The sequence below is a fragment of the Monashia sp. HAY1-2A genome (assembly GCF_056755315.1).
Map to the genome: position 1 here is coordinate 1 of NZ_JBNDHY010000009.1, position 50479 is coordinate 50479.

At 72.1% G+C, this 50479-nt stretch carries 50 protein-coding genes; 32 read left to right on the forward strand and 18 right to left on the reverse strand.

Annotation, left to right across the window (positions count from 1 at the left end; all coding sequences use genetic code 11):
* The 7 genes from ACPYOM_RS02440 to ACPYOM_RS02470 form a co-directional block, all read right to left on the reverse strand.
* The coding region (locus ACPYOM_RS02440; RefSeq protein WP_481344764.1) for an N-acetylmuramic acid 6-phosphate etherase at positions 1-991 on the reverse strand (991 nt) is incomplete at its 3' end.
* A gap of 97 nt (positions 992-1088) precedes the next feature.
* Positions 1089-1997 (reverse strand): MurR/RpiR family transcriptional regulator, encoded by a 909-nt coding sequence (locus tag ACPYOM_RS02445; RefSeq protein ID WP_481341844.1) that lies wholly within the window; start codon positions 1995-1997, stop codon positions 1089-1091.
* A 4-nt stretch (positions 1998-2001) separates the two neighbouring features.
* Positions 2002-3741: a serine hydrolase domain-containing protein gene (locus ACPYOM_RS02450; protein WP_481344765.1), complete on the reverse strand. Its 1740-nt coding sequence runs from the start codon at positions 3739-3741 to the stop codon at positions 2002-2004.
* 42 nt (positions 3742-3783) lie between these two features.
* The gene (locus ACPYOM_RS02455) at positions 3784-5103 is read right to left on the reverse strand and encodes an exo-beta-N-acetylmuramidase NamZ family protein (protein WP_481344766.1); all 1320 of its coding nucleotides are present in this window, start codon (positions 5101-5103) and stop codon (positions 3784-3786) included.
* A 38-nt stretch (positions 5104-5141) separates the two neighbouring features.
* Entirely contained in the window at positions 5142-6968 is a 1827-nt protein-coding gene (locus ACPYOM_RS02460) for a glycoside hydrolase family 3 protein (protein WP_481344767.1), read from the reverse strand.
* A 196-nt stretch (positions 6969-7164) separates the two neighbouring features.
* A complete protein-coding gene (locus tag ACPYOM_RS02465) occupies positions 7165-10452 on the reverse strand; it encodes a glycoside hydrolase domain-containing protein (protein ID WP_481344768.1) in 3288 nt (1095 codons plus the stop codon).
* Between the two features lie 166 nt (positions 10453-10618).
* Positions 10619-12175: an ATP-dependent DNA ligase gene (locus ACPYOM_RS02470; protein WP_481344769.1), complete on the reverse strand. Its 1557-nt coding sequence runs from the start codon at positions 12173-12175 to the stop codon at positions 10619-10621.
* Positions 12176-12376: 201 nt separating this feature from the next.
* On the opposite strand from ACPYOM_RS02470, the gene ACPYOM_RS02475 reads away from it, so the two are divergent.
* From ACPYOM_RS02475 to ACPYOM_RS02510, 8 genes are all read left to right on the forward strand, one after another.
* A complete protein-coding gene (locus ACPYOM_RS02475; protein WP_481344770.1) occupies positions 12377-13177 on the forward strand; it encodes an SDR family NAD(P)-dependent oxidoreductase in 801 nt (266 codons plus the stop codon).
* A complete protein-coding gene (fabG, locus tag ACPYOM_RS02480) occupies positions 13174-13941 on the forward strand; it encodes a 3-oxoacyl-ACP reductase FabG (protein WP_481341851.1) in 768 nt (255 codons plus the stop codon). Before ACPYOM_RS02475 ends, fabG begins: the two co-directional genes overlap by 4 nt.
* A gap of 3 nt (positions 13942-13944) precedes the next feature.
* A complete protein-coding gene (locus tag ACPYOM_RS02485; RefSeq protein WP_481344771.1) occupies positions 13945-14979 on the forward strand; it encodes a phosphotransferase family protein in 1035 nt (344 codons plus the stop codon).
* 16 nt (positions 14980-14995) lie between these two features.
* Positions 14996-16219 (forward strand): acyl-CoA dehydrogenase family protein, encoded by a 1224-nt coding sequence (locus tag ACPYOM_RS02490; RefSeq protein WP_481344772.1) that lies wholly within the window; start codon positions 14996-14998, stop codon positions 16217-16219.
* 62 nt (positions 16220-16281) lie between these two features.
* Entirely contained in the window at positions 16282-17451 is a 1170-nt protein-coding gene (locus ACPYOM_RS02495; protein WP_481344773.1) for an acyl-CoA dehydrogenase family protein, read from the forward strand.
* A gap of 60 nt (positions 17452-17511) precedes the next feature.
* A complete protein-coding gene (locus ACPYOM_RS02500) occupies positions 17512-17895 on the forward strand; it encodes a nitroreductase family deazaflavin-dependent oxidoreductase (protein WP_481341855.1) in 384 nt (127 codons plus the stop codon).
* Positions 17896-18057: 162 nt separating this feature from the next.
* Positions 18058-20145 (forward strand): ATP-binding protein, encoded by a 2088-nt coding sequence (locus ACPYOM_RS02505; protein WP_481344774.1) that lies wholly within the window; start codon positions 18058-18060, stop codon positions 20143-20145.
* Positions 20142-21971, forward strand: coding sequence for a sensor histidine kinase (locus ACPYOM_RS02510; RefSeq protein WP_481344775.1), 1830 nt, complete (start codon positions 20142-20144; stop codon positions 21969-21971). The genes ACPYOM_RS02505 and ACPYOM_RS02510 overlap by 4 nt, the downstream gene beginning before the upstream one ends.
* Here the strand turns inward: ACPYOM_RS02510 and ACPYOM_RS02515 are convergent.
* Positions 21946-24711 (reverse strand): non-ribosomal peptide synthetase, encoded by a 2766-nt coding sequence (locus ACPYOM_RS02515; protein WP_481344776.1) that lies wholly within the window; start codon positions 24709-24711, stop codon positions 21946-21948. The genes ACPYOM_RS02510 and ACPYOM_RS02515 overlap by 26 nt on opposite strands.
* Positions 24712-24928: 217 nt before the next feature.
* Between ACPYOM_RS02515 and ACPYOM_RS02520 the strand changes: the two genes are divergently transcribed.
* Genes ACPYOM_RS02520 through ACPYOM_RS02530 form a run of 3 tightly spaced genes read left to right on the forward strand, consistent with a single transcriptional unit; the run spans position 24929 to position 28665 of the window.
* Positions 24929-25960 carry an iron ABC transporter substrate-binding protein gene (locus ACPYOM_RS02520; RefSeq protein WP_481344777.1) on the forward strand — a complete coding sequence of 344 codons (1032 nt, stop codon included), beginning with the start codon at positions 24929-24931 and terminating at the stop codon, positions 25958-25960.
* Complete coding sequence (locus ACPYOM_RS02525) at positions 25961-27598, forward strand: ABC transporter permease (protein ID WP_481344778.1); 1638 nt, start codon at positions 25961-25963, stop codon at positions 27596-27598.
* On the forward strand, positions 27595-28665 hold the full coding sequence (locus tag ACPYOM_RS02530; RefSeq protein ID WP_481344779.1) for an ABC transporter ATP-binding protein: 1071 nt from the start codon (positions 27595-27597) through the stop codon (positions 28663-28665). The genes ACPYOM_RS02525 and ACPYOM_RS02530 overlap by 4 nt, the downstream gene beginning before the upstream one ends.
* Positions 28666-28698: 33 nt before the next feature.
* On the opposite strand, the gene ACPYOM_RS02535 is transcribed toward ACPYOM_RS02530, so the two are convergent.
* Positions 28699-29466 carry an endonuclease/exonuclease/phosphatase family protein gene (locus ACPYOM_RS02535; protein WP_481344780.1) on the reverse strand — a complete coding sequence of 256 codons (768 nt, stop codon included), beginning with the start codon at positions 29464-29466 and terminating at the stop codon, positions 28699-28701.
* 75 nt (positions 29467-29541) lie between these two features.
* Between ACPYOM_RS02535 and ACPYOM_RS02540 the strand changes: the two genes are divergently transcribed.
* From ACPYOM_RS02540 to ACPYOM_RS02595, 12 genes are all read left to right on the forward strand, one after another.
* Positions 29542-30153, forward strand: coding sequence for a nucleotidyltransferase family protein (locus ACPYOM_RS02540; protein ID WP_481342021.1), 612 nt, complete (start codon positions 29542-29544; stop codon positions 30151-30153).
* Positions 30154-30283: 130 nt separating this feature from the next.
* Positions 30284-30514: a hypothetical protein gene (locus ACPYOM_RS02545; RefSeq protein WP_481342022.1), complete on the forward strand. Its 231-nt coding sequence runs from the start codon at positions 30284-30286 to the stop codon at positions 30512-30514.
* A gap of 217 nt (positions 30515-30731) precedes the next feature.
* On the forward strand, positions 30732-31394 hold the full coding sequence (locus ACPYOM_RS02550; RefSeq protein ID WP_481344781.1) for a hypothetical protein: 663 nt from the start codon (positions 30732-30734) through the stop codon (positions 31392-31394).
* A gap of 5 nt (positions 31395-31399) precedes the next feature.
* Complete coding sequence (locus ACPYOM_RS02555) at positions 31400-32875, forward strand: SRPBCC family protein (protein ID WP_481344782.1); 1476 nt, start codon at positions 31400-31402, stop codon at positions 32873-32875.
* 36 nt (positions 32876-32911) lie between these two features.
* Positions 32912-33337 (forward strand): gas vesicle protein GvpJ, encoded by a 426-nt coding sequence (gvpJ, locus tag ACPYOM_RS02560; RefSeq protein WP_481342025.1) that lies wholly within the window; start codon positions 32912-32914, stop codon positions 33335-33337.
* A gap of 27 nt (positions 33338-33364) precedes the next feature.
* Positions 33365-34150, forward strand: a complete 786-nt coding sequence (locus ACPYOM_RS02565; RefSeq protein ID WP_481344783.1) for a GvpL/GvpF family gas vesicle protein — start codon at positions 33365-33367, stop codon at positions 34148-34150.
* Entirely contained in the window at positions 34141-34386 is a 246-nt protein-coding gene (locus ACPYOM_RS02570) for a gas vesicle protein GvpG (RefSeq protein ID WP_481342027.1), read from the forward strand. The genes ACPYOM_RS02565 and ACPYOM_RS02570 overlap by 10 nt, the downstream gene beginning before the upstream one ends.
* Positions 34379-34810, forward strand: coding sequence for a gas vesicle protein GvpO (gene gvpO / locus ACPYOM_RS02575; protein WP_481342028.1), 432 nt, complete (start codon positions 34379-34381; stop codon positions 34808-34810). The genes ACPYOM_RS02570 and gvpO overlap by 8 nt, the downstream gene beginning before the upstream one ends.
* Positions 34807-35304 (forward strand): gas vesicle protein, encoded by a 498-nt coding sequence (locus tag ACPYOM_RS02580; protein ID WP_481342029.1) that lies wholly within the window; start codon positions 34807-34809, stop codon positions 35302-35304. The genes gvpO and ACPYOM_RS02580 overlap by 4 nt, the downstream gene beginning before the upstream one ends.
* 18 nt (positions 35305-35322) lie before the next feature.
* Positions 35323-36171 carry a GvpL/GvpF family gas vesicle protein gene (locus tag ACPYOM_RS02585; protein WP_481344784.1) on the forward strand — a complete coding sequence of 283 codons (849 nt, stop codon included), beginning with the start codon at positions 35323-35325 and terminating at the stop codon, positions 36169-36171.
* Positions 36168-36419, forward strand: a complete 252-nt coding sequence (gvpJ, locus tag ACPYOM_RS02590; protein WP_481344785.1) for a gas vesicle protein GvpJ — start codon at positions 36168-36170, stop codon at positions 36417-36419. Before ACPYOM_RS02585 ends, gvpJ (ACPYOM_RS02590) begins: the two co-directional genes overlap by 4 nt.
* Positions 36416-36793: a gas vesicle protein K gene (locus ACPYOM_RS02595; RefSeq protein WP_481344786.1), complete on the forward strand. Its 378-nt coding sequence runs from the start codon at positions 36416-36418 to the stop codon at positions 36791-36793. The genes gvpJ (ACPYOM_RS02590) and ACPYOM_RS02595 overlap by 4 nt, the downstream gene beginning before the upstream one ends.
* A gap of 11 nt (positions 36794-36804) precedes the next feature.
* Here the strand turns inward: ACPYOM_RS02595 and ACPYOM_RS02600 are convergent, their stop codons facing one another.
* The 7 genes from ACPYOM_RS02600 to ACPYOM_RS02630 are packed head-to-tail and all read right to left on the reverse strand — an operon-like array spanning position 36805 to position 39821.
* A complete protein-coding gene (locus tag ACPYOM_RS02600) occupies positions 36805-37374 on the reverse strand; it encodes an Asp23/Gls24 family envelope stress response protein (protein WP_481344787.1) in 570 nt (189 codons plus the stop codon).
* Positions 37371-37946 (reverse strand): DUF6286 domain-containing protein, encoded by a 576-nt coding sequence (locus tag ACPYOM_RS02605; protein ID WP_481344788.1) that lies wholly within the window; start codon positions 37944-37946, stop codon positions 37371-37373. The genes ACPYOM_RS02600 and ACPYOM_RS02605 overlap by 4 nt, the downstream gene beginning before the upstream one ends.
* Positions 37943-38371 carry an Asp23/Gls24 family envelope stress response protein gene (locus ACPYOM_RS02610; RefSeq protein WP_481344789.1) on the reverse strand — a complete coding sequence of 143 codons (429 nt, stop codon included), beginning with the start codon at positions 38369-38371 and terminating at the stop codon, positions 37943-37945. Before ACPYOM_RS02610 ends, ACPYOM_RS02605 begins: the two co-directional genes overlap by 4 nt.
* Positions 38352-38531, reverse strand: coding sequence for a DUF2273 domain-containing protein (locus ACPYOM_RS02615; protein ID WP_481342036.1), 180 nt, complete (start codon positions 38529-38531; stop codon positions 38352-38354). The genes ACPYOM_RS02610 and ACPYOM_RS02615 overlap by 20 nt, the downstream gene beginning before the upstream one ends.
* A gap of 50 nt (positions 38532-38581) precedes the next feature.
* Positions 38582-38941 carry a hypothetical protein gene (locus ACPYOM_RS02620; protein WP_481342037.1) on the reverse strand — a complete coding sequence of 120 codons (360 nt, stop codon included), beginning with the start codon at positions 38939-38941 and terminating at the stop codon, positions 38582-38584.
* Positions 38941-39309, reverse strand: coding sequence for an Asp23/Gls24 family envelope stress response protein (locus tag ACPYOM_RS02625; RefSeq protein ID WP_481344790.1), 369 nt, complete (start codon positions 39307-39309; stop codon positions 38941-38943). Before ACPYOM_RS02625 ends, ACPYOM_RS02620 begins: the two co-directional genes overlap by 1 nt.
* Positions 39310-39323: 14 nt before the next feature.
* On the reverse strand, positions 39324-39821 hold the full coding sequence (locus tag ACPYOM_RS02630) for an Asp23/Gls24 family envelope stress response protein (RefSeq protein ID WP_481342039.1): 498 nt from the start codon (positions 39819-39821) through the stop codon (positions 39324-39326).
* A gap of 84 nt (positions 39822-39905) precedes the next feature.
* Between ACPYOM_RS02630 and ACPYOM_RS02635 the strand changes: the two genes are divergently transcribed.
* The 3 genes from ACPYOM_RS02635 (at position 39906) to gvpJ (ACPYOM_RS02645) (ending at position 41412) form a co-directional block, all read left to right on the forward strand.
* Positions 39906-40325, forward strand: a complete 420-nt coding sequence (locus ACPYOM_RS02635; RefSeq protein ID WP_481344791.1) for a hypothetical protein — start codon at positions 39906-39908, stop codon at positions 40323-40325.
* Positions 40326-40359: 34 nt separating this feature from the next.
* Positions 40360-40584 (forward strand): hypothetical protein, encoded by a 225-nt coding sequence (locus tag ACPYOM_RS02640; RefSeq protein WP_481342041.1) that lies wholly within the window; start codon positions 40360-40362, stop codon positions 40582-40584.
* Positions 40585-40776: 192 nt separating this feature from the next.
* A complete protein-coding gene (gene gvpJ, locus ACPYOM_RS02645; RefSeq protein WP_481344792.1) occupies positions 40777-41412 on the forward strand; it encodes a gas vesicle protein GvpJ in 636 nt (211 codons plus the stop codon).
* A gap of 11 nt (positions 41413-41423) precedes the next feature.
* Here the strand turns inward: gvpJ (ACPYOM_RS02645) and ACPYOM_RS02650 are convergent, their stop codons facing one another.
* Positions 41424-42446, reverse strand: coding sequence for a LacI family DNA-binding transcriptional regulator (locus ACPYOM_RS02650; RefSeq protein ID WP_481342043.1), 1023 nt, complete (start codon positions 42444-42446; stop codon positions 41424-41426).
* Between the two features lie 218 nt (positions 42447-42664).
* Here ACPYOM_RS02650 and ACPYOM_RS02655 point away from each other — a divergent pair, with 218 nt between their 5' ends.
* The 4 genes from ACPYOM_RS02655 to ACPYOM_RS02670 all read left to right on the forward strand — a co-directional run bounded on the left by ACPYOM_RS02655 (position 42665) and on the right by ACPYOM_RS02670 (position 46954).
* On the forward strand, positions 42665-43966 hold the full coding sequence (locus ACPYOM_RS02655) for an ABC transporter substrate-binding protein (RefSeq protein WP_481342044.1): 1302 nt from the start codon (positions 42665-42667) through the stop codon (positions 43964-43966).
* A 104-nt stretch (positions 43967-44070) separates the two neighbouring features.
* Complete coding sequence (locus ACPYOM_RS02660; RefSeq protein ID WP_481344793.1) at positions 44071-45009, forward strand: carbohydrate ABC transporter permease; 939 nt, start codon at positions 44071-44073, stop codon at positions 45007-45009.
* A complete protein-coding gene (locus ACPYOM_RS02665) occupies positions 45006-45956 on the forward strand; it encodes a carbohydrate ABC transporter permease (RefSeq protein ID WP_481344794.1) in 951 nt (316 codons plus the stop codon). Before ACPYOM_RS02660 ends, ACPYOM_RS02665 begins: the two co-directional genes overlap by 4 nt.
* Before the next feature lie 2 nt (positions 45957-45958).
* Positions 45959-46954: a glycosyl hydrolase family 32 gene (locus ACPYOM_RS02670; protein WP_481342047.1), complete on the forward strand. Its 996-nt coding sequence runs from the start codon at positions 45959-45961 to the stop codon at positions 46952-46954.
* A 191-nt stretch (positions 46955-47145) separates the two neighbouring features.
* Here the strand turns inward: ACPYOM_RS02670 and ACPYOM_RS02675 are convergent, their stop codons facing one another.
* Entirely contained in the window at positions 47146-48207 is a 1062-nt protein-coding gene (locus tag ACPYOM_RS02675; RefSeq protein WP_481342048.1) for a LacI family DNA-binding transcriptional regulator, read from the reverse strand.
* Between the two features lie 179 nt (positions 48208-48386).
* Between ACPYOM_RS02675 and ACPYOM_RS02680 the strand changes: the two genes are divergently transcribed.
* Both ACPYOM_RS02680 and ACPYOM_RS02685 read left to right on the forward strand, forming a co-directional pair.
* On the forward strand, positions 48387-49985 hold the full coding sequence (locus tag ACPYOM_RS02680; protein ID WP_481344795.1) for a sugar ABC transporter substrate-binding protein: 1599 nt from the start codon (positions 48387-48389) through the stop codon (positions 49983-49985).
* A gap of 2 nt (positions 49986-49987) precedes the next feature.
* The coding region (locus ACPYOM_RS02685) for a carbohydrate ABC transporter permease (RefSeq protein WP_481342050.1) at positions 49988-50479 on the forward strand (492 nt) is incomplete at its 3' end.

Genomic DNA, 50479 nt, shown 5'->3' on the forward strand with positions numbered 1-50479 from the left:
CCCCTCCTCCGCCCAAACCACCACCCCCCCCCCAGATTACTACGCGTCTCGTGGGCTCGGAGATGTGTATAAGAGACAGCGCGGTGGCAGGCGCGAGCGCGGCGAGGGCGCGGGCGACCGAGCCCTCGTGGTCCTCGATCGCGGTCCGGGCGGTCGCGGCGTCGACGTGCGCGAGCATCGACAGCAGCGCGGTCTTGAGCTCGCCGTCGGCGGCGTCGAGGGCGACGCGGGCCGAGGCCTCGTCGGCGCCGGTCGCCTCCTGGAGGATGCGCAGAACACGGCCGCGCAGCTTGGCGTTGGTGGCGACCACGTCGACCATGAGGTTGGACCACGTGCGGCCGAGCCGGATCATCAGTGCGGTCGAGAACGAGTTGAGGACGAGCTTCTGGGCGGTGCCGGCCTTGAGGCGGGTCGAGCCGGTGAGCACCTCCGGGCCGGTGTGGGCCGCCAGCACGTGGTCGACGAGGGCGGCGAGCTCGGCGTCCGGGTTGGCGGTGACGAGCGCCGTGACAGCGCCCACCTCGCGAGCCCGCTCGAGCGCACCGCGCACGAACGGCGTCCGCCCCGACGCGGTGAGCCCGATGGCGACGTCGCCGGGCCCCAGGGCATCCGCCTCGGCGCGGCCGAGTCCGGCGTCGTCCTCGACGTTCTCCACGGCCTCCAGCAGCGCCGCCGGGCCGCCGGCGTGGTGGGCGACGACGAGCCCCTCGGGGGCGTTGAAGGTGGGGCGCAGCTCCGCGGCGTCGAGGACGGCGAGGCGGCCGGACGTCCCGGCGCCGAAGTAGTGCACGGAATGGCCGGCGCGCAGTGCCTCGACGGCCCGGTCGACGAGGCGGGCGAGCTCGGGCAGGACGGCGGCGACGGCGGCGGCCACGGTGGCGTCCTCCGCGTTGAGCGCCTGGAGGATGCCGAGCGAGGTGTCGGTGTCGATGGACGTCGTGCCCGGATGGCGCTTCTCGGTGGGGGCGTCCACGGTCACCTCGTTGCTCACGGTGGCGAGGTTAGTTTCCTACGCGATAGGCGTCAATGGTGTAAATCAGTCACATCCATCACGAAGAGTGCCTCGGCGACCGGGCAGGGAAGGCGCGTCAGTCCACGACGTGGTGGCCGGCGACGGCCTCCCGCGTCTCGGCCACCGCCTTGCGAGCCCGGCGCAGGTTGCGCTGTGCGACAGCGATGTACAGGCAGTCGACGACGGTGAGCGCGGCGATCCGGCTCGCCGTGGCGCCCGAGCGCAGGCTCGTCTCGCGGGCCGCCGTCGTCAGCAGCAGGTCGGCGCCCTGGGCGAGCCGGGACAGGGGGAAGTTCGTGACGGCCACCGTGGTGGCTCCCGTCGAGCGCGCCGCGGCGAGCGCCTCGATCGTCTCGGCCGTCGTGCCGGAGTGGGAGATGCCGACGGCGACGTCGCCCCTGCGCAGCAGCGTCGCGCTCGTCAGCGCGATGTGCGGGTCGTTCCACGCGAACGCGACGATGCCGATGCGGTGCAGCTTCTGCTGAAGGTCGGTCCCGACGATGGCCGAGGCGCCGATGCCGTAGACGTCGACGCGTCCGGCTCTCGCGATGCCCGCCGCCGCGGCCGTCAACGCGTCGCGGTCCAGCCCCTGGGCCGTCTCCTCGACGGCGCTGGCGTCGGTGAAGGCGACCTTGGCGATGATGTCGTCGATGGTGTCGCCCGCGCTGATGTCGGTGTCGCCGCGGGTCAGGCTGCGCGGCTGGGCCGACTCCTCCGCGAGGGCGAGGCGCAGCCGTGGGTAGCCCGGCAGGCCGAGGCGTCGGCAGAACCGCAGCACCGTCGTCTCGGACGTCCGCGCGGCGCCCGCCAGCTCGCTGATCGTCAGGCCGGCGGCCCGCCGCGCGTCGGCGAGCACGATCTCGGCGACGCGGTCCTCGGCGGGCGACAGGGAGGGACGGATTCCTCGCAGCCGGATGAGCAGCGGCGCCGCGGCGGGTCGTCCCGGCTGGTCCGGCTGCGAGGAGCCGTCCTCGGTCCTGGGCATGCGCCTACGCTACGGTCTCGCGACCCCGGAGCACCCACCCGTCGGGCGTCAACGCGCCGGGCGACTTCTCGGCGTCGAGGAGGACGCCCGGACCGACCACCTCGACGTCGTCGACGGCGACCCCGCGCCCGAGGTAGCCGGCGTCGGTGACGTGGCGCCAGCGCAGCAGCTGCGTTCCGGCCGGGAGGTCGGCGCGCGCCTGGACCCAGCGGCGCGTTCCGGAGCCGGCCACGACGCCGTCCGCCGTGACCGTCGTGCCTCGGTCGCGAAGCTCGAACGGCAGCGGCGTCCACGTGGTCCCACCGTCGGTGGAGCGCTCGAGGTGCAGCAGGTCGGTCTCCTCGGTGTCGAGGAACAGGTCGAACCCGAGCCGGGCACCGGCCTCCGGCACGGCGAGCGGCCGGCTCGTCAGGGTCGAGGTGGTGGCGTTCTCGCCGCCGGTGAACCACGCGGTGTCGCCGTGCTTCGGCCGGATGCCCATCGCCGCGGCGAGCCCGTGCGCCCACTCCCGTCGGGCGCCGTTGACCGAGCCCCAGTTTCGCGACGGGTGCACCCGGTTGGTGAGCAGGATCGCGAACGACCGGCTGCTGAAGTCGATGACGATCGAGGTGCCGGTGTAGCCGGTGTGGCCGGCGGTGCGCGGGCCCGACAGGGCGTCCATGTACCAGCGCTGGTTCAGCTCGAAACCGAGGCCGTGGTCGTCACCCGGGAAGCCGCCGGTGAAGTTCGTGATGAGCGACTCGACGCTGGTGCGGGACAGGATCCGGTGACCCTCGTAGGTGCCGCCGTTGAGCAGCGCCTGCGAGAGCCGGGCGAGGTCGTCGGCCGTCGAGAAGACGCCGGCGTGGCCCGCGACGCCGCCGAGCGACCACGCGTTCTCGTCGTGCACCGAACCCCAGACGAGGCCGCGCGGCGGGCTCGCCTGGTACTCGGTGGCCGCCGTGCGCTTCGTGTCGGTGGGGTTGTAGCCGGTGTCGGTCATGCCGAGCGGCGCGGTGATGCGGTCGTGGACCACCCGGTCGAGCGGCGCCCCTCGCAGCGTCTCGACCATGACCCCGAGCGTGATGAGGTTGAGGTCGCTGTAGAGGTAGGTGCTGCCCGGCGGGTTGGTCAGCGGCTGGTCCATGACGGCCTTGATGCGCGAGGCCTTGTCGGGGTACCTGCTCCAGAGCGGCAGCCACGAGGTGAAGCCGGAGGTGTGCGTCAGCAGCTGGCGCACGGTCACGGCCTCCTTGCCGTTCGCGGCGAACTCCGGCAGGTAGGTGGCGACCGGCTCCTCGAGCGCGACCCTGCCCTCCTCGACGAGCTGCACGACGGCGAGCGAGGTGAACAGCTTGGACACCGACGCGAGGTCGAAGATCGTGTCGGTGCGCATCGGCACCCACTGCTCGCGCGGCAGCTCGGTCGTCGCGCCCGCGTACCGCAGGGCCCAGCCCGACGCGTCGCGCTCGACGATCCTGCCCTCGTGGCCCATGATCCCGACCGCGCCGGCGAAGAGGGGGTGCCCCGACGCGTCGGGCTGCTCGTGGGCGTGGACCTGCGCGACGGCCTCGGCGATGGGGGCCGGGTCGAGCCCGAGGCTCTGCGGGCCGGCGTCGGACAGGACGGTGTTCGGCGGGGCGAACCCGCGGTCCGGCTTGTCGAAGTCGTCGGCCGTGGCCGGCCCCGCGGTCACGAGCGTGCTCGCGAGGGCGACGGCGCCGAGGGCGGCGACGGGTGCGGCGACGAGGGTGCGCAGGCGCATGTCACTCCTGGATTGTCCGATGGGGTGGCCGGTGGCGTGCGGTCAGGCCGCCGGGCCGCCGTAGAGCAGGTACTGGCGGCGTCGGGCGTCGAAGGCGGCGAGCTCCTCGCGCCACGCACCGACGGCCTCGTCGGCCGGTGCCCCGGCGTCGACCTGCGTGCGCAGCCGCGGCGAGCCGGTCAGCTTGTCGACCCAGTACGGCCTCCGCGGGTCGTAGGAGTCGTAGCGCCAGGCGAAGTCCGGGTAGAGCGCCTTGAGCGCGACGAGCAACTCGACGGTCGTGTGGATGGGGTCGAAGGCCGATGCGTCGGTGACGTGCAGCTGGATGCCGCCGCAGACGGCGCCGGCATGCTTGCTGAACGTCGGGGTGAAGTACGCCTCGCGGACGCGGACGCCGGGCAGCCCGCGTGCGGCGACGCGTTCGCCCCAGCGGTGGTCGACGAAGGGCGCGCCGAGCAGCTCGAAGGGCCTGGTCGTGCCGCGCCCCTCCGAGAGGTTGGTTCCCTCGAACAGGCACGTGCCGGGGTAGACGAGTGCGGTGTCGGGGGTCGGCATGTTCGGGCTCGGCATGACCCACGGCAGGCCGGTGGCGGCGAACGGCACGTCGCGGCGCCAGCCCTTGAGCTCGACGACGGTCAGCTCCGAGAGGCGCTCCCCGGCATCGGCGGGCAGGAACTCGGCGTCGAAGAAGCGCGCCAGCTCGCCGACGGTCATGCCGTGCGCCTGGACGATCTCCTTGGCCCCGACGCCGGACGTGTACGGCGTCGTCATCATCGGACCGCGGGCCGTGCCGCCGACGGGGTTGGGCCGGTCGAGGACGACGAAGCGGGCGCCGACCGCGACGGCCGCGCGCATGGCCGTGTACATCGTCCAGATGTAGGTGTAGAACCGGGCCCCGACGTCCTGGATGTCGAAGACGACGGTCTCGACGCCGGCGGTGCGGAACATCGAGGTCAGCGTCGTGACGGTGGCGCCGTACGCGTCGTAGACGGTGATGCCGGTGCGCGGGTCGGTGTGGGTGCCCTCGGAGTCGCCGGCCTGGGCGGTGCCGCGGAAGCCGTGCTCGGGCCCGAAGACGCCGACGACGTCGACGGCGCCGGACTCGTGCATCTCGTCGACGACGGTGCGCAGGTCGGTCAGGATGCCGGTCGGGTTGGTGATGACCCCGACCTTCTGGCCGCGCAGCACCGACCATCCGGACCCGGCGGCCCGGTCGGCACCGGGGGTGACGGGGTTGGCCGGGTAGCCGTCGGTGCTGACCGACGAGGGCTGCGCCACAGCCGGACCCGCGGCGCTCGCAGGCACGGCGATGGCGGTGAGCGCTCCGGCGGTGAGCAGCTGGCGGCGGTTGAGGCGGGTCATCGTGGGTCTCTCCGATCCTTCGGGGCGTGGGCGGCGCATCAGTACGTCAGGCCGTGGCCGAACGGGTAGAGCGGTGTCGACGGGTCGCCCTCGACCGGGATGTCGACGGGAAGCGTCGCGGTGGGTGACACCTCGCCGGTGAGCACCCGGGCGGCGGCCTGGATCGCGACCGGGCTGTAGGAGTACGTCGCGAGGTAGGTCTGTGCCTCGGGGAGGTACGCGATGTCGTAGGGGTCGCGGACGGCGACGACGACGACCGGGACGCCCGACGCGACGAGCTGCCGCACGAGCGTCTGCTGACCGGCGCGGGGGTCGGTGACGGTGGTGTCCCAGGCCTTCATCGTCGTGACGACGACGAGGTCCTTGCCGCTCGCAGCGGCGAGCGCCGAGGCGACCCTGGTGTCGGTCGGTGAGCTGCCGGTCTCGACCGTCTGGACCGTGGCGCCCTTGTCGGCCAGGCCCGCGGCGAGGGTGGCCGTCGTCGTGACCCCGTAGCCGGTGACGAGGACCTTCTTGCCCGCGGCAGCCACGGGCAGGACCCCGGCGTCGTTCTTTACGAGCGTCGTGGTGCGGTCGGTGACCTCGTCGGCGGCGGCGAGGTGGGCGGGCGTGCCGACGACCCGGGTCACGCCCGCCGGGTCGGCGTACGGCTGCGCGACGACGCCGCGCCGGTACTTGAGGCGCAGGACGCGTCGCACCTTCGCGTCGAGGTCGGAGGGGTGGATGCGGTGGCTGCGCACGGCCGCGAGGACCGCCGCGTAGGCGTCGTCCATCGCCGGGCTCATGAGCAGCTGGTCGGCACCGGCCAGCAGGGCCCGCACGGGCACCTCGGCGTCGCCGTACCGGTCCCGCACGCCCTGCATGGCGAGGGAGTCGGTGACGATGACCCCGTCGTAGCCGAGCTCCTCGCGCAGCACACCGGTGAGGATCGGGTGGCTCAGCGTCGCGGGGTCGCCGGAGTCGTCGAGGGCCGGGAACGCGAGGTGCGCCGTCATGATCATGTCGATGCCCTCGCGGATGGCGGCCCGGAACGGCGGGGCGTCGATGGTCTCCCACTGCTCGCGGGTGTGCGTGATGACCGGGAAGGCGACGTGGCTGTCGGTGGCCGTGTCGCCGTGGCCGGGGAAGTGCTTGGCCGAGGACGAGATGCCGGCGTCGCGCTGGTACCCCGCGACCTGTGCGGCGACGAGCTGTGCCGCGAGGTCGGGGTGCGAGGAGAAGGACCGCGTCCCGATGACGGGGTTGAGGGCGTTGACGTTGACGTCGCACACCGGCGCGAAGTCAGTGTTGACGCCCATGGCGAGCAGCTCGCGACCGGTGATCGCCGCGGCGGTCCGCGCGTCGGGGGCGCTGCGACCGGCGCCGAGGGCCATCGAGCCGGGGAACTGCGTGGCGGGCGGCCCGATGCGGGTGACGACGCCCTGCTCCTGGTCGACGGCGACCTGCAGCGGCACCTTCGCCCTGGTCGGCTGCTCGAGGGCGGCCCGCTGCAGGCCGTTGGACAGCCCGACGATCTGGTCGGGGTTCTGCACGCTGTCGGTCCACGCGAAGTAGATGACGCCACCGAGGTGGTACTTGCGGACGACCTCGGCCGGGCTCGCGACACCGTAGAGCGGCACGTTGCGCTGGTCGGGAGTCGTGGCGTCCTTTCCGTAGACGTTCTGGATGAACAGCTGGCCGACCTTCTCCTCGAGGGTCATCCGGCTCAGCGTCGAGGTGACCCAGCCCTCCTCGCCGGCAGCGGCCGCCGCGGCGGCGCCCGGGGCCGCGCTGGCGGCGCGGGCCTGGCCGGCGGCCGTGCCGGCCGCGGCCACGGCGAGCCCCCCGGCGAGGACGGTGCGGCGGGACAGCTCTGACATGGACATGGCGCCTCCGAAGGAATGTGAACAATTCACGTGTTCTGCTGTCAAAGCGGAACTTACCTACGGATTGGGGGGTCGGCAACAGATGGGGCGACGCCGCCCCGGTGGTCTGTCCGGTGGCCTGCCCGGTCGAGCCGTGGCCGGGTCAGTGCAGATGGGTCGGTGCAGATGGGTCAGGCAGATGGGTCAGGCAGATGGGTCAGTGCAGATAGGCCTGAACGTCGACGACGAGCTGCACCGTGCCCGCCGAATGGTTGACGACCCTCACCGTGCCGTCGGCCGCGACCCTCGACAGGACGAGGTTGGCGACGGTCCGGCCGGGGGTGAAGTTCGCCGTCGACGTACCGCCACCCGAGCTCGAGTCCGCGGTGAGGAAGCCCGGCTTCTGCGGCGACACCACCGTGACGTTGAGGACCGCGGCCGTGGCCCCGGCGGGCACCGGCGAGCCCGGGACCGCGACGCGGACCGTGAGGGCGGCCTCCGCCGCGAGGGCGGTGCGCACCGAGTTGGTCGCGGTCCCGACTCGCGTGTCGACGAGGCGCGTCGGCGTCACCGACACCCACTGGTTCGACGTCCCGGACGCGGCCAGGTACCCCTCGACGTCGGCGATGACGTGGATGGAGCCCGCCGAGTGGTTGACGATCGTCAGGGTGCCGCCGGAGGACAGGCGACTGACGACGAGGTCGGCGACGGTCTGGCTGGTGACGAAGGTGGTGGCCGAGGTGCCCGTGGCTGCACCGGCGTCGACGCTCAGGTAGCCGGCGGCCCGGGGCGAAGTCACCGTGAGGTTGATGGCGGCCCCGACGGCCCCGACCGGGACCGGCGATCCGCTGACGCCGGCGACACGCACGGTCAGCGACCCGTTGGGCGCGAGGGCGGTGCGGGTCGGGTTGCTCGTCGTCCCGACGCGCGTGTCGAGGATCCGCGTGGGGGCAGGGGACACCCACTGGTGCAGCGTGCCGGATGCCGTGACGTACCCCTCGACGTCGGCCGTGACGTGCACCGTGCCCACCGAGTGGTTGACGATCGTCATCGTGCCGCTGGAGGTGAGCCGGCTCAGGACGAGGTTGGTCACGGTCTGTCCGCGGGCGTAGTTCGTCGTGGACGTCCCCGCGCCCGCCGTCGCGTCGACGCTGAGGAAGCCGGTCGCCTGGGGCGAGCTCACGGTGAGGTTGACCGCTGCCGACCGGGCCCCGGCGGGCACCGGCGACCCCGTGACGCCGGCGACCCGCACCGTCAGCGCGGCGTCGGGTCCCAGGGCGGTGTGCACCGGGTTGCTCGTCGTGCCGACCCTGGTGTCGAGCAGCCGTACCGGGGCGACGGGGACGAGGTGGCCGTGCGGCAGCGGCGTCACGGCCGGCGTGCGCGTCGAGGCAGGGCCCGTGCCGGCGGCGTTCGTCGCGGCGACGGTGAACGTGTAGGCGGTGCCGTTGGCCAGACCGGGCACGACGGCCGAGCGCGCGGACCCGTTCGTCGTGACCCGCGCACCACCGGGGGAGGCCGTCACCGTGTAGGCCGAGACGGGGCTGCCGTTGTCGGTCGCCGCCGACCAGCGCACCGTGGCGCGCGTGTCGCCCGGAGACGCTGTGACGCCGGTCGGTGCCGAGGGCGCCGTCGCGACGAGTGAGAAGGTCACGGCGTCGACGCCGACGGTCGCGGACGTCGGGCTCGGGGTGGGACTGAGGTCGTTGTCGCCCACGTGCACGCTCGCCGGCCGCCCGGCAGCGACCCGGGCGCGGCCGAGGGGTGCCGAGGGACCTGCCGTCGCCTGGTCGACGGTCAGCACCCGTGAGCCGTCGGCGTCGGACAGCGTGTAGGTGGCGCGGGCGGGCGCCTTCGTCGGGGGGATGGCCGCGGTCACGGCGTACAGCCCCGGGGCCAGCTGCGGGGACCACGTCGCGCCGTTCGACTCCTTGGCCCCGTTGGCGTAGGTGACGTACGCGCGGGCACGCAGGCCCTGCGGCGCTGCCGGGTACCAGTAGGCCATCGAGCCGGTGAAGACGAACGACGTGCCGCCGGGGCCGTACGTCCCCGGCCCGTAGTCGACCGGGACCGGCGTGCCCGCGACGTGGCCGCCGACCCAGTCCGCGTCGATCGACAGGCTGACGCCGCCCCACGTCTCGGTGACGGTGCGGTACTGGTGGATGCGTTGCCCGAAGGCCCAGTACGAGTCCTTGAAGGCCGGGTAGGACGCCGCGTCCGACAACGTCTGCAGGCCGTTCCAGTGCGCGAACCACACGTCGTCCGGCGGCGTGAACCCGCTCGTGCCGACGGCGTTCGACAGGTCGACCATGAGCGAGGAGGTGCTGCCGTACGCGCCCGAGCGGTAGCCGAGGCGGTGCAGCTCGGTGGTCCACGCCGTGAGGAACGTGCGCACCGTCTGCGTGCAGCCGCTCACGGTCGTGTCGTAGGCCTCCATGTCGTAGTAGATCGGCGTGCCCGACCCCAGACCGAACGTCTGCGCCCGCGCGACCGCGTCGTCGGCACTCGCGGCTCCCTGTGCGGCGGCCTTCGCCGGGTCGATCGTGGCCAGGTTCGACTGGTTGACGCACGGTGCCTGCACCCCGACGTAGATCGGGACGAGGCCCCAGCCCGCGCCGGTGACCTGGCCGACCCACGAGGACGACAGGTTGCCGTCGCCGCAGGCGCGCATCGACCCGCCGATGTAGATCCCGAGCGCCCGGTACGGGGAGGACGCGTACCACTGCTGCATCGTGGCGAGCGAGGGAGCGGCACACGTGTCGAAACCCATGCCGGTGAAGCCGTTCGAGGCCGCCGTTCCCGAGGTCGTGGTGCCCGCGAGGGCCGCGAGGGCCGGACGCGTCCGCGCGCGGCTCACCTGCTGGGTGGCAGCCGTCGGCGTCGTGCCGGTGGGACCCGTCGTCGGGCGGCTCGTGGCCGGCCTCGCGGTGGCGAGCACGTCGTCGACGGCGGCCTCGTCACCGTTCCACGCCGCGTCGACCGTGACGCTTGGCGTCGTGAACCGGACCTGCTTGGTGCGGCCGACGGCGTTGCGCGAGGTGTGCGCGGTCAGCGCCCCCACCGTGGTGGACCGGGTCGTCGTCGAGCGGGTGTCACGCGCGGTCGTCGGGTGCAGCCACAGGGTGTCCGAGCGGCCGACGAGGTGCGCGGGGCAGTCCTGCTGCGCGGCGGGCTGGCCGAGGTAGACGGCGTTGACGTCGAGCCGCAGGCACCGGGTGGGGTCCGCGTCGAGGTCGACGACCTGCCAGCCGGCCGGGACCCGCAGCGTGACGCCGCGGTAGGTGACGTCACGCGGTGCCGGTGTCGTGCGCACCGACGCGTCCGACCGGGCCGGCGCACCTGGCGCAGCCGACCGGGCCGGGGCAGCCGACGCGGCCGACGTGGCGATGGCAGCCGAGGCGGCCGCCACGGGCACGGGGCCGCCGAGGAGCGTGGCCGCGAGGGCCAGGGCCAGCAGGAACGAGGTCGTCGTCGGTCCGGACCGGACCATCCATCGGAAACGCATGCAACCGGACCCTCCGCACCCCGACGGCGCGCGGCCGTGCCGGCGGCGCCGTGGGTCGTGTCGTGACCGCAGGGGTCACACCGACCTCCTGCGCCTCAGGACAGTACCCCGCCAACCTTGGCCAAAACTGGCGAAACCGGGCAAAGCAGCTGGTGCTCGCGGGCGGTCACCAGCCGGCGAGGGACCGCACGGTCTGCACGGTGTCGACCTCCTCGACCGGCTTGTCGTCGCGGTAGCGCAGGACGCGGGCGAAACGCAGCGCCATGCCGCCGGGGTACCGACTCGAGCGCTGGACGCCGTCGAAGGCGATCTCGACGACCTGCTCGGGCCGCAGGTGCACGACCCACTCGCTGGTGTCGGGGTCCTCGACCGCGAGCTCGCGGAAGCGCCGGGTCTGCCAGGCGAGCATCTCGTCGGTCATGCCCTTGAAGGTCTTGCCGAGCATGACGAGCTGCCCGGTGTCGGCGTCGCGGGCCCCGAGGTGGATGTTCGAGAGCCAGCCGCGGCGCCGGCCGCTGCCCCACTCCACGGCGAGGACGACGAGGTCGAGGGTGTGCCGTGGCTTCACCTTGACCCAGCCCGGTCCGCGCCGACCGGCGGCGTAGGGCAGGTCGGGGTCCTTGACGACGACGCCCTCGTGGCCGGCCGCCACGAGGTCGGTGAAGAAGGCCGACGCGGCGCCGGCGTCGTCGGTGGCCAGGCGCGGCACGAGCCACGCCGCCGGGACGGTCGTGGCCAGTGCCGTCCAGCGCTCCCGCGCCGCCTCGTCGAGCAGGTCGCGACCGTCGAGGTGGAGCAGGTCGAAGAAGAACGGGGTCAGCGGCACCTCGGCGCGCAGTCGCTCGACGTCGGCCGTGCTCGCGGTGCGGGCGCCGGTGACCTGGAACGGCCGCGGTCGGCCGCCCTCGCCGAGCGCGATGACCTCGCCGTCGAGGACCGCGGTCTCGACGTCGAGCGTGGCCAGCGCCTCGGTGATCTCGGGCATGCGGTCCGTGACCTCCTCGAGCGTCCGGGTGAAGAGGCGCACGACGCCGGGACTCGTGCGCCGGTCGACGTGGGCCTGCAGCCGGATGCCGTCGAGCTTGGTCTCGACGAGGACCTCACCGCCGAGCGTCGCGAGCGCGGCCGCGACGTCGGGCGCGGAGCCGGCGAGCATCGGCCGCAGCGGGCGCCCGACCTCGAGCGTGATCGCCTCGAGCGCGTCGACTCCACCGTCGAGCGCCGCACGGGCGACCGGACCGGTGAAGCCCGCGAGCATGACGGCCCGTCGCACGGCCGCGTCGGGGACCCCGGCGGCCTTCGCGATGGCCTGCAGCATGACGCCGTCACCGGCGCCCTGCCGGGTCTCGCCGGTGATGAGGCCGCGCAGCCAGCGCTGCTCGTCGGCCGTGGCGCGGGCGAAGAGGCCCTGGACCGCCACGGACCGGGCGGCGGCCGAGCCCGACCCGCCGATGCCGGCCAGGGTGGTGGCTGCGGCGTCGACCTCGAGGACGGTCAGCGTCGCCTCGTCGGCGGGCTCGGGCAGCGCCTGCAGGCCGCGCCAGCTGACCCCGAGGCGTCGCTGCGGCAGCACGCCGGACAGGTGGGCGGCGACGACCTCCACCGTGTCGGGGCCCTCGTCCGCGGCGCGGGCCAGGCACGCGGCGAGGGCCTCGACCTTGGCGGTGCGCGACGACGTGGCCGCGACGGCGCGCGAGGTGTCGACGACGTCGGACAGGAGCATGCCCCGATCCTGCCCGGTGGCACCGACACCGGCCAGCGGCCCGCCGTGCCGACCCGTCCTGGACCCGGCCTGCGACCCGGCCTGCGACCCGTCCTGCGACACGGCCTGCGACACCGTCCCGGCGCGGGCGGTCCTCACTTGACGCGGACGGCCTCGCGACGCCAAGGTAAGCAAGCGCTTAGTCCGTCGCGAGGAGCCGTCATGACCGACACCGCCGTCGTCACCGGGGCAGCCCGGGGGATCGGTCGTGCCGTGGCCGCCCGGCTGGTCGAGGAGGGCTGGCACGTCGTCGTGTGCGACCGCGACGCCGACGCGCTCGAGCAGGTGGCCCGCGAGGTGGCCGCCTGCCCCGTCATCGCCGACGTGTCCACCGACGCCGGCAACCGCGCGCTCCTCGACGCGGCCTTCGCGCACCTCGGACGCGTCGACCTCTTCGTCGCCAACGCCGGCATCGGGACCGGTCTGGGCCTCGACGCGCCCGACGACGTCTGGGCGCGGGCCCTCGACGTCAACGTCCTCGCCCACGTCCGCGCCGCGCGCCTCCTCGTGCCGCGGTGGCTCCGGGCCGAGGTGCCCGGCCGGTTCGTCGTCACGGCGTCGGCCGCCGGGCTGCTGACGATGCTCGGCGACGCGCCCTACTCGGTCACCAAGCACGCGGCCGTGGCCTTCGCCGAGTGGCTGGACGCCACCTACCGCCACCGGGGCGTGACCGTCCACGCGATCTGCCCGCAGGGCGTCGACACCCGGATGCTCGAGGAGTCGGGACCGCTTCGCGACCTGTTGACCCGCGACGCCGTGGTCACGCCGGAGGCCGTCGCCGAGGCGCTGTGGGACGCCATGCGCGACGGCCGCTTCCTCGTGCTGCCGCACCCCGAGGTCGCCGACTACCAGGTCCAGCGCGCCACGCACCCCGACGCGTGGCTGGCGGCCATGAACCGGCTCCAGCAGAAGCTCGAGCAGCCCCACCCCACCAGCACCACGTCGACGCAGGAGAAGGCATGACCGACCAGCCCAGCACCACCCGCACCGCCGTCGTCACCGGTGCCGCACGCGGCATCGGCGCGGCGGTAGCCCGGCGGCTCGCCGCGGACGGCATCGCCGTCGCCGTCCTCGACCTCGACGAGTCCGCCTGCGCGGCAGTGGTGTCCGAGATCGAGGCGTCGGGTGGGCGCGGCCTCGCCGTCGGCGTCGACGTCTCCGACGAGGCGGGTGTCGCGGCCGCCGTCGACCGGGTGGCCGGCGAGCTCGGCTCGCCGACGGTGCTCGTCAACAACGCCGGCATCATCCGCGACAACATGCTCTTCAAGATGACGACCGACGACTGGGACGCCGTCATGGGCGTGCACCTGCGTGGCTCGTTCCTCATGACCCGGGCGTGCCAGAAGCACATGGTGGAGGCCGGGTGGGGTCGCGTCGTCAACCTCAGCTCCACCTCGGCCCTCGGCAACCGCGGACAGGCCAACTACTCCGCCGCCAAGGCCGGCCTGCAGGGCTTCACCAAGACCCTCGCCATCGAGCTCGGCAGGTTCGGCGTCACGGCCAACGCCATCGCGCCGGGGTTCATCGCCACCGACATGACGCGCCAGACCGCCCAGCGGATGGGCATCACCTTCGAGCAGTTCCTCGAGGGGGCGGCCAAGGAGATCCCGGTCGGGCGCGTCGGCCAGCCCGAGGACATCGCCGCCACGGCCTCGTTCCTCGTCAGCGAGGAGGCCGGGTTCGTGTCCGGTCAGGTGATCTACGTGGCCGGCGGCCCGAAGGACTGACGCGTGACCGACCCCGTCCCCGCCGACCCGCCCGGGCTGCCCCTCGACGCGCTGGCCGCGTTCCTGGCGCGCGAGGCGCCCGGGCTGCTCGCCGGGCCGTTGACGGGCCACGTGGTCGCGGGCGGCAAGTCCAACCTGACGTACGTCGTGGGTGACGGCGTCCGCACCGTCGTCGTGCGCCGGCCGCCGCTCGGCCACGTCCTCGCCACCGCGCACGACATGGTGCGCGAGCACCGGGTCGTCCGGGCGCTGCGCGACACCCCGGTGCCCGTGCCCGAGACCTACGCGGTGTGCGCCACCGACGAGGTCATCGGTGCGCCGTTCTACGTCATGGAGCACATGGCCGGCACGCCGTACCGGCGGGCCTCCGACCTGGCGGCGCTCGGGCCGGACCGCACGAGGCTGGTCGCCGAGCGGATGGTCGACACCCTCGTCGACCTGCACGCCGTCGACCCGGAGGCTGTCGGACTCGGCGACTTCGGCCGGCCCGAGGGGTTCCTCGAGCGGCAGGTGCGGCGCTGGAGGCAGCAGCTCGACGCCTCCCGCAGCCGCGACCTGCCGGGCATCGACGACCTCCACGCCCGGCTCGCCGCCTCCGTACCCGCGTCCGGCGCGGCGTCGGTCGTCCACGGCGACTACCGGCTCGACAACGTCCTCGTCGACGACGACGACACCGTCACCGCGGTGCTCGACTGGGAGATGGCGACCCTCGGCGACCCGCTCACCGACGTCGCACTGCTCGAGGCGTACCAGAGCCTGCCCGAGACCGTCGGCGCCGGCGCGGTCAGCGACGTCTCGCGTGCGCCCGGCTTCCCGACCGGCACAGAGCTGCTCGCCCGCTACGGTCAGGCCAGCGGCCGCGACCTGTCGAGCCTGTCGTTCCACCTCGGGCTGGCCTACTTCAAGCTCGCCGTGATCCTCGAGGGCATCCACTACCGCTACACGAAGGGCCAGACCGTGGGCGAGGGTTTCGCGCACATCGGCGAGGCCACCGCACCGCTCGTCGCGGCGGGTCTGCGCGCCCTCGACGAGGCCTGAGCCACAAGGACCACCGATGGACTTCGCCCATGACGCCCGCACCCTCGAGCTGCTCGCCGAGCTGCGGAGCTTCGTCGACGCGCGCGTCGCGCCGACCGTGCCGACCTTCGACGCCCAGCTGGCCGCGGGTGAGGACCGCTGGGCCTGGAGCCGGGTCCCCGCCCTGCGGGAGCTGCAGGCGGAGGCGCGTGAGCGCGGCCTGTGGAACCTCTTCCTCCCCGGCCGGCACGGCGCCGGGCTGACCAACCTCCAGTACGCGCCGCTGGCGGAGGCCACCGGACGGTGCATCCGGCTGGCCCCCGCAGCAGTCAACTGCGCGGCGCCCGACACCGGGAACATGGAGGTGCTGGCACAGTTCGGCACCGATGCCCAGAAGGCCGAGTGGCTGGACCCCTTGCTGCGGGGGGAGATCCGTTCGGCCTTCGCCATGACCGAACCCGACGTCGCGAGCAGCGACGCGACGAACATCGAGCTGTCGATCCGGCGCGACGGCGCCGACTACGTCGTCAACGGGCGCAAGTGGTGGATCACGGGCGCCATGAACCCCGACTGCCGCCTCTTCGTCGTCATGGGCAAGACGGACCCCGATGCCGACCGGCACCGGCAGCAGTCGATGGTGCTCGTGCCCCGCGACACCCCCGGCCTCGAGGTCGTCCGCGGCATGGAGGTCTTCGGCTACGACGACCACGACCACGGCGGCCACGCCGAGCTGCGCTTCACCGACGTGCGCGTGCCTGCGACGAACCTCGTCGCCGGAGAGGGGGACGGCTTCGCCATCGCCCAGGCCCGCCTGGGTCCGGGCCGCATCCACCACTGCATGCGCTCGATCGGCCTGGCCGAGGTCGCCGTCGAGGCCATGTGCCGGCGCGTGTCGGAGCGGGTCGCCTTCGGCCGCCCGCTCGCGGAGCAGGGCGTCGTCCGCGACTGGGTCGCGGAGTCTCGGGTGCGCATCGAGCAGCTGCGTCTGCTCGTCCTCAAGACGGCGTGGCTCATGGACACCGTCGGCAACAAGGGCGCCCACACCGAGATCCAGGCCATCAAGATCGCGACGCCGAGGACCGTCGAGTGGATCCTCGACAAGGCGATCCAGGCCCACGGGGCCGCCGGCCTGAGCCAGGACACCGAGCTCGCGGCCGCCTTCGCCGGCATCCGCACCCTCCGCTTCGCCGACGGTCCCGACGAGGTGCACAAGAACGCCCTCGCCAGGGCCGAGCTGCGGCGGCACGCCCGCACCCCGTGAGCACCCGCCTGCAGACCATCCCTTGACCACGCCCCGCAACCGCCGGGCAGGAAGGACGCGTCATGGACTTCGACCTCACCGACGAGGTGCGCGAGATCCGGGACTGGGTGCGCACCTTCGTGCGCAAGGAGATCCAGCCCCTCGAGCCGGAGGTGCTCGAGCGGGAGCGACGCGGCGAGCGCGGCCTGCCCGGCGACGTCCTGAAGCCCTTGCAGGACAAGGCCCGCGGCGCCGGCTTCTTCGGCATCCAGACACCCGAGGAGTACGGCGGCATGGGCCTGGGAGCCCTGGCCGCCGCCCTCGTCGAGGTCGAGCTCGGGCGCTCGTTCGTGCCCTTCCGGTTCGCCGGCGAGGCCGACAACATCCTCTTCAGCGCCACACCGGAGCAGCAGGACCGCTACCTGCGCCCGACGATCGAGGGCACCCGGCGCTCGGCGTTCGCCATCACCGAGCCGGGCGCCGGCTCCGACGCCCGGGCGATCCGCACGAGCGCGCGCCGCGACGGTGACGAGTGGGTCATCACCGGCGAGAAGACGTTCATCACCGGCGGCCACGAGGCCGACTTCGTCATGGTCTTCGCCGTCACCGACAAGGAGAAGGGCGCCGACGGCGGTGTCACGTGCTTCCTCGTCGACCGCGACCGCGGCTGGGAGAGCCGACCGATCGACACGATGGGCGAGTGGGGCCCGGCCGCGCTCGTCTTCGACGGTGTCCGGGTCCCGCACTCGGCGATCCTCGGCGAGGAGGGCCGGGGGTTCGAGCTGGCGATGCGGTGGATCGGCAAGGGCCGGTACATGCTGCCGGCGCGCGCCCTCGGCGCCTGCGAACGGCTCGTCGAGATGGCCATGGAGCACGCCCGCACCCGCGTCACCTTCGGCGAGCCGATCGCCGACCGGCAGGCGATCCAGTGGATGATCGCCGACTCAGCGGTGCAGATCGAGGCCCTGCGGTGGCTCGTGCTCGTCGCCGCCTGGCAGGTGGACCGTGGCCTCGACTCACGGCAGGCGCAGTCGATGGCCAAGCTGTACGGCGGCCTGCGCGCCAACGAGATCGTCGACCGGGTGCTCCAGATCCACGGTGGCATGGGCTACACCCGCGAGCTCCCGGTCGAGCGGTGGTACCGCGAGCTGCGACTGCTGCGGATCTACGAGGGCACCGACGAGATCCAGCGGCGGACCATCGCGCGCAACCTGCTGCGTGGACACGCCTCGGTGCGCGGCCACCTCGGCTGAGCCTCCGCACCCGGCCGCGCCTGCACCCCACCGGCCCGTCCCGGAGGGCATGCTGGACGGGTGCCCGATCCTCCCGCCAACGTCAAGACGTTCAACCGGTTCGCCGTCCGCGCGGCGGGTCACCGGTTCTTTCCCCTGTGGGCGGTGCTGCGGCACCGCGGCCGACGAAGCGGCACCGAGTACGCGGTCCCGGTGGCCGTCATCACGACGCCGGACGCCTTCGTCATCGCGCTGCCGTGGGGGCGCCGCACCGACTGGGTGCGCAACACCCGCGCGGCCGGGGGCTGCACCGTCCGCTGGAAGGGCCGCGAGTGGGCGTGCACCGACCCGACGTTCGTCGGCAAGGACGTCGCGCTCGACGCGGCTGGGCCGGTCCTGCGCCGGATGCTGGCTCGCCAGGACCCGGAGGGCGGCTTCCTCCGCCTGACGCGTCAGCCTGCCTGAGCGGCGCCGGCGCCCGGCGACACGCCTGCGCTGCGTCCGTTTTGCCCCGGTATCGCGCCGCCGTGCGCAAGGATGGGGCGTGGCCCGCGCGACGATCCCCGAGCCCCGCGTACCACCGTCCCTCCGCCGGCACACCGTCGAGCACCCGGGCGGCGGGACGCGGTGCTGACCTCGATCCTGTCGAGCCGCCGGGGCTGGACCGCGACGGCTCTCGTCGCGCTGCTCGGCGTCGTGGTCCTCGGTGTGACGGCGGTGCGGTTCGCGCCGCCCGACTCCACCGTCGCCGTGTGGTGGCCCGCGGCGGGCATCGCCGTGGCGTTCCTCCTCGTCAGCGGCCCGGACCGCCGGCGGGCCGCGGTGTTCGTCGGCGGCGTCGTCGTCGCGAGCGGCCTGGCCAACTACTACGGCGGGCGGTCGGCGCTCGTCTCCGCGGCGTTCGGCGTGGCGAACGCCCTGGAGGCCTTCGTCGTCCACCGGCTCATGACCCGCGGGGGCCGCCGGCCACGGCTCGCGTCGATGGAGGACCTGTTCGGCCTCCTCGTCAGCACGGTGGCCGGCGCGCTGACGTTCGGAGTGCTCACCGGCGTCATCGCCGTCGTCGGCCTGCACGGCACCTTCTTCCCGACCGCCTACGCCGTCACCGCCTCGCACACCGCAGCGGTGCTCGTCATCGGGCCGCTCGGCATCGCCGCGGTGACGGCGCGGGCCCGCCCGTTCGGTCTCGAGGACGTCGCGCAGATGGTGCTCGTCGTCGGCATGACCGTCCTCGTCTTCCGGCCCGGGCAGCCCCTTCCCCTCGCCTTCCTGCCCCTGCCGGCCCTGGCGTGGGCGGCCACCCGCCAGGGGCTCCGGGTCGTGGCCGGGCAGCTGCTCGTCGTGGGGGCCGTCGCCGTCGTCGCCACGAGCGAAGGGGGTGGCCCCTTCGCCGCGGCCGGGGAGCGCGGCGACGTCAGCCCGACGGCCGTCGGAGCCCTGACCCAGGCCTTCCTCGCGACCGCCGCCATCACGACGCTGTCGCTCGCCGTGGGGGCCACCCAGCGCCGGAGGGCCCTCGGCGAGCTGCGCAGGGAGGCCCAGTTCACCGCGGTCGTCCTCGACACCGCCGCGAGCGCCATCGTCGTCGTCGACACCGACGGCCGGATCGACCGGGTCAACCGCACCGCCACCCAGTGGATCGGCGGCCGCGAGGAGGACCTCGTCGGGCTCGAGGCCGCCGAGCTCTTCCCGGTCGCCGAGGGCCGCGAGCGGCTGCGACAACGGTTCGCGCACCTGCGCGACCACGACTTCCCGTCGACCGACGAGCAGGAGTGGCTGCGGCCCGAGGGCGGCCGTCGGCACGTCGTCTGGTCGAACCGGTGGCTCACCGACGATCTCGGACGGCCCAGTCACCTCGTCAAGACCGGTGTCGACGTCACGGAGGCGCGTGCCGCGCTCGACCGCGAGCGGCGGGTCGTCGAGGAGCTCACCGCCCTCGACCAGACGAAGAACGACTTCGTGTCGTCGGTCAGCCACGAGCTGCGCACGCCGCTCGCCAGCGTCCTCGGCTACGCGGAGATGCTCGAGGACGGCGCCGCCGGCGAGCTGACGACCCGCCAGCGCGACCTCGTGGCCCGCATCGACCGCAACGGCCGGCGCCTGCTCGAGCTCATCGAGGACCTCCTCGTCAACTCCCGCATCGAGTCCGACCGGCTCGACCTCGACCTGCGTCGCTGCGACCTCGCCGACGTCGTCGCGCAGGCCTGGGACGGGCTGCGGCCGCTGAGCGAGCGGCGGGACCTCGACCTGTCGATCGACATCGCCGCGAAGCCGCTGTGGGTCCGGGGCGACCCCGTCGCGCTCGAGCGGGTCACGATGAACCTGCTGTCCAACGCGGTCAAGTTCACGCCGGACGGTGGCTCGGTCGAGGTGTCCCTGCGGGCGGGCGACGGCCATCTGACCACCTCCCCCGACGGTCCGGCCGTGGCGACCGCCGGTACCGATGGCATCGGGCCGTCCGCCCGTCTCGTCGTGCGCGACTCGGGCATCGGCATCCCGTCCGCGGACCTCGAGAAGGTGTTCCGCCGGTTCTACCGGTCCAAGACGGCCACCGACCAGGCGATCCAGGGCACGGGCCTGGGCCTGTCCATCGTCCGGGCCATCGTCGAGGGACACGGCGGGACCATCGAGGTCGTGTCGACGCCGGGTGCCGGCGCGACGTTCACCGTGACGCTGCCGGCTCTGCCGGCGGGGGCGACCGGGGCGACGGCATGACCTGCCACGGGCCGGCCCGGGTCGACCTGGTGCAGGACGAGACGTGGGAGGTCAGGGCCCTGCGTCGGCTCACCGAGCTGATGAACCGGGTCAGCGCCCAGGACGACCTCGGCAGCCTCTTCGACATGGTCGTCGAGGGGGCGGCCGACGTCGTCGGGTTCACCGTCGCGGCGATCAGCGTCGTCGACGACGCGACGGGTGACCTCGTCGTCGTGGCGGTCGCCGGTGACGACAGCGCCAAGGCGCAGCTCATGGGCCGCTGCACGCCCCGCCACGCGATCGAGGCCGAGTTCGCCGTGGCCGAGGAGTGGGGGAGCCTGCGGTTCGTCCCGGCCGACCGGCTGCCCGCCGGCGCCCAGGACGGCTGGGTGTCGACCGACTGGCGCCCTGACGCCGACGACCCCGACGCGTGGGACCCCGAGGACACGCTCGTGGCGCCGCTGCTCGACGCGGTCGGCGACCTGCTCGGCATCCTGTCGGTCGATCTGCCGCTGAGCGGCCGGCGCCCGGACCGGACCCAGCGGGCGGTGCTCGAGCTGTTCGCCAACCAGACCGGCATCGCGATCCAGGCGGCACGTCAGCGTCACGCGCTGACCGAGCGGGTCCGGCTCGGGGAGGCCGTCAAGTCCGTGGCCCGCATCGCCCAGGACGACCTCGAGCCGGCCCGCGTCGTCGACGTCGCTGCGCCGCGGATCGCCGCCGGCCTCGCCTCCGAGACCCTGTGGCTGCGGATCTTCGGCGTCCAGGGCGACGACGAGCGGGAGAGCGTGTCGGCGCGCAGCGGCGAGGCCGTCGTCGCGCCCTCCCTCGTCGACCTCGCCCGCCGGCTCAGTGCCCGGCTCTGGGACGAGGGCGAGGTGGCGGTGGCCCGTCCGGGGCGCGCCGAGCCGGCCCGCGAGTGGTCCGAGGCCGACGTCGCGCTCGCGTCCGAGTTCCTGACGGCGGCGTCGGCCGGGTCGTTGCTGCTCGCGCCGATCGGCTCCGGGTCGTCCTGCTACGGCTACCTCGCCGCGGTCCGCGGCGTGCGCGACGCGTCGTGGACCGCCGCCGAGACCCAGGCTGCCCTCGAGATGGCGCGTGACCTCGGCCGGGCCGTGCGCAACGCGCGGCTCTACGCGGCCGAGCGCCGGGTCGCGGACGAGCTGCGCGAGGCCGACCGCAGTCGCACCCAGCTGTTCTCGACGGTGTCGCACGAGCTGAAGAACCCGCTCGCCTCGATCGTCGGGCACGTCGAGCTGCTCCGTGGCGAGCCCGAGAACCTCGCGTGGTCGCTCGGCGTCATCGAACGCAACACCGAGCGCCTCCAGGTGCTCGTCGACGACCTCCTGACCCTGTCGCGGGTCAGCGACCCCGACCGGGCGATGCCCTTCACCGACGTCGACCTCGGCGAGCTGACCCGCGACGTCGTCGACATGTTCCGGCCGCGGGCCGACGGTCAGGAGGTCGCGCTGACCTTCGCCGAGCCGCCGGCGGTCCCGGTGGTCCGGGGCAGCGCCGGCGACCTCGAGCGCGTCGTGCAGAACCTCGTGAGCAACGCGGTGAAGTTCACCCGAGCCGGCGGCGTCGTCACCGTCTCGCTCGAGCACCGCGACCAGGGGCTGGTCCTGACCTGCGCCGACGACGGCATCGGCATCTCGGCCCATGACCAGGAGCGCCTCTTCACCGAGTTCTTCCGCGGCACCAACCCCGAGGGGCTCAAGGTGCCGGGCACGGGGCTCGGCCTGTCGATCGCGCACCGGGTCGTCGAGCGCCACGGCGGCCGGCTCGATGTCGAGTCCGAGCTCGGTCGCGGCACGAGCGTCACCCTGCTGCTACCGGTCTCCTGACGGACGGCTGCGCGGTGGCGCCCGCGCCGTCGCCGGGCCGGGGGCGATCGCTGCCGCTGCGGATGCTCTTGCCGTGGCCGTGGCCGGGGCCGGGGCCGGTGCCGGTGCGGGTGCCGAGGACGCGCGTGCGCACGCCGGCGGAGGCGCGGGCCCACAGCGCCGTGAGCGGGCGCGTCCACAGCCACCAGTAGGCGAGGCCGAGCGCCATCGACCCGAGGAAGGCGGGCACCGGGTGGCCCCAGAGCACCTCGAGGGCCTGCCAGTGGATGACGTAGATGTGCAGGGACGCGGCGGCCAGCACCTGCACGAGCGGCACGAGCACGGCCGGGATGCGGCTGACGGGGCGCCAGAGCAGGAGCAGGACGAACGCGGCGGTGAGGCCGTCCCGGGCGGGGTTGAACGAGAACGTGCCGATCATCGCGACGGCCACGACCGTGGCGACCCGGCGCTGGGCGGGCGTCGCCGCTCGGGCGAGGGCCCAGCCGAGGAGGAACAGGTGGAGCACGACGAGCGCCGATCCCTGCATGCGCGGGACCGGCAGCGGCAGGATCGGCAGGCGGAACAGGACGAACGCCGCCACGCTCAGGGCCAGCGGCAGCCGGAACGGGTGACGCCCGTCGAGCGCCGCCACGCGCCGCGAGGCGGTGAGGGCGGCGACGGCGACGAGCGCCACGACGATCGCCTCGACGAACCAGAACCGCCACGGCGGCCCGAGCCTCTCCTGCCCGAAGACCCAGTTGGCGAGGAAGAGGTTGCGCGTCTCGTAGTACCCGCCGAGCACGTGCGCGCTGACGATGACGACGAGCGCTGGCACGGCGATGCGGGCCGCCGCCCCGAGCACGCGACGGGCGCGCCGGCGGCGGTCGGGGTCGGCCAGCTGGAACCGGGCCAGCTGGTAGCCGGCGACGACGAGCAGTGCGTTGGCGGTGCCCTGCAACGAGAACAGGTCGGCGTGCGTGCCGACGATGAGGACGATGGCGAGGGCGCGGAGCCAGACCCCGGTCTCGACGGTGCGCCAGGCGATCCGGTCGGCGAGTGTGCGAGACCCTCTGCGTGACGACGAGTTCGGCCTGCGTGCGGCCGATGCGCCGGCTTGCGCGCGCCGCGCTCCCGGCGTGGGGGAGGAGGCGGGGGCAGCCGTGTGCATCCGCTCGAGCTCGGCGACCGGGGTCACGTGCCAGGCCGCCGGCAGCCGTCCGAGGAGCTCCTCGAGTCGGATGGACACCTCGACGTAGGACAGCGAGTCCCCGCCGAGGGACACGAAGGTCGCGTCGTCGGCGACGTCCCGCTGCAGGAGCCGTGCGTAGAGGCCCGCGACGGCACGCTCGGGACCGGCGTCGGCCGCGGCATCCGGGCGCGCGGGGCAGTCGGCACACGCCAGTGCGAGCACGGCGGGGTAGTCCGGCTTGCCGGAGGCCAGCACCGGGTGCTCGGCCACGGGCACGACCCGCAGGGCGTCCCGGGGCACGCCGGACGTGCGGATCACCTGGTGGCGCAGCGACTCGCGTGCGGGCGCGGCCATGGCACCGCTCGCGGCCACGGCGACGAGGCCGTCGCGACCGGCGCAGCGCACGTCGTGGCCCTCCTGGCGCAGCCGGCACTCGAGCGCGTCGAGGTCGACGCGGTGCCCGAGCACCTTGACGAACCGGGCGCGCCGGCCGGTGACCCGGACGAGCCCCTCCGGGGTGAGCTCGCCGAGGTCGCCGGTGCGCAGCACGTCGACGGTGCGCCCGAGCGAGAGGTCCCCGGGCTCGCGCGCGTAGCCCAGCATGACGTTCGGCCCGCGGAAGACGATCTCGCCGTCCTCGACCTCGATCGAGGCGCCCGGCACCGGCACCCCCACCGTGTCGGGGTGCGCCGCGGCGAGGTGGGGTGGCAGGTAGGCCATCCGGGCCGTCGCCTCGCACTGCCCGTACATGACGACGAGGTCGAAGCCGCGCTCCTGCCCGAGGCGCGCGAAGCGGCGGACGCGCTCGGCGTCCATGCGTCCGCCGGCCTGGGTGACGTAGCGCAGCGTCGGCAGGTCTCGCTCGGCGAAGCCGCTGCGCTCGAGCAGCTCGAAGGTGTGCGGCACGCCGGGGAACGTCGTGGCGCCCGCCGCCCGGAACTGCGTCCAGAAGCACTCGTCGACGACGGACCGGTCGGTCAGCAGGACCGACGCGCCCCGCGCGAGGTGCGTGGTCAGCACGGACAGCCCGTAGCAGTACGTCAGCGGCAGCGTCAGGGCCGCGCAGTCGTCGGGCCGGATCCCGAGCGCGGCGTCGATCTGGGCGGCGTTGGCCGCGAGGTTGGCGGCCGACAGGCGCACGAGCTTGGCCGATCCGGTCGAGCCGCTCGTGCTGAGCAGGAGCGCGAGCTCGGGATGCAGGTGGTGGGCCGAGGCCTCCCGCCGGACGTCGACCCGGCCGCTCGGGTCGAGGACGATGTCGGGCCGGTAGGCGGCCCCGACCCGCTGCGCGGCCTCGCCGGCCGCCGCCAGGAGGACGACGTGCCCGGCGCGCTGGGCGGCGAGGAGCGCCACGACGGTCTCGACGGTGGTGCGACCCTCGACGAGGACGAGCCGGCGCGCTCCGGCGAGGCGCTCGGCCACGGCGTCGACGCGTCGGGCGAGCTCGGCGTAGCTGACCGGGCCGGCGTCGGTGTGCAACGCGATCCGGGTGCCGTGCGCGGCGAGGCCGTGGACCCACGCGAGCCCGGGCAGGGCAGCGGCCCGTTCGAGCGGGAGGGCGGTCGCGGTCACGGGCCGTAGTCAATAAGGTTAGGCATACCTAATGCAAGTGCGGCCCCCGGTTTCGGCCGACGCCCCGGCGTCCGTTAGCCTGCTTTAGGTCACGACGTCGTTGCGTAATTCGGACTCGTGGCGAGCACCACCGCCAGACCCGTGCCAGACCCGTGCCAGACCCGTGCCCGACCCGTGCCCCAGACCCGCCACCAGACCCGCCACCAGGAGCCCCGCCGTGACGCGCCGCCGCACCGCCCTCGTCCTCGCCGCGACCCTCGCGGCAGCTCTCGGCCTGGCCGCCTGCGGCGGCAGCCTCGAGGCGAGCGGCGACCTTGACGCGTCGAAGCTGACGATCTACAGCGCCCAGCACAAGAACCTCACCGAGGAGTGGGGCAAGCAGTTCCAGGACAAGACCGGCATCCAGGTGCAGGTGCGCTACGGCAACGACTCGTCGATGGGCGCCCAGATCGTCCAGGAGGGCGCGAGCTCGCCCGCCGACGTCTTCCTGACGGAGAACTCGCCGGCCATGACGACGGTCGAGCAGGCGGGTCTGCTCGCTCCCGTCGACGCCGCGACCCTCGGCCAGGTGGGGCCGCAGTACGTCCCCTCGTCGAAGGACTGGGTCGGCATCGCGGCGCGCTCGACCGTCCTCGTCTACAACCCGAGCAAGATCTCCGAGTCGCAGCTGCCGACGTCCCTCATGGACCTCGCCAAGCCGGAGTTCGCGGGCAAGTGGGGTGCGGCGGCGGGCGGTGCGGACTTCCAGGCCATCGTCTCGGCCGTCCTCGCCACCCAGGGCGAGGCCAAGACCTCCCAGTGGCTCGCGGCCCTGAAGTCGGGCGCGAAGATCTACCAGAACAACATCGCGACGATGAAGGCCGTCAACTCCGGCCAGTCGGCGATGGGCGTCATCTACCACTACTACTGGTACCGCGACCAGGCCCTCGACAAGGAGAGCAGTGGCAACACCAAGCTGCACTACTTCAAGAACGAGGACCCCGGTGCCTTCGTCAGCCTCTCCGGCGGCGGCGTCCTCAAGAGCAGCAAGCACGCGGCCGACGCGCAGAAGTTCCTCGCGTTCGTGACGAGCAAGCAGGGCCAGCAGGTCCTCGGCACGACCGACGCCAAGGAGTACGCCGTCGGCACCGGTGTGGCCTCGGACCCGGCGCTGCCGCCGCTCGACTCGCTGCAGGCCCCGAAGATCGACCCGTTCACGCTCAACGGCCCGAAGGTCATCGAGCTGATGACGAAGGCGGGGATCCTCTAGGTGACGACCACGCCGACGAGCCCGCTGCCGGCCGCCAACGGCCCCGCGGCCGAGCCGACCGCCCCGACACCCCCCGCGCGGGGGCGGCGGGGCGTCGGCGCGTCCGCACCGGCGCGGTCCGGGGGGCAGGCCTCGCCGGCGCTGCGGGGCGCGGCGCTCGTCGTCGCCCTGCTCTGCGCGCTGCCGCTGGTCGTCGTCGTGGTCAAGGCCCTCGAGTCCGGTGCCGGCGAGGCGCTCGCCCTCGTGTGGCGGCCCCGAGTGGGCGAGCTGCTCGGCAACACCGTCGCGCTCGTCGGCCTGACCGGTGCCGTGTCGACGGTGCTCGGTGTCGGTACGGCCTGGCTCGTCGAGCGCACCTCGCTGCCGTGGGCCTCGTTCTGGCGGGTCGCCTTCGTCGCGCCGCTCGCCGTCCCGGCGTTCGTCAACAGCTTCGCGTGGTCCGCCCTCGTGCCCGGGCTCGAGGGCCTGGCCGGTGCCGTCCTCGTCACGTCGCTGTCCTACTTCCCCTTCGTCTTCCTCCCGGTGGCCGCGCTCCTGCGCACCGGTGACCGCGGGCTCGAGGAGGCCGCCCGCGCCCTCGGCCTCGGCCCGTGGCGCACCTTCCTGCGCGTCGGCCTCGCCCAGATGCGGCCGGCCCTCCTCGGCGGCGTCCTCCTCGTCGCGCTGCACCTGCTCGCCGAGTACGGCGCCCTCGAGATGCTGCGCTTCCCGACCTTCACGACGGCGATCCTCGACCAGTTCGAGGTGGCCTTCGACAGCCGGTCCGGGAGCGTCCTCGCCGTCGTGCTCATCGGCCTCGCCGTCACGGTCCTCACCGTCGAGCTGCTGGCGCGCGGACGCACCCGGTACGCCCGTGTCGGCTCGGGCACGGCGCGGCGGGCCGCGCCCGCGGCGCTCGGCCGCTGGACGCCGGCCGCGCTCGTCGTCGTCGGCGGGCTCACGGCGCTCGCCGTCGGCGTGCCGGCCTGGAGCCTCGGGCGGTGGCTGCTGCGCGCCGACGAGGCGATGGAGCCGGCCAACCTCGGTCCGACCCTGTGGACGACGCTCGCGCTCGCCCTCGGTGCGGCGGCCGTGACCTCGCTGGCGACCGTCCCCGCCGCGTGGCTCATCGCCCGGCACCGCACGTGGTTCGCCGTCGCGGTCGAGCGGGTCACCTACCTCGCGGCGTCGCTGCCCGGCGTCGTCGTCGCGCTCGCCCTCATCACCCTCACCATCGGTCTGGCCCGCCCGCTCTACCAGACGACGACCGTGCTCGTGCTCGCCTACGTCGTCCTGTTCATCCCCCGGGCCATGGTCGCGACGCGCGCCGCCATCGCGGCCGTGCCCCCCGAGCTCGGCGACGCCGCCCGGGCCCTCGGCGACGGGCCGGTCCGGGCGTTCCTGCGGGTCCAGCTGCCGCTCATGCTCCGCGGCACCATGGCCGGCTTCGCCCTCGTGTTCATCGCCGTCAGCACCGAGCTGACCGCGACGCTTCTTCTCGCACCGACGGGTACGCAGACCCTCGCCACGGCATTCTGGGATGCGAGCGCGTCCCTCGACTACGCCGCCGCCGCGCCGTACGCCACGGCGCTCGTGCTCCTGTCCGCGCCCCTGACCTACCTGTTGCTCCACGGCAAGAACGAGGAACCCCAGACGTGAAGACGCTCCAGCTCTCGGGCATCACCGCCTCGCACCAGGGCACGCCCGTGCTCCACGGCATCGACCTCACGGTGCCGTCCGGCACGACGACGGCCGTGCTGGGCCCCTCCGGGTGCGGCAAGACGACGTTGCTGCGCGTCGTCGCCGGGTTCCTGCGTCCCGACGCCGGCCAGGTGCGCGTCGGCGACGAGGTCGTCGCCGGTCCGGGCGTCTGGGTGGCCCCGGAGCGTCGCGGCTTCGGCTACGTCGCCCAGGAGGGCAACCTCTTCCCGCACCTCGACGTCGCCGCCAACATCTCCTACGGGCTGCCCCGCCGCGAGCGGCGGGCCCGGGCGCGCGTCGCCGAGCTGCTCGAGCTCGTCGGTCTGCCCGGCGACTTCGCCACGCGTCGTCCCGACCAGCTCTCCGGCGGCCAGCAGCAGCGCGTCGCCCTGGCCCGCGCCCTCGCCCGACGCCCCCGCATCGTCCTGCTCGACGAGCCCTTCTCGGCCCTCGACCCCGAGCTGCGCGTGGCGACGCGCGATGCCGTCGCCGTCGCGCTCGCCCACGAGCAGGCCACGGTCGTCCTCGTCACCCACGACCAGGCCGAGGCGCTCTCGTTCGCCGACCAGGTGGCGATCATGCACGACGGCCGGTTCAGCCAGGTCGGGGCCCCGGCCGAGGTGTACCGCGCCCCCTCCGACCGCCGGTCGGCCGTGTCGCTCGGCGAGGCCTGCTTCCTCGCCGGCCAGCTGCACGACGGCGCCGTGACGTGCGCGCTCGGCACGCTCCCCGTCGCCTCGGCGCGCGGCACGGGCGCCTGCGAGGTCCTCATCCGGCCCGAGCAGCTGCGTCTCGACGCGGACGGCGCCGCGACCGCCGGTCCCGTGGCCGAGGTGACGCGGTGCGCGTACTACGGCCACGACGCGCTCGTCGAGCTGCGGCTCGACGACGGGTCCGGCACGCCGACGGTCCTGTCGGCTCGCGCCTTCGGCGGCTGGACACCGGCCGTCGGTTCGCGGGTCAGGGTGAGCGTCGAGGGCGAGCCGCACGTCATCGGCGTCTCCCAGCGACTCGTCGAGGCCTGAGCCCGCCGGCCGCCTCGACCGGGCCCGGGACGGCTACGACGTCAGCGTCAGCTCGACGGCGAGCGCCTGGTGGTCGGACACCGGCAGGGCCACCGCCTCGCCCGACAGTGCGCGCACCCTGCCGCGCAGGAGGATGTGGTCGATCTGCTGCCCGGGCGAGTCGGCCGGGAACGTGGGTGCGTCGACGGCCGAGCGCATCCGGGTCAGCCGCCGTGCGCGCGTCGGCCCCATGTTGAGGTCGCCCGTCAGGACGAACGGGCCGTCCTCGCCGGCGACGTCGGCCATGAGCCGTCGCAGCTGCCGGCCGTTCCACCAGTCGATGAACGACAGGTGCGCCGTCGCGACGGTGAGCGGTCCTTCGGGAGACTCGATGTCGGCGAGGACGGCCACCCGCGGCTCGTCGCGCACCAGCTCGGGCCGCATCCGGCCCCGGAACATCATCGGCACCCGCACGGGCACCGGGGCCAGCCGGGCGACCCGCCAGCCGTGCACCGGGAACCGCGAGAGCAGCGCCACGCCGTAGGCAGCGGCGTCGGGCTGCTCCTCACCGGTGGCGGCGACCCACGTCGCGCCCGGGCTGCCCGACAGGGCCGCGACGAACCGGTGCTCGGGGGCGTCCATCGCCTCGGCGGCGATCGCGGTGAGGTCGGCGTTGTCGGACCGGTGCTGGTTGCGGTCGACCTCCTGCAGCCCGAGGACGTCCGCGTCCAGCTGCCGGATCGCCCTCCGGAACCCGTCGAGGTCGACGTGCTGGTCGGTCGGCACCCGCCCGTTGAGGATGTTGAAGGTCGCCACTCTCATGTGGGCGCCCTACCCGACCGGACGCCGCAGCGCACAGGGAGAGGTGACGGTGCCCGACGTGGGTAAGCCATCGACATGGCAGCCGATGACGCCCAGGACCTCCGGGAGGCGCTCAAGAGGGTCGCCGTGGCCCTCAAGGACTCCGGGATGCCGTTCGCGCTCATGGGTGGCTATGCCGCGTGGGCCCGCGGGGGACCGGAGCCGGCGCACGACGTCGACTTCCTCGTCGCCGAGGAGGATGCCGACCAGGTGGCGCAGTACCTCGCCGAGCACGACTTCGAGGTCGTGCAGCCGCCGGAGGACTGGCTCTTCAAGGTCTTCACCGACGGAGCGATGGTCGACATCATCCACGGCCCGGTCGGTGGCCCCGTCCACCGCGACGAGGTCGAGCGCGCGACGCCGATGGAGGTGCTGTCGGTCCGGATGCCGGTGCTCGAGGCCACCGAGCTCGTCGTTCACAAGCTCGCGGCCCTCGACGAGCACTACTGCGACGTGGCCCAGCTGCTGCCCGTCCTGCGGGCGCTGCGCGAGCAGGTCGACTGGGAACGGGTCGAGCGCGAGACGGCCGACAACGACTTCGCCGCGATGGTGCTGTTCCTCCTGCGGCGGCTGTCCATCGTCGTGCAGGAGCCGGCCCAGGAGGCTGCCCGGGAGGGCGCGCAGGAGCCGGTGCAGGGCACACGGTGACGCCCACGGACCACGCGGTCCGGCGGGCTGCGCCGCCCACCGGCGCTCGCGTCAGAGTCGTGCGCCGTGGGTATGGCGGGGGTGCGACGACCCTTCTCGCACGTGCGAGCCCGAACCGAAAGGCAGACCCATGGCGAACAGAGACGACATCGACGCCCGCGCCCGGTTGGTGGACCTGCTGCTGGAGAAGGTCGCCGAGGACCTCTACCCGTCGAGCACGATGATGGACTTCCTCGAGGAGCTGCTGCTCCCGGACGAGGTGCCGGCGTACGCGGCGGTCCTCATGGAGAAGATGCGCGACGAGACCTACCCCAGCGTGTCCATGATGCGCCGGCTGGTGAGCCTGCTCGAACCCGCGTAGACGCCGGCCTACGCGGTCTCCCGGGCGCCCTCGACACTCGTCCCGGGAGCCCGCCCACGCCTGCCCGCCGGGGGCTCCGCCGAGGGCGCCCAGCCGGCCCGGAACGGTTGAGCCACGGCGTCTTTACCGTTAGATGAATCGCATCGTCGGGTACCTCAGTCTGCGAAGGAGGTGGCCGCGACGTGCCGCCGGATCGGCAGCATCGCGGCTTGAATCTATGTCTTCAGCACCGACCAAGATCGTCCTCGGAGTAGCGGGCGGATACCTGCTCGGACGCACCAAGAAGCTCCGTCTCGCCATGGCCCTGGCCGGCATGCTGGGTGGGCGCAAGCTCGCTGCCCAGCGGGGTGACCTGCTGGCACAGGGATCGAAGCTGATCGAGAGCAACCCACAGCTCAAGGCGTTGCAGAACCAGCTCACCGGCCGCCTCGTGGAGGTGGCGCGCGAGGCTGCGCTCGTCGCCATGGCGTCCCGGGTGGAGAAGCTGACCAAGACGCTAGAGTCCAAGGACGGCTCCGAGCAGGAGCAGGAGCAGGAGCAGGGCGGGGGCGCCGGCGACGTCGGCTCGGCCGTCAGTGGAGTGACGGGCTCACTGGGCCTGACGGGATCCGACTCGGACGACCAGGGTGAGGCGGCCGAGCAGGACCAGCAGGACCAGCAGGACCAGCAGAACGACTCCGAGGAGTCCGAGGAGTCCGAGGAGTCCGACGAGTCCGAGGCGAGCGCTGACCAGGGCTCGCGTGGCTCGGCGGGCGAGGAGTCCTCGCGCTCCGGAGCCGCCGGCAAGCGGGCGACACCGCGCGGCGTCGCCAAGAAGGTGCCGATGAAGAAGGTCTCGGCGAAGAAGGCGGCAAAGCGTCCGTCCGGAAAGGGTCGGTGACGGCCATGAGCGGCAGTGGAGGCGCGCGTCTGAAGGACGCGTCCGGTGGCCTGTTGAAGGTCCTCGGCGAGCGGGCCATGGGCTCGCTGGGACACCGGGTGAGCGGCCTGACCGACCGGCTCGAGGGCATGGCCAGCGGCAACCCCTCGGTCAAGGCAGCAGTGGGCGGCGGGACCTCTGCGCTCAAGGGCCAGAGCCCGATCATGGGAATGCTCAAGGGCGCGGTGTCCGGGGTGAAGGACAAGGTCACCGAGGCACTGCCCGGTCTGGGCGGCGACTCAGGCTCCGGCTCCGGCGGGGGCTCGAAGGCCACGAAGTCGACCAACATCATCGAGCAGGTCGACGTCGGCGTCCCGCTGCGGGTGGCCTACAACCAGTGGACCGAGTTCGGCGCCTTCCCGACCTTCATGAAGAAGGTCGAGAACGTCGATGCCGCCGAGGACAACAAGATCGAGTGGAAGGCGCAGATCTTCTGGTCGCACCGTGAGTGGGAGGCGACCATCCTCGAGCAGGTCCCCGACGAGCAGATCGTGTGGCGCTCCAAGGGCAAGAAGGGACATGTCGACGGAGCCGTGACGTTCCACGAGCTGGCACCGAACCTGACGCGGATCATCGTCGTGCTCGAGTACTACCCCCAGGGCCTGTTCGAGCGCACGGGCAACCTCTGGCGCGCGCAGGGCCGACGGGCCCGCTTGGAGCTCAAGCACTTCCAGCGACACGTCATGACCCGCACCATCCTGGACCCCGACGCCGTCGAGGGCTGGCGGGGCACCATCGAGAACGGCGAGGTCGTCACGTCGCACGAGGACGCGATGGAGCAGGAGGCCGGGGAGCGCGAGGCCGACGAGCAGGGCGCAGAGCAGGGCACCGAGGAGGAAGGTTCCGACGAGCAGGGCTCCGACGAGGCCGAGGGCTACGAGGACGAGGGCTCCGAGGACGAGGGCTCCGAGGACGAGGACCTCGGCGCGGAGGACTCCGACGAGGACCAGGCCGTCGGTGACGAGTCCGAGGAGGAGGCCGGTGACGAGCCCGAGGAGGAGGCCGGTGACGAGCCCGAGGACGAGTACGACGAGGAGGGCGAGGATACCGCCGAGGACGTCGACGACCTCGACGACGAGTCCGGTGGCGGCGACGAGGAGTACGACGAGGACTACGAGGACGAGAACGAGGACGACACCGAGGACGAGAGCGTGGAGGACGAGGACTCGGCCGCAGATGCGGACGAGGGCAGCTCCGACGAGGACTACGCCGACGAGGACCTCGAGGAGTCCGAGGAGGACACCGACCTCGATGAGGACACCGACGAGGACACCGAAGCCGAGGCGGACACCGAGGAGGACGCCTACGACGAGGAGGCCTACGACGACACGTCCGACGAGTCGGACGACGAGGCGCTCGATGACGAGCCCGTGGACGAGGAGCCCGAGGAGGAGCCTCCAGCACCCAAGAAGCGAGCCGCGCGGCGCCGCTCCGCGCACTGAGCAACCAGCCGACACCCTCGACCCAGGAGGTCCAGCATGACCGTGCAGACACAGCGCCGAGGCGGCGGTGGAGGTGGCTACTTGGCGCGCCCCGCTCCTAGTGGGCTCGCCGACGTCATCGACATCATCCTCGACAAGGGCATCGTCATCGATGTGTACATCCGGGTCTCGTTGGTCGGCATCGAGCTGCTGACCGTCGACGCACGGATCGTCATCGCGAGCGTCGACACGTACCTGCGCTTCGCCGAGGCGACCAACCGCCTCGACCTCTACGAGAAGGGCGGGAAGGACCTCGGTGAGATGGTCCACGACATGCAGCGCAGCGGCGCGACCGGCAAGACCCGAGGCGCGGTGGAGGGCGTCAAGCGTGCCCTGACCCGGGGCGACGACGACAACGACGAGGAGAACAGCCACGACGAGGAACGCCGACCCGCCAAGAAGTCCTCCTCGTCGGCCCGCTGACGGCCCGTGGACCCCATGGGTGCAGTCGTGGGTGACGACCCGTCCATCGAGGTCGACATGGACCAGGCGTTGGTCGTCTACGGCGTCCTGCCGGCAGCAGACCTGCAGCGCCACGACGGCGGTCAGGACCTGACCGGGGTGGACGGGCAGCGGGTGCAGTTCGTCCGGTCCGGCGACCTCGCCGCGGCGGTGTCGCCCGTCGACGGGGACCGCAGACTGGGGCGCCGGGCCGACCTCCTCGCCTACCAGGCAGTCCTCGACGCCTTGGCGAAGGTCGGCCCGGTGGCCCCGGTCCGCTTCGGGTCGGTGCTCCCGGACCCGGACACGGTCGTGGCCGAGCTCATGGCGTCCAACGAGGAGCACCTCGTCGCGCTGCTCGAGAGCCTGCGCGGCCGGCGTCAGTTCAACCTCCGCGTCAGCCCCGTGGAGGAGGCGGCCCTCACCGACCTCATCACCGGCGACCCCGAGATCCGCGAGCTGCGGGAGCGGACGCGCGGGGTGCCCGAGGAGGCGTCCTACCGTGAGCGCGTGCGACTGGGCGAGCTCGTGGCCAGGGGTCTCGAGCAGCGCAGCGCGCAGGACGCCGACATGGTGCTCGACGTCGTCGTGCCCCTGGCCGTGGAGCACCTCGTCCGGACCCCTCCCTCGGCCACCCAGGTCCTCGACGTGGCCCTGCTCGTGGAGGAGAGTCGGATGGGCGAGCTCATCGACGTGCTGGAGGAGCTCGCGGAGTCGGTGCACGAGCGCCTCAGCCTGCGGCTGCTCGGGCCCCTCGCCCCCTACGACTTCGTCGAGGAACGACCATGGGCCTGATCAGCGGCATCCTCACTCTTCCGCTCGCACCGCTGCGGGGCCTGACCGCGGTGGCCGAGCAGATCCTCCACCAGGCCGAGGAGATCTACTATGACCCCGCGACCATCCGCAGCGAGCTCGAGGAGATCGACCGCCTCCGCGAGGCCGGCGAGATCGACGACGCCACCGCCACGGCGCGAGAGGATGAGCTCATCGACCGGCTGATGGAGGCCCAGGAGAGGACACGCCATGGCTGACACGGACCAGGGCAGCGACGAGTCGCAGCGCAGGAGCGGCAGCACCGGACGCCGGCCCTCCGCCAAGGCTGCCAAGGCACCGGCCGGCGCGCACCATGGCGCGCACCGTGACGAGCACCATGACGAGCACCACGACGGCGGTGGGCACCACCCGCACCCGCGGATCAGCGGGCGGCGGGCCGCTCGGTTGGCCGCGCTCGAGCTGGCGGAGCTGACGGGCAAGGAGTTCGAGGGCATCGTCGGCATCCGTCGGGTGGACGGCGAGTGGCACGTGGAGGTCGAGGTTCTCGAGATGCAGCGCATCCCCAGCACCACCGACGTCCTCGCCGTGTACGAGGTGTCCCTCGACGCGTCGGGTGAGCTCGTCGGCTACGAGCGCACCGCGCGCTACGTGCGTGGCGATGCCGGGGAGGACCGCGGATGACGGAGAGCACGACCGACCCGGCGTCCGCATCCCGGGCGCCGGCCGCGGCGCGTTCGGCCAACGGACCCGCGCCCCGGCAGTACTACGCCGCCCAGACGGGTCCGACGGGCGGCACCCAGCCGGCGACCCTCGCCGACATCCTCGAGCGGGTGCTCGACAAGGGCATCATCATCGCCGGTGACATCCGGGTGAACCTCCTCGACATCGAGCTGCTCACCATCAAGCTTCGGCTGCTCGTCGTCTCCGTCGACAAGGCCAACGAGATGGGGATCGACTGGTGGCGCCACGACCCGATGCTCACCGTTCGCGAGCGCGGCCTCGACGAGGAGAACCGGCTGCTGCGCGAACGGATCGCCCAGCTCGAGGGCCGCGACGCATCGGATGGGGACGCCTCCGACGACACGGAGTCCGACGCGTCGGACACCACTGAGACCACGGACGATGAGGCCGACGCCGACGCCGGCCGGCGGCGCTCGCGCGGGACGTCGTCCTGAGGGAGACGTGAGATGGCGATGACGACGTCGCAGGAGCCCGACCTCCCGACCGCCGAGGCGACCGGTGAGGCGACCGATGAGGCGACCGGTGAGGCGACCGGTGAGCTCATCCGCGACTCCGGACGGTACCTCTACGCGGTCTGCCGGGCCCTGCCCGAGGACGCGCTGGCACAGGTGCAGGGGATCGGCGGACGAGACGTCGAGCTCGTCGCCTACGAGGACCTCGCCGCCGTCGTCAGCACCGTCCCGATGGCCGCCTTCGGCGAGGCCGCGCTGCGGCGCAACCTCGAGGACCTCGGCTGGCTGGAGTCCACCGTCAGGGCGCACGACGCCGTCATCCACGCGGCGGCCGAGTGGGCGCCCACGGCCCCCCTGCGGTTCGCGACCATCTGCTTCGACGACAACGCCGTGCGTGCCCGGCTGCGGCAGTGGTACGAGCCGCTCACGACGGCCCTGGACCGGGTCGAGGGCTGTGTCGAGTGGAGCGTCAAGGTGCTGACCCGGCCCGAGTCGTCCGAGGGCACAGGGGAACCCGCTCGTCTGACCGGCGCGGAGTACCTCCGGCGCAAGAAGGCCGAGACGATGCGTCGCGCTGACGCGGACGAGCAGGCGGCCGCGACGGCGCACACCGTCGACGAGGCGCTCGCGCAGCGGGCCCGGGCCAGCCGTCGCCTCCCCGGCCAGGACCCACGGCTCTCGGGTCACCAGGGCACCATGGTGCTCAACGCCGCCTACCTCGTCCGCGACGACGACATCGAGACGTTCGAGGCGACGCTGGCCGACCTGGCGCAGCGCCACCCCGACGTGGTGCTCGACGGACGCGGCCCCTGGCCCCCGTACTCGTTCGCGATGGTCGACGACCCGTGACGACCCTCCACTCCCAAGGTGCGGCCCAGGTCGGTGGCGGGCAGCCGCGGCCGCAGCGACCGACGCGCGAGCTGGCTCCGGTCGCACTCGTCGACCTGCTCGACCGGCTGCTCGGTACCGGGGTCGTGGTCGCCGGCGACGTCGTGGTGTCGCTCGCCGGTGTCGACCTCGTGGAGATCCGTCTGCACCTCCTGGTGACGACAATCCGGGCCGAGATGGAGCGCGACCGGGAGGCGGGGCGCACGTGAGCGGATCTCCTTGGGACGACGCGGTGCCGGAGGGTCGGAGCGGCCCGCACGGTCACCACGGCGCGGGCTCGAACCCCATCCCCGACCTACCCCTGCCGCACGCCCTCCTGCCTCAGCGTCTGGAGACCGACTCCGAGGCGGTGGCCCGGGACCTGCTCAAGCTCGTGCTCACCATCGTCGAGCTCATCCGCCAGCTCATGGAGAAGCAGGCGCTGCGCCGCGTCGAGGAGGGCGACCTCACCGACGAGCAGGTCGAGGGGCTCGGCCTCGGGCTCATGCACCTCGAGCAGGCCATGGACGAGCTCAAGGAGCGGTACGGTCTGACGACCGACGACCTCAACCTCGACCTCGGGCCGCTCGGCAGGCTGTTGTAGCCCAGGACACCTCAGTACACGCGGGGCATCGGGCGGTTGCCACCGGCGGTCCGGAGCATGACGCGGGAGGTCAGGTCCCGACGCTCGAGAGCCGACTGCAGCTGGCCCGTGACCTCGTCCGCGGCGGCGGCGACCCGGCGCAGGTCGGCACCGCGCTCGATGGTCGCGTCGAAGTGGGCGACGATCTGACCGCGGTCGTGGTCGATGCGCCCCCGGGCCGAACGAACACCCGGGGTGTCGGCCAGCGCACTGGCAGCGGCGTCGACGACAGGGCCGGCGGCCACGAGGAGCCTGCCCTGCGCGCCCGAGCCGGGCAGCGTCAGGTGGCTGACGCCGCCGCGGGGCAGGTGGGAGAACAGCCAGCGCAGGCCGATGAGGGCCAGGACGACACCGGCCGCGCCGAGCACCCACGGCCACCACTGCTGCCGGGGCCACCCTCGGATGCCGCCGAGGTCGAGCTCGGTCGGCGCGGAGCCGAGTCGGCCTGCCCACCAGAGGATCCCGAGTACTCCGAGGGCAAGGAGCACCAGTCCGACCAGCGCCGTCATGACCCGGTCGAAGGCGAGGGTCGCGCGCGTCATCGGTTGGCCCCCTCCGTGCGGATGTGCACCGTCGGCTGCTTCGCGAGAGGCTGCAGCCGGTCCGTGGCCACCTCACGGACGCGCTCGGTCACGCCCTGGTCACCGGTCGAGCGGATGACGAGCGACACGCGCCGTGGCGTCGCCGACGAGCGCACGCCGAGCACGCCGTCCACGCTCTCGACCGCGGTCTCGACGAGGCGGCTCACGTCGCGCGGACGCAGGAAGACGCCGCTGCGGGCGACGACGGGAACGACCTTCGGGGCCGACGGACGCAGCGCCCTGACCAGCAGCGCCAGACCGACGAGGGCCAGGACGACGCCGAGGACGACCGTCCACGCCCCCGGTCGCAGGCCCTGCAGCGTGTTCGCGAGCGGATGGAGCAGCGGTTCGGACCGGAGCACCCCGCCGTAGGCGAGGGCGTCGCGCACCGCGAGGACACCGACTGCCGTCGCCAGGAGCGCGAGCAGGATCCCGAGGGCCGCGATGCCGCCGGTGCTGCGGGGCAGCTTGGCCGCCGGCAGAGGTCGCTCGCTGCGGCTTCTCGGCGTCGGGGTGGACACGTCTGCGCTCACTGGACCCTCCTCTGGTCGGACCGGGCAGGGGGCGGGACGGTCGCAACCGTCACGTCGACGGCGTCGACGCTCAGGCCCACGAGGGACGTCAGCTGTTCGCGGACCCGGTCCCGCACGGCAGCCGCCGTACGTCCGAGCGGCGAGGGCCAGGTGACCGCGATGTCCAGGTGAACGCGGGCATGGCCCCCGGCCACCTCGGCCTTGGCCTTGGGGTACTGCCGTCCGACGACGCCGTCGAGCCCGGTACCGACTCTGCGGACTCCGGGCACCTCGCAGGCGGCGATGGCGGCGATGCGCTCGACGACCTGCTCGGCGATGTCGAGGCGGCCCCGCTCCGCGGGTTCCGGCAGCGTCGGCGTCGCCGTGGCGGTCGCCGTACTGCCCGAGGCCGCGGAGGAGCTCTCCTCATTCACGGCGACGCCCACCCATCATCCTCGACAGGTCGAGCTCGCCGTTGAGCTGGCCACCGACGAGGAAGCCGACAGCGCCGAGGACGAGGGCGATGAGGAAGCCGGTGAAGCCTCCCGCTGCGGCCGCGACCCCGAGCAGCAGGCCGGCGAGCAGTCCGATCGTTGAGCTTGGCATACCGATCTCCTTTGACGGTCGGCCGGTCCGGCGACGGGTCGACGGGCGGTTCAGATGTCTGTGGTGCGGCGGCCGGACCCCGGGAAGGAGCGCGGCAGCCGGGTGCGGACCGTTCTCATGAGGCGACGCCTCCGGCGGGTCAGGCGCATCCGTGACCCTCGCCAGGTACGTCGCACCACGACCTCGGGTGCCGGGGACGTCGAGTCTCCGGCGCGCCGGGGGCGTCCGGCCGATCCGGCCGACCCCGTCGGCTCGTCCACGAGACCGAAGGCCGCGTCGACGGCGGCCAGCGCCGACAGATAGGTGTCGACCTCACCGCCCCGGTCGGGGTGGTGGGCGGCCGCCGCCCGCCGCCGCTGCCGAACCCACTCGGCGCGCGCGGTCGGGTCGGCGGGCCCGCCGGGAGGCATCAGGGCTCCTGCGCCGGGGCCGTCGCCGCCGTCGCGGAGGTCGCGGAGGTCTCGGAGGTCTCGGAGGTCTCGGAGGTCTCGCCCGGAGCGGTGACGTCGGCGACGACCACGTCGACGGGCGTGTGGGTGATCCCCGTGACGGCCGCACGGACCAGGGTCGCCGTCGTCTGCGCGGGGACACCCCAGTCCAGGACGACGTGCACCGTGGTGCTCTGCGGACGAACCTGGACGCCCGGGACGCTGCGACCTGGGTAGTGGGTGGCCACCTCGCCGAACGCGCCCCCGTGCAGGCCGGCGACGCCGGGCACGGCGAGCACCGCCGCACGCACGGCGTCGGCCGTCTCGGGGGCCGCGGGTTCGCCGGGCACGTCCGGGTCTCCGGTCACTGGACGCGGGGCTCGCTCTGCTGCCCCTGCGCCTCGTCGTCGGTCGAGCCGTCGCTCTCGAGGAAGACGTCCTGGACCTCGATGTTCACCTCGGTCACCTCGAGACTCGTCATGCGCTCGACAGCGGTGATGACGTTGCGGCGGATGCCCTGGGCGAGGTCGGCGATGGAGACGCCGTAGTCGGCGACGAGCTGCAGGTCGACGGCGGCCTGTCGTTCACCCACCTCGACCGAGACCCCCATCGAGTGGTTGGTGCGGCCACCGGGGATGCGCTCGCGGAGGGCACCGACGGCGCGGGCGGCACCGCCGCCGAGGGCGTGGACGCCGGAGACCTCGCGCGCCGCGATTCCGGCGATCTTGGCCACGACGGTGTCGGCGATGGTCGTCCTGCCCTGCTCGGTGACCAGGGGGGACAGCGCCCCTCCGCCCGCGCCGCCGGCGGTCGTGCTCGCGGCTGGCGGGCGGGTCTGCATGTCGCTGTGCGTTTCGCTCATCGCGGGCTCCTTGGAAGAGGGGATGGGGCCGGGTCACGACGTCACAGCCCCCGAGACGTCGCATGCTGGACGTACCCGAAACCGGTGATCTTCGACACGTCCGTCCTTTGCGCGCATGACGCGAGTTCCGCTGCAGATCTCGCGTTCTGGGTATGTCAGCCCCGGGAGCGCTGTGGCGCTCGAAGGGAGACGATGATGAAACCGCTCCGTTGGCTGGCTGCTGGTGTTGTCTGGATACTCTCGGGGGTCGTCGGTCTCGTCGGCGTGCTGCTGTGCGTGACCGTCCTGCTGCTGCCGCTCGGCATACCGGTCCTCATGCTGGCGCGCCGGCTCGCCTCGCTGGGGGCCCTGCTGGCCCTGCCGCGGGCTGCGCGGCATCCGGCCGAGGAGGCCGGGAAGCTGCTGAGGCGGGGGAAGAAGGACGCGACAAAGGCGCTGAAGGGTGCCAAGAAGGACGCGGCCAAGAAGTCTCGCAGGGCCAGGAAGAAAGTCGCCCGCGCATGACGAGCTCACACTCGGGGTTACGTGAGGAGGCGGCGTGAAGAAGGGTCTCGTTCTCGCAGGTGCTGCGGCTGTCGCGGCCGCGGTGGCCGTGCCGAGGTTGTTCCCCGAGTGGGCCAAGGTGCTGGCCCGCCTCGCGAAGCCGGCCGCCGAGGCTCTGAAGCCGGTGACCGGTGCGGTCCGGACGGCCCGCTCGTCGGTGCGCGCGGACGCCGTGGGTGACCGGCTGTCGGTGCCCGGGCCCGGAGCGACCGGCACCTGACGCATCGGACCGCCACGCGGAGGGGGCGTGACGGCTCGCACTTTCCAACGGCACATCCGACGGCACATCCGCATCCGGCGGGGGCGGTGCTGCCGTGCCCGGGCACCCGCCTGCCCGCGGGGAGCCACCGCGGGCGCCTGAACGCTGTCACCTCACGAGGGAGCCGTGATGCCAGAGCGTGGATCGGGGTACATGGCACGCCCTGCGCCGAGCGGGCTCGCCGACGTCATCGAGATCATCCTGGGCAAGGGTCTCGTCATCGACGCGTACGTGCGCGTCTCCGTCCTGGGCATCGAGCTGCTGACCCTCGACGCGCGCATCGTGGTCAGCAGCGTCGACACCTACCTGCGCTTCGCCGAGGCCACGAACCGCCTCGACCTCGAGGCCCGGGGTGGCCCCAGCCTCGTCGAGGTGGCCGTCGAGGGCGCCGGCAAGGCGGTGCAGGCCGTGGCGACCGACGTCGTGGAGCACAAGGTGGAGCACGTGGTCGAGGCCGTCGAGGAGAAGGTCGAGAAGGTGACCGACGTGGCGGAGTCGGTCGCCGGCACCGTCGCGGACAAGGCCCGCGAGCTGATCGACAAGGTGCTGCCCGACGACGAGTCGGGCGATGCGGACGACGAGGACGACGAGGACGACCAGGAAGGCGAGGGGGACGACCGACACCGCGAGGGTGACGGGGCCGGCGAGGACGGCCCGACCAACCGCGCCAGCAAGCCCGGCGCGACCGGCAAGGCCGGCAAGAAGGGCCACACCCGCACGCCTGCCAAGAAGGGTCGAGCGCCATCTCCTGCCAAGAGCGGCCAGGTCAAGAAGCCGCGCAAGCGGTGACTCGGGCCCGATCAGGTCAGCGGGCGGATGGAGGCGCGCACCTGGAGGGGCATCTCGAGGAGGTGCACCCCGGCAGGTTCGTCGTCGGCGAGAAGCAGCTCCATGGCCCGCTGACCCATCTGTTCGTAGGGCAGCCGGGCGGTCGTCAACGCCGGCCGCATGTACGACGCGATCTCGTCGTCGTCGAACGAGGCGATGGACACGTCGTCGGGCACGCGCAGACCGTGCTCGGCCAGCGCCTGCTGGACGCCGAACGCGACGCGGTCGTTGAGGCACAGCGCGGCGGTGATCGGCGCGCCGGACTCGAGGAGACGCTTGGTGGCGTCATAGGCGTTCCACGGCTCCCACTCCTCCATGTCGGCGATCGCGACCGGCGTGACCCCGACCTCGTCGAGCGCTCGGTGGATCCCGTCGAAGCGGTGGCCGATCGTCACCGAGACCCGTGGGGTGACGCGGGCGACGGGTGCGTTGCCGATGATGGCGATGCCGTCGCGATGGCCGGCGTCGAGGAGCTCGCGGACGACGGCATACCCTGCCTTCTCCTCGTCAGGCAGGATGGAGGCCGGAACGGTCGGGCTGACGCAGTTGACCGTCACGGCGGGCAGGCCCTGGGGGAGCGTCGGCAGGTCGATGAGACGAGCCGCGACGGCGCCGAAGACGAGCCCGTCGACCTGGCGGTCGATCATGAACGCCAGTGCCTTGTCGAGCTGCTTGGGGTGCTTGAACGTCTCGGCGATGAGCAGGCCCTGGTCATGGTCGTCGGCGACGTCGAGCAGCCCTCTGATCATGGCCGATGCGAAGCGGGTCACCGTCACGTCGTCGGAGATGAAGCCGAAGGTGCCGGTCTTGCCCAGGCGAAGGGAGCGGGCGGCCGGGTTGGGGCGGTAGTTGAGCTCGCGGGCGGCCTTGTGGATGCGGGCCACGGCGTCGGCGGACAGGCGTGAGCCGGGGCGGTTGTTGAGCACGAGGCTCACGGCCGTCTTCGACATCCCCGCGCGCTCGGCGACGTCGGCCAGCGTCGCTCGTCTGTTCACGGCGCCATCCCTTCCGTGTCGTCCGTGTGCCTGTGCCATGCCGTGTGGGCTCCTCAACGGGCGCCTGCTGGGAGCGTACCCCAGGGTAGGTCTCTCAGGCGCCGTGCGTGCTGGTGGAAAGGTTTTAGCAAAGTCTTGTGCGCGGTGCTCGTCATCCACTACGGTCTCGGGCTGAAAGGTTTTAGCAGAAGAGACCTTTTGACGACCCGGAGGAACCAATGAAGCTCACCTCGACCACCACGCGCGTTGCCGTCGGACTTCTCGCGGTCACGCTGCCCCTCACGATGGCCGCCTGCTCCAAGGGCGGCAGCAGCTCCTCCTCCGGCGGCGCCGGCGGCGGTGAGCTGACGATGTGGACCCACAACGCCGGCAACAAGGGCGAGCTCGCGGCGATCACGCAGATCGTCAACGACTACAACGCGAGCCAGAAGAAGTACAAGGTCAAGATCCAGGCCTTCCCGCAGGACTCCTACAACCAGTCGGTCGTAGCGGCAGCCGCGTCCAAGAAGCTGCCGTGCATCCTCGACATCGACGGCCCGAACGTGCCCAACTGGGCCTGGGCCGGCTACCTCGCGCCGCTCGAGGGCCTCGACTCGACGCTGTCGAAGTTCCTCCCGACCGTCATCGGCAAGTACGACAACAAGACGTACTCGTACGGCTACTACGACGTCGCGCTCGTCATGGTCACGCGCAAGACGATCCTCGACAAGTACGGCATCCGCGTCCCGACGGTCGACCAGCCCTGGACCAAGGACGAGTTCGAGGCGGCCCTCAAGAAGATCAAGGCCTCGGGCGACTTCCAGAACCCGCTCGACATCGCGACGAGCTTCACCGGTGAGTGGTGGCCCTACGCGTACTCGCCGATGCTGCAGAGCTTCGGCGGTGACCTCATCAACCGCACCGACTACAAGTCGGCCGAGGGTGCGCTCAACGGGCCCAAGGCGGTCGAGTGGGCCAAGTGGTTCCGTAGCCTCGTGACCGACGGGCTCGTGCCGCTCAAGTCGGGTGCCGACCCGGCCAAGGACTTCATCAACGGCAAGTCCGCGATGCTCTACAACGGCACGTGGACCGCCGTCGACGCACGCAAGGCGTTCGGCAAGGACACCCTCTTCCTCCCGCCGCCGGACCTCGGCAACGGCCCGAAGATCGGTGGCGGCTCGTGGCAGTGGGGCGTCTCGACGAACTGCTCCGACCCGGCCGGAGCCATGGACTACATGAAGTTCGCGGCGCAGGACAAGTACGTCGCGAGCGTCGCCCGCGACACGAACAACATCCCGGCGACCGACGCCGCGGCCGCCCAGGTCAAGGGTTACGAGCAGGGCGGCGAGAACCAGGTGTTCCTCGACTACGCCAAGAAGTTCGCCGTGCTGCGCCCCGTGACCCCCGGATACCCGTTCATCGCAACGGAGTTCACCAAGACCGCCCAGGACATCCTCAACGGTGCCGACCCCAAGCAGGCGCTCGACCAGGCAGTCAAGGACATCGACGCCAACCAGAAGTCCAACGGGTACTTCCAGTGAGCTGGTGACGAGCCGGATGCCGCCGGGCGGGTGCGCTCGACACGCCCAGACGTGCGCCCGTTCGGCGGCATCCATCCTCGACCCTCCACGAAAGGAGATGGACGATGACGACCATCACTGCGACTGAGAAGGCCTCGGCCGTCACCACGCGAAAGAGCAAGCCACTCCAAGGTTCCCGCTCGTCGACGACGACGGCGCTGCTCATGCTGGCGCCGGCGGCGGTCCTGCTGACCACGTTCCTCCTCGTGCCGATCGGGCTGACCTTCGGTCTCGCGTTCACCAACGCGCGGCTGATCAGCCCACGGCCGGCGGAGTTCATCGGGGTCGACAACTTCGTCCGGCTCTTCGAGGACGAGACGTTCTGGGCGTCGCTGCGCAACACGATCATCTTCGCCGCCGTCATCGTGCCGGTGCAGTCGGCGTGCGCGCTCGGTCTTGCGCTGCTCGTCAACGTGAAGATGCGTGGGGTCAACTTCTTCCGGACCGTCTACTTCCTGCCGGTGGTGACCTCGATGGTCGTCGTGTCGATGCTGTGGCTGTTCATGTACCAGAAGAACGGCCTCATCAACCAGGTGCTGCTCAAGTTCGGGATCGTCGGGCCGGACTGGCTCGGCGACCCGAAGACGGCGCTCATCGCCATCATCCTCATGTCGGCGTGGCAGGCGATGGGCTTCCACATGGTCATCTGGCTCTCCGGGCTGCAGACGATCCCGGCCGACCTCTACGAGGCGGCCGAGCTCGACGGGGCCGGCACGTGGCAGAAGTTCCGCTTCGTCACGTGGCCCGGCCTGCGGCAGACGCGGACGTTCATCCTCATCACGATCACGATCGCGGCGTTCGCGCTCTTCACCCAGGTCAACATCATGACCCAGGGCGGTCCGCTCGACTCGACGTCGACGGTCGTGCTCATGGCGGTGCGCACCGGGTTCCAGCAGCAGCAGACCGGTTACGCCTCGACGATCTCACTCGTGTTCTTCGTGCTCGTGCTGGCCGTCACCCTCGTCCAGCGCTACTTCACCCGAGACAAGGACGTCGTCCGATGAGTGCCACGACCGCCTCGACCCGCACCGGGGGTCGGCTCGACATCGCTGAGCCGACCGCCCCCGAGACACACCGTGGGCGGCGCGAGCGGCCACTCGGCCCACGCTGGCTGCTCGCGCTCCTCGGCCGCATCGTGCTCTGCCTCGTGTTCGGGCTGCCCCTGCTCTTCATGTTCGTCAGCAGCTTCAAGCCGGACCTGCAGATCTTCAGCGACCTCGGCAGCATCAAGGCGTTCCTGCCCACCGGGGACATCTCGCTCGACAACTACAACGGCGTGTTCGGACGAGTTCCGTTCGCGCAGTTCATGATCAACTCGGTCATCATCACCGTCGTGACGGTCGTCCTCGGGGTCGTCGTCAACTCGATGGCCGCGTTCGCGCTGGCCCGGATCCGGTTCAAGGGCAGCGGGCTCGTCCTGGGTCTGATCCTCGCGACGCTCATCGTGCCGTTCGAGACGCTGGCCCTGCCGCTGCTGTGGTGGGTCAACAAGCTGCCATTCCTCGGGCCCGACGGGATCAGCGAGGGCTGGCTCGACACCTACCAGGTGCAGATCATCCCGTTCGTCGCCAACGCGTTCTCGATCTTCCTCTTCTACCAGTACTTCGACTCCATCCCCAAGGAGCTGGACGAGGCGGCCAAGGTCGACGGCGCAGGGTGGTTCCGGATCTACCGCAGCATCGTCATGCCGCTCGCCGGCCCGGCCGTCGCGACCGTCGCGATCCTCACCTTCCTGCCGACGTGGAACCAGTACCTGTGGCCGCTCATGTCGGTGCAGTCCGAGGAGCTGCGACCGGTCATGGTGGGTATCGACTACTTCAAGCAGCTCAACACCTCGTGGGGGCAGATCATGGCGTACGCGTCGATGATCACCGCTCCCGTCCTCGTCCTCTTCATCGCCTTCCAGCGTTCGTTCATCAACTCCATCGCCAGCAGTGGCGTGAAAGGCTGATCGTGTTCAAGCTTCCCGAGGCGTGGGTGTGGGACTTCTGGCTCGTCGACGACGGGTCGGACTACCACCTCTTCTTCCTCTACGCCTCACGCTCGCTGCGTGACCCGGACGCCCGGCACTACCGGGCGTCCGTGGGGCACGCGGTGTCCTCCGACCTGGTCCACTGGGAACGCGTCGTCGATGCGCTCGTGCGCTCGGACGCGCCGGCGTTCGACGACCTCGCGACGTGGACCGGGTCGGTGGTGCGGCATCCGGACGGCCGGTGGTTCATGTTCTACACCGGGTCGACTGCGGTAGCGGGGACCGGCGCCAACGTCCAGTCGATCGGGTATGCGACGTCGACCGACCTGCTCACATGGGACAAGGCGCCGGGTCCGGTGCTGTCGGCCGACCCGCGGTGGTACGAGAAGTTCTCCGACGGGCACTGGCACGACGAGGCGTTCCGCGACCCGTGGGTGTTCGCCGACCCCGACGGCGACGGGTGGCACATGCTCATCACGGCACGGTCGGCTCAGGGGCCGGCGGGCGACCCGTCGGACACGGTCGACCGGGGCGTCGTCGGACACGCGTGGTCGGCAGACCTCGAGACCTGGGAGCTGCGGGAGCCGCTCTCGGAACCGGGGCAGGGGTTCGGGCAGCTCGAGGTCTTCCAGACCCACGTCGTCGACGGCCGCGAGGTGCTGCTCTTCAACTGCCTGGCCGGCGACGCCTCGGAGGCCACCAAGGCGACGGGGACACCGGGCGGGGTGTGGATCGCCTCGGCGAAGTCGCCGCTCGGGCCGTACGACATCGCGGGGGCCCGCCTGATCGACGACCCGACGCTCTATGTCGGCAAGTTCATCGACGACCGCGAGACCGGCGAGACGAAGTTCCTCGCCTTCCGCAACGAGTCCGACGGTCAGTTCGTCGGCGAGATCACGGACCCGTACGCCGTCAGCTGGGACGGCGACCGTCTCGTCCTCACTCAGGACGAGGTGTCGTCAGGCACGCACGCCTGACCTGTTGCGACCTGCAGCCGGTTGGTCTCGACTCCGAGGCCAACCGGCATGGTCGCGTTCTGTTCTCCGCGGCGTGTGCTGATCGACGTGTCCGAACACCAACCGAAAGTCTCGACATGTCAACGTGTTGAGGGGGCCCCCGCGGTCAGCGGGGGCCGACCGAATCAGCTCATGATCCGGATCTCTGAGGGTCAGACGGGACGTGGCTGTTGGGGAGGGCAACCGCAGCTTTCCCGGAGAACGAGCTGGACGGGCAGGATATCGGACGCCGTTGGGGTCTCGGGTTGTTCGATGCGGTCGATGAGGAGTCGCACCACCGTCGCCCCCATGGCCTCCATCGGCTGGCGGACGGTGGTGAGCTGTGGGGAGATCAGTCGCCCGGCGACGACCCCGTCGAAGCCGGTCACTGCAACCTGCCCGGGCACGTCGATCTTGGCTTCCCTCAGGGCGTCCATGAGCGCCAGCGCAACCTCGTCGTTGGCGCACACGAACGCGTCGGGGATTGCTTGACGCTGTGCGAGATCCGCGATGGCTTCTCGATAGTTGCCGGCCGCGGCCATCGGTTCGGTGGGCACGGGAAGTTTAGCGGCCCGCAGCGCGGCTCGGAGCGCCTCGAAACGCTCCTTGCGGTCTGAGTCGAAGGTCGGGCCGACGAAGCGCAGGTCGCGCATGCCGTGTACCTGCACCAGGTGCGCGGTCAGCGCGTCTATTCCTGCCGCGTTGTCCACGCAGACCCGGCTCAGCGTGTCATCGCCGGGCTGAGACATGAGCACTACCGGCAGCCGCTCGGCGATGTGGCGCAGGTCCACGTGCTCCGCCATGCCGGAGAACAAGAGGGCTAGACCGTCAACCCGGCCTGCGATGTCGGTGAGCACCGCCTCCGCGTTGGAGGGCCTGGCGCCGGCGATCATGACGGCGTACCCGCGGCGCCAACACTCCTGCTCGACCCCGCGCTGGACCTCGTCCACGAACTGCGGGAACAAGCGGTAGTCCGCGTTCGGATCGGTCGCTCCCGGGTCTTGGACGTGTGCGAGCTCGAGGGGAGCGACTGGCCGGTAGTCCAGTGATATCAAGCCCAGGGCGCCGGTTCGACCACCTGCCAGCCCGCGCGCACTGCCGCTCGGGATGTAGCCGAGCTCTCGGGCGGCGGCGTGGACCAGCTCGCGTGTCGACTCCTTCACCTTCCCGGGTCGCCGGAAGGTGAACGACACCGTTGCGATCGAAACACCAGCTCGCTCCGCGACGTCATACACCGTCGGACCCTTGGTCACCAGAGGCACCTCCTGACCTGAAGCATATGCGCTTAGACAGGGCGCGGATGTTCGTCGCCTGAGGACGGCGGGGTGCTCGAATCCGGTCGGCCGGAGCTCTTGTCAGCGGCGTGATCAATGCGCTTAAATAACGCTTGTAGGCAGGATCTAAGCGCATTGACTTGCACGGCTCATCGGAAGGAGCGAGCAATGGCTTCCATGCCCGAGAGCGCCCGGACGGCAGGTCGGGGTCAGGTCCGGCCCATCCCGCAGCGGCGCACGGCGCCTCCGACGACCCGGATCTGGCGCGGGATCGACAGCTGAAGGCGATCGTCCGCTCTGACCAGCGGGCGCAGCGCCAGCCGCTCACGGCCCACGAGGCCCTGACCACGCAGGGTCACGGTCAATGGACCGTCGCCTCTGCAGAAGCCCCCTGGCTGCACATCGTCACGGCACGCCCGCGACGGCATACAGCATCACCGACGATGGATGGAGAAACATCGATGTTGCAGATGAAGGCAAAGGGCGCGGTGGTCATCTTCGTGTCCGCCGCGATACTGCTCACGGCATGCGGCAGGAACAGCGAGGCGTCGCAGGCGCCGGCGCCGGCCGGGACGGTCGCCGCAGGTCCCGCGACGGGAACGCTCAACGTCTGGGCCCAGGCGGAGGAGGCGGCCGCCCTGCCGGCCTTTGCCGAGGAGTTCGAGAAGCTCAACCCGGATGTGAAGATCAAGGTCACGGCGATCCCGTGGGACGCAGCGCACAACAAGTACCAGACCGCGATCGCCGGTGGCTCGACTCCGGACATCGCCCACATGGGCACCACGTGGATGAGCGACTTCGCCGATGCCTTCGCGCCCACACCGACGTCCATCGACACCAGCGACAACTTCTCGTCGGCCGTGAAGTCCACCCAGATCGACGGCACCACCTACGGCGTCCCGTGGTACGTCGACACGCGGGTGGTCTACTACCGCAAGGACCTCGCCGCGAAGGCCGGCTACACCACGTTCCCCTCCACCTGGGCCGACTTCAAGGCCATGGCAAAGGCGATGCAGACCAAGGCCGGAGCCAAGTGGGGGATCAACCTTCCGGCAGGCGGCCCCAGCTCCTTCGGGTCGGTCCTTCCCTTCATGTGGTCGGCCGGCGCCGACCTGATGAACGCAGACCAGACGAAGTGGACCTTGGACACCCCTGCATGGGTCGACGCGATGAAGCGCTACCAGAGCTTCTTCACCGAGAAGATCGCCACAACCGCTCCCGACACCGGCGCAGGCGCCCCCGACGCCGCTTTCGTGAACGGCTCGATCCCGATGATTCTCGGCGGTCCGAGCTACCTCGGCACCCTCGTCACGGCTGGCGGACCGGCCATCAAGGACAAGATCGGCGTGGCACGAATCCCCACGGACAAGTCGTCAACCTCGTTCGTCGGCGGAGGCGACCTGGTGGTGTTCAAGAAGAGCCAGAACCAGGACGCGGCGTGGAAGTTCATCCAGTGGCTGATGAAGCCGGAGGTCCAGGTCAAGTGGCAGCGGACGCTCGGCGACCTGCCCGCCTCGAAGACCGCCTGGAAGGACCCGGCGCTTGCAAAGGACCCGGTGCTCTCGGTCTTCGGTGAACAGCTCACCGACACCAAGGCGCCGCCGGCGATCCCAGCCTGGAGCCAGGTCAGCGACGCCGGCGACGCCGCTCTCGAGCAGATCGTGAAGTCCGGAGCGGACCCGGCCACGACGATGCAGAGCCTGCAGGCCACCGCCGACTCCATCGGCACGCAAGGCTGACCATGCCACGCGCTCTGGTCCCGGCCGGCACCGTCACTGGTGCTGGCCGGGCGGACCCGACGGATCAGACGAAGGCGTCCCAGGGGCGGCGCCGCAAGCAGGCGCTGGTGGGCTGGTTGTTCGCGTTGCCCTACGTGCTCACATTCGCGATCTTCATGCTGGTCCCACTGGTGTCCTCGTTCCTGATGTCGTTCACCGACTTCACCAGCCGCGACGTTCAGGACCCGCTGGGCGTCGACTTCGTCGGCCTCCAGCAGTACACCGACCTCTTCGGCAATCCGCAGTTCCGCAAGTCGATGGTCGTCACCGCCTACTTCGTGGTCGTCGGCATTCCGCTCACCATGATCGTGGCGCTGGCCCTCGCGTTGGCGTTGAACAGCGGGATCCATCGGTTCCGCACCGCGTTCCGAGTGGGGTTCTACACACCGGTCGTGACGAGCATCGTCGCTGTTGCCGTGGTGTGGCGGTTCATCCTGCAGGACGACGGGCTGATC

What these genes read in the sequence shown, in the direction of transcription:
- ACPYOM_RS02445 (WP_481341844.1), bottom strand. Translation starts at nt 1,997, where the DNA reads ATGCCCAGGACCGAGGACGGCTCCTCGCAGCCGGACCAGCCGGGACGA.
- ACPYOM_RS02630 (WP_481342039.1), bottom strand. Translation starts at nt 39,821, where the DNA reads ATGAGCGAAACGCACAGCGACATGCAGACCCGCCCGCCAGCCGCGAGC.
- gvpO (WP_481342028.1), top strand. Translation starts at nt 34,379, where the DNA reads ATGGCTGACACGGACCAGGGCAGCGACGAGTCGCAGCGCAGGAGCGGC.
- ACPYOM_RS02660 (WP_481344793.1), top strand. Translation starts at nt 44,071, where the DNA reads ATGACGACCATCACTGCGACTGAGAAGGCCTCGGCCGTCACCACGCGA.
- ACPYOM_RS02580 (WP_481342029.1), top strand. Translation starts at nt 34,807, where the DNA reads ATGACGGAGAGCACGACCGACCCGGCGTCCGCATCCCGGGCGCCGGCC.
- ACPYOM_RS02555 (WP_481344782.1), top strand. Translation starts at nt 31,400, where the DNA reads ATGAGCGGCAGTGGAGGCGCGCGTCTGAAGGACGCGTCCGGTGGCCTG.
- ACPYOM_RS02655 (WP_481342044.1), top strand. Translation starts at nt 42,665, where the DNA reads ATGAAGCTCACCTCGACCACCACGCGCGTTGCCGTCGGACTTCTCGCG.
- ACPYOM_RS02455 (WP_481344766.1), bottom strand. Translation starts at nt 5,103, where the DNA reads ATGACCCGCCTCAACCGCCGCCAGCTGCTCACCGCCGGAGCGCTCACC.
- ACPYOM_RS02570 (WP_481342027.1), top strand. Translation starts at nt 34,141, where the DNA reads ATGGGCCTGATCAGCGGCATCCTCACTCTTCCGCTCGCACCGCTGCGG.
- ACPYOM_RS02540 (WP_481342021.1), top strand. Translation starts at nt 29,542, where the DNA reads ATGGCAGCCGATGACGCCCAGGACCTCCGGGAGGCGCTCAAGAGGGTC.
- ACPYOM_RS02450 (WP_481344765.1), bottom strand. Translation starts at nt 3,741, where the DNA reads ATGCGCCTGCGCACCCTCGTCGCCGCACCCGTCGCCGCCCTCGGCGCC.
- ACPYOM_RS02545 (WP_481342022.1), top strand. Translation starts at nt 30,284, where the DNA reads ATGGCGAACAGAGACGACATCGACGCCCGCGCCCGGTTGGTGGACCTG.
- ACPYOM_RS02600 (WP_481344787.1), bottom strand. Translation starts at nt 37,374, where the DNA reads ATGACGCGCGCGACCCTCGCCTTCGACCGGGTCATGACGGCGCTGGTC.
- fabG (WP_481341851.1), top strand. Translation starts at nt 13,174, where the DNA reads ATGACCGACCAGCCCAGCACCACCCGCACCGCCGTCGTCACCGGTGCC.
- ACPYOM_RS02585 (WP_481344784.1), top strand. Translation starts at nt 35,323, where the DNA reads ATGACGACGTCGCAGGAGCCCGACCTCCCGACCGCCGAGGCGACCGGT.
- ACPYOM_RS02535 (WP_481344780.1), bottom strand. Translation starts at nt 29,466, where the DNA reads ATGAGAGTGGCGACCTTCAACATCCTCAACGGGCGGGTGCCGACCGAC.
- gvpJ (WP_481344792.1), top strand. Translation starts at nt 40,777, where the DNA reads ATGGCACGCCCTGCGCCGAGCGGGCTCGCCGACGTCATCGAGATCATC.
- gvpJ (WP_481342025.1), top strand. Translation starts at nt 32,912, where the DNA reads ATGACCGTGCAGACACAGCGCCGAGGCGGCGGTGGAGGTGGCTACTTG.
- ACPYOM_RS02465 (WP_481344768.1), bottom strand. Translation starts at nt 10,452, where the DNA reads ATGCGTTTCCGATGGATGGTCCGGTCCGGACCGACGACGACCTCGTTC.
- ACPYOM_RS02470 (WP_481344769.1), bottom strand. Translation starts at nt 12,175, where the DNA reads ATGCTCCTGTCCGACGTCGTCGACACCTCGCGCGCCGTCGCGGCCACG.
- ACPYOM_RS02665 (WP_481344794.1), top strand. Translation starts at nt 45,006, where the DNA reads ATGAGTGCCACGACCGCCTCGACCCGCACCGGGGGTCGGCTCGACATC.
- ACPYOM_RS02550 (WP_481344781.1), top strand. Translation starts at nt 30,732, where the DNA reads ATGTCTTCAGCACCGACCAAGATCGTCCTCGGAGTAGCGGGCGGATAC.
- ACPYOM_RS02620 (WP_481342037.1), bottom strand. Translation starts at nt 38,941, where the DNA reads ATGCCTCCCGGCGGGCCCGCCGACCCGACCGCGCGCGCCGAGTGGGTT.
- ACPYOM_RS02495 (WP_481344773.1), top strand. Translation starts at nt 16,282, where the DNA reads ATGGACTTCGACCTCACCGACGAGGTGCGCGAGATCCGGGACTGGGTG.
- ACPYOM_RS02615 (WP_481342036.1), bottom strand. Translation starts at nt 38,531, where the DNA reads ATGCCAAGCTCAACGATCGGACTGCTCGCCGGCCTGCTGCTCGGGGTC.
- ACPYOM_RS02460 (WP_481344767.1), bottom strand. Translation starts at nt 6,968, where the DNA reads ATGTCCATGTCAGAGCTGTCCCGCCGCACCGTCCTCGCCGGGGGGCTC.
- ACPYOM_RS02475 (WP_481344770.1), top strand. Translation starts at nt 12,377, where the DNA reads ATGACCGACACCGCCGTCGTCACCGGGGCAGCCCGGGGGATCGGTCGT.
- ACPYOM_RS02510 (WP_481344775.1), top strand. Translation starts at nt 20,142, where the DNA reads ATGACCTGCCACGGGCCGGCCCGGGTCGACCTGGTGCAGGACGAGACG.
- ACPYOM_RS02490 (WP_481344772.1), top strand. Translation starts at nt 14,996, where the DNA reads ATGGACTTCGCCCATGACGCCCGCACCCTCGAGCTGCTCGCCGAGCTG.